We start from the raw sequence: 57,671 nt of genomic DNA on the forward strand, positions 1-57,671 counted from the left end.
CGAGATCTCCACGCTCACCCGCGAACTCGGCGTCACCACGGTGTACGTCACCCACGACCAGGGCGAGGCGATGTCCCTGGGCGACCGGGTCGCCGTCATGCGCGGCGGGGTGCTCCAGCAGGTCGGCACCCCGCGCGAGGTCTACGCCCTGCCCCGCAACGTGTTCGTCGCCGCCTTCATCGGCACCCCGCGCATCAACCTGCTGCGCGGCCTGGTGCGCGCCCCGCTGGACGGCGCGATGACGATCAGCCTCGGCAAGCAGTTCCTGCGGCTGCCCGAACCGCTGTCCCTGGACCACCAGTTGCTGCGCGTCCAGCAGGGGCGCGAGGTGATCGTGGGCCTGCGCTCGGAGGCCGTCCGCATCGCCAAGCCGAGCGCCGCCCGGCCCGGCGAGGTGCCGATCACCGGCCTCGTCGAGCACGTGGAGTTCCAGGGCCACGAGAGCCTGGTCCACTTCAACACCGGCTCCAGCCCCGCCGTCGTCCCCGAACTGGAGGCGCCGCGCCCGGTGTCCCGGCCGGTGCGGCGGCGCCGGCGCGACGGCTCGGTGCTGGAGCGGCTGCGCGAGCGGGCGGGGGCGCTGCGGGCCGGGCCCGTCGTCGTGCTGGACCGCCCGGACGAGCCCCTGGCCGAGCCCGCGCCGCCGACCGCCCGGGTCCCCGGCGACCTGGTCGTGCGCACCACGCCGGATCTGCGCCTGCGGCACGGCATGCAGGTGCCGCTGCTGGTCGACCTGGCCCACCTGTTCGTCTTCGACCAGCACGGCGAACGCGTCTGCCCGTCGCCGGACCGGCTGCCGGACCTCGACGAGTGAGCCACCGCACGGCCGTGATGTCATGAGGCGTCTGGCGCACTAAAACTATCGCCGCTAGTTTGTGTGTCGGACCTCCGCACCGGCCCCGAGGAGCACCATGAAGGCACACGACGGCATGTACCTCGACGGCGCCTGGCGCCCCGCAGCGGGCGAGGACGTCATCGAGGTGGTGAACCCGGCCGACGAGCAGGTCATCGCCCGTGTCCCGGCCGGCGGCGCCCTCGACGTGGACAACGCCGTACGGGCCGCCCGTGCGGCGCTGCCCGGCTGGGCCGCCACCGCGCCCGCCGAGCGCGCCGCGCGCCTGGCCGCCCTGCGCGACGCGCTCGCCGCCCGCAAGGACGAGATCGCCGAGACGGTCACCGCCGAACTCGGCTCCCCGCTGCCCTTCTCGCAGAACGTGCACGCGGCCGTCCCGATCGCCGTCGCCGGCTCCTACGCGGAACTGGCCGCGACGCACCCCTTCGAGGAGCGGGCCGGCAACTCCACGGTCCTCCACGAGCCGATCGGCGTCGTCGGCGCGATCACGCCGTGGAACTACCCGCTGCACCAGATCGTCGCCAAGGTCGCCCCCGCCCTCGCCGCGGGCTGCACCGTCGTCCTCAAGCCCGCCGAGGACACCCCGCTGACCGCGCAGCTGTTCGCCGAGGCGGTGCACGAGGCTGGCGTCCCGGCCGGTGTGTTCAACCTGGTCACCGGCCTCGGCCCGGTCGCGGGACAGGCCCTCGCCGAGCACCCCGGCATCGACATGATCTCCTTCACCGGCTCCACCGCGGTCGGCCGCCGGATCGGCGCGGTCGCGGGTGCCGCGATCAAGAAGGTGGCCCTGGAGCTGGGCGGCAAGTCCGCCAACGTCATCCTGCCCTCCGCCGACCTCGCCAAGGCCGTCAACGTCGGCGTCGCCAACGTCATGTCCAACTCCGGGCAGACCTGCAGCGCCTGGACCCGGATGCTGGTCCACCGCGACCGGTACGAGGAGGCCGTCGCCCTCGCCGCGGCCGCCGCCGCCAAGTACGGCGACCGCATCGGCCCGCTGGTCAACGCCAGGCAGCAGGAGCGGGTGCGCGGCTACATCGAGAAGGGCGTCGCCGAGGGCGCCCGGCTGGTCGCCGGCGGCCCCGAGGCCCCGCGCGAGCGCGGCTGGTTCGTCAGCCCGACCGTCTTCGCCGACGTCACCCCCGAGATGACGATCGCGCAGGAGGAGATCTTCGGCCCGGTCCTGTCGATCCTGCGCTACGACGACGAGGAGGACGCCCTGCGCATCGCCAACGGCACGGTCTACGGCCTGGCCGGCGCGGTGTGGGCGGGCGACGAGGCAGAGGCGGTGGCCTTCGCCCGCCGGATGGACACCGGGCAGGTCGACATCAACGGCGGCCGCTTCAACCCGCTCGCCCCCTTCGGCGGCTACAAGCAGTCCGGCGTCGGCCGCGAGCTCGGCGCGCACGGCCTCACCGAGTACCTCCAGACCAAGTCCCTGCAGTTCTAGGAGAGTTCACGTGGTTCGCGCTGCCGTCCTGCCCGCCGTGGGCGCCCCGCTCGAGATCACGGACATCGAGCTGCCCGACCCCGGGCCCGGCCAGGTCCGGGTCCGGCTCGCCGCCGCCGGCGTCTGCCACTCCGACCTGTCGCTGTCCAACGGCACCATGCGAGTGCCGGTGCCCGCCGTGCTCGGCCACGAGGGCGCCGGCACGGTCGTCGCCGTCGGCGAGGGCGTCACGCACCTGGCGCCCGGCGACGGCGTCGTCCTCAACTGGGCCCCGGCCTGCGGCGGTTGCCCCGCCTGCGCGCGCGGCGAGGTGTGGCTGTGCGCCAACGCCCTCAACGGCGCCGCCGCCGTGTACGCCCGCACCGCCGACGGCACCGACCTGCACCCCGGCCTCAATGTCGCGGCCTTCGCCGAGGAGACCGTCGTCGCCGCCTCCTGCGCGCTGCCCCTGCCGCCCGGCATCCCGCTCACCGACGCGGCCCTGCTCGGCTGCGCGGTCCTCACCGGCTACGGCGCCGTCCACCACTCCGCCCGGGTGCGCACCGGCGAGTCCGTCGCGGTGTTCGGCGTCGGGGGAGTGGGTCTGGCCACCCTGCAGTCCGCGCGGATCGCGGGGGCGTCGACGATCGTCGCCGTCGACGTCTCCCCCGAGAAGGAGGAGCTGGCCCGCGCCGCAGGCGCCACGCACTACGTCGTCGCCTCCGAGGACACCGCCCGCGAGATCCGCGGCCTCACCGGCAAGCAGGGCGTGGACGTGGCCGTGGAGTGCGTGGGCCGCGCGGTGTCGATCCGCGCCGCCTGGGACTCCACCCGGCGCGGCGGCCGCACCACGGTCGTCGGCATCGGCGGCAAGGACCAGCAGGTCACCTTCAACGCCCTGGAGATCTTCCACTGGGGCCGCACCCTGTCCGGCTGCGTCTACGGCGACTGCGACCCGGCCGCCGACCTCCCGGTGCTGGCCGAGCACGTGCGGGCCGGACGCCTGGACCTGTCGGCGCTGGTGACCGAGCGCATCGCGCTCGACGGCATCCCGGCGGCCTTCGAGAACATGCTCGCCGGCAAGGGCGGCCGCGCCCTGGTCGTCTTCTAGCACCGGCCGCGCCGGGCCTCCTCCCGGCGCGGCCGACGCCCCGTCCCCGGTCGTGAGCGGCGGCCGACGACCCCCTCCCCGGCCGTGAGCGGCGGCCGGGGCCCCCTCCCCGGCCGTGAGCGGCGGCCGGGGACCCCGGCATGCCCGCGCGCGGAACCCGCCGGGACGTGTGCCACGTACAGGTAAAACTCGGGGTGCCCGACCGGTTGACGTCCATACCGTCCGGTCAGTACGTTCCCGGGAACCTGAGCCGCCCCCCTCCCGTCCCCCGCACCCTTCGGAGTGTGCACGCATGGACACGGCACCTTCCGCTCACCCGCTCACCACCGCACCGGCCCCCGCCGGACACCGCCGCCGCGTCGCCACCGCCGCGGCCCTCGCCTCCGCGGTGGAGTGGTACGACTACTTCGTCTTCGGCATTGCCGCGGCCCTCGTCCTCGGCGACCTCTACTTCCCCGCCGGCAGCGCCTCCGCCGGCGTCCTCGCCTCCTTCGCCACCTTCGCCGTCGGCTTCCTCGCCCGCCCCCTCGGCGGCATCGTCGCCGGGCATCTCGGCGACAAGCGGGGCCGCAAGCCCATGCTGGTCCTCGCCCTCACCCTGATGGGCCTCGCCACGACCGGCATCGGCCTGCTCCCGACCTACGACACGATCGGCGTCGCCGCGCCGATCCTGCTCGTCACCCTGCGCGTCGTGCAGGGCGTCGCCGTCGGCGCCCAGTGGGGCGGCGCGATGCTGCTGGCCACCGAGTACGCCCCCGAGGGCAAGCGGGGCGTGTACGGCAGCGTCGTCCAGCTCGGCGTCCCCATCGGCGTGGTCACCGCCAACACCGTCTTCCTGCTGGCCGGCGCCTTCACCTCCGACGCCGCGTTCGCGTCCTGGGCCTGGCGCGTCCCGTTCCTCGTCGGCCTGCTGGTCCTCGCCCTCGCCTGGTACATCCACGCCCGCGTCGAGGAGACCCCCGAGTTCCGGCAGGCCGAGCAGGAACTCGCGCAGCGGGAGAAGACCGAGTCCGCCTCGCCGCTGCGCGCGATCCTGCGGCACCACCTCGGCACGGTCCTGCTGGCCGGCGGCTCCTTCGCCGTGAACACCGCGACCTTCTACATCCTGATCACCGGCGTCCTCGACTACACCACCCGCGAACTGCACATGAACCGCGGCGCGGTGCTCACCGTCTCGCTCTGCGTCAGCCTCACCCAGCTCGCGCTGATCCCCGCCTCCGCCGCGCTGTCCGACCGCGTCGGCCGCATCCGGATCTACGCGCTCGGCGCGGTCGGCATCGCCGTGTGGGCCGTACCGCTGTTCCTGCTCATCGACACCGGCTCGCTGCTCTGGCTGGCCGTCGGCACCTTCGTCGCCAGCTGCTTCCTCAGCATCATGTACGGCCCTCAAGCCGCCCTGTTCGCCGAGCTGTTCACCCCCGAGATGCGCTACACCGGCGCCTCGCTGGGCTACCAGATCGCCGCCGTGGCCGGCGGCGGGCTCGCGCCGTTCGTGATGGTGCTGCTGCTGGAGGCGAGCGGCACCTCGATGTCCGTCGCCGGCTACATCATCGGCCTGTCCGTCATCGCCCTGCTGTCCATCAAGGTGCTCGCCTCCCGCGCCCGCTCACGCTGAGCCGCGGGCCCTCACGCCGACTCGCGGGCCTGCTCGGGTCGTGACGACCCGGCCGCCACCACCCGGGCGGCCCGCGACCGGGACCGGGACACCGCCACACCGGCCAGGCACAGCACGCCGCCCGCCAGCGTGAGCAGCCCCGGGACCTCGCCGAGGAAGAGCCACGACATCCCCACCACCAGCGCCGGCACCGCGTAGGTGGTCGCGCCCATCCGGCTCGCGGTCGTCCGGGACAGGGCGTACGCCCACGTGGTGAACGCCAGCGCCGTCGGGAACACCCCCAGATAGACCATGTTCAGCGTCGCCGACACCGGCGCGCCGGCCGCCTCGTGCACCAGCTGCCCCGCGAACGGCAGGCACACCACCGCGCCGATCGCGCAGCCCGACGCGGTCACCTGCAGCGGCGTCGCCCGGCCCAGCGCCGGCTTCTGGGCGACGACACCGCCCGCGTAGGCGATCGCGGCCAGCAGGCACAGCACCACCCCGAGCACCGAGGAACCGCCCTCGCCGGACATCGACAGACCCACGGTGACCGCGCCCGCGAACGACACCGCCATCCCCGCCAGCAGCCGCGGCGGCATCGGGTCGCCGAGCAGCCGCGAGCCGAGCAGCGCGATCAGGATCGGCCCGATGTTAACCACCAGGGCGGCCGTCCCGGCGTCCACCTGCTGTTCGCCCCAGTTCAGGACGACCATGTAGAAGCCGAACCACAGCACTCCGGACACCGCGATCCCGCGCCAGGCCGCGCGCGGCGGCCACCCCTCACGCCGTATCAGGCAGAGCAGCCCGAGCGCGAGCGCGCCCGACAGCAGCCGTCCGAGCGCCAGCGCGCCGGGGGAGTAGGCGGCGCCGGCGCTGCGGATGGAGACGAAGGCGGAGGCCCACAGGACCACGGTGACCGTGGCCGCTGCCGCGGCGAGCAGCTCGGGACGGCGGGCGGGGGAGGTGCGCATCATGCTCCCGAGGCTAGGCGGAGAGTCGGTCATGGGTCTCGCGGATTTCGGACCTGACGGCGTGGGGCCGTACCGGGCCGGCCGTCGTCGCGACCGCGCGGGCTCGGTGCCCGCCGGGCCGTGCGGGGCGGGCCGTGCGGGGCGGGCCGTGCCCGCCGGGCCGTGCGGGGCGGGCGGTCATCGCAGTCGCGCGGGCTCGATGCCCAGCAGTTCCGACAGCGCGCGCTCGCCCGCCGCCGTCACCTTCACCGCCCGCTCGGAGCCGATGCGCACGCACCAGCCCGCGTCCAGGGCGTGCCGGCACAGCGCGGCGCCCGCCACCCCGGCCAGGTGGGGCCGCCGTTCGGTCCAGTCGAGGCAGGCCCGCGCGAGCGGCCGGCGTCCGGCCCGTGCGAGCGGGATCCCGGCGGTGCCGAACCACGCCACTCCGTCGTCCGTGAGGGCGAACCCGGTGTCCTGCCGCAGCAGCCCGCGCTCGGTGAGGGCGTCGGTCACCGTGATGCCGAGCCGCCCGGCGAGATGGTCGTAGCAGGTACGGCCGCGGGCCATGGCGGACCCGGCGCTCGCCGCGCGCAGCGACCGGGGCCGGACCACCGCGTCCTGCGCCACCTGCGCCGCGAGGTCCTCCACCAGGTGCGCGACCCGGGCGTCGGCGAGCCGGACGTAGCGGTGGCGGCCCTGGCGCTCCTCGGCGAGCAGCCCCCCGGCGACGAGCCTGCCGAGGTGCTCGCTGAGCGTGGACGGGGCGACGCCGGCGTGCCGGGCCAGCTCACCGGCGGTCCAGGCCCGCCCGTCGAGCAGCGCGAGCAGGCACGCGGCCCGGGTCTCGTCCGCGATCAGCGCGGCCAGCCGGGCCAGTCCCGGCGCCTGGGGGTCCCTCGAGGTCATGCGCTCCAGCATGCGGCACGGACCCTTCGGCGCCCACCGAAATGTCCTCGCTCCGCCGGCGGTGCGCGACGTGTCCCGGTCCGCCGGCGGCCGGCGGCGTCTTCCCGGTCCGCCGCCAGCCGGCGGCGTGTCCTCAGGCCGCCAGCAGCTCGTACTGGCGGGCCAGGCCGTCCAGCAGCGCCGTCAGACCGGTCTCGAAGGCCCGCTCGTCGATCTTCTCCTGCTGTTCGGCGAGCAGGTGGGCCTGGCCGAGGTGCGGGTAGTCGGCGGGGTCGTAGGCGCTCGGGTCCTCCACGAAGCCGGCGGCGAAGGAGCCGAGCGCGGAGCCCATGATGAAGTACCGCATCAGCGCGCCGATGCTGGTGGCGTGCGCGGGCGGCCAGCCCGCGTCGACCATCGCGCCGTAGACGGCGTCGGCGAGGCGCAGTCCGGCGGGGCGGCGGCCGGGGCCGCGGGCCAGGACGGGGACGATGTTCGGGTGGTCGCGCAGAGCGGCCCGGTAGGAGACGGCCCACTGGTGCAGCGCGGTCCGCCAGTCGCGGCCGTCCTGGAACATCGACAGGTCGACCTGGGCGCTCACGGAGTCCGCGACCGCCTCCAGGATCTCGTCCTTGGTCCGGAAGTGGTTGTACAGGGACGGTCCGCTCACGCCCAGTTCGGCGGCCAGCCGGCGGGTGGAGACGGCCGCGAGGCCCTCGGCGTCGACGAGTTCCCGCGCCGTTTCCACGATGCGGTCGGTGCTCAGCAGGGGCTTGCGCGGTCGGGCCATGGCGCACATAGTAGGGCTGCGGATTGAAACTAGCAGTGCTAATTTAAATCTGTAGCTTTCAAGGTCGTTCGTCTGGTGGGGTGATCGCGTGGTGAACCTGGAGCTGAGCGAGGAGCAGGCAGCCGTACGCCGGCTCGCGCGGGACTTCGTGGAGCGGGAGATCGCTCCCCACGTGGTCGCCTGGGACCGTGGTGAGGAGGTCGACCGGGGCATCGTGAAGAAACTCGGCGAGGTCGGCTTCCTGGGCCTGACGATCGACGAGACCTACGGCGGCTCGGGCGGCGACCACCTCGCCTACTGCCTGGTGACCGAGGAACTCGGCCGGGGCGACTCCTCCGTGCGGGGGATCGTCTCCGTCTCCCTCGGCCTGGTCGCCAAGACCATCGCCGCCTGGGGCGACGAGGAGCAGAAGCGGCGGTGGCTGCCCGGCCTCACCGCCGGGGAACTCGTCGGCTGCTTCGGCCTGACCGAGCCCGGCACCGGCTCCGACGCGGGCAACCTCGCCACCCGTGCGGTGCGCGACGGCGACGCCTACGTCCTGAACGGCACCAAGATGTTCATCACCAACGGCACCTGGGCCGACGTGGTGCTGCTCTTCGCGCGCTCCACCGACGCCCCCGGGCACAAGGGCGTGACCGCCTTCCTCGTCCCCACCGACACGCCCGGTCTCACCCGGCGCACCATCCACGGCAAGCTCGGCCTGCGTGGCCAGGCCACCGCCGAGCTGGTCCTTCAGGACGTCCGCGTCCCGGCGTCGGCGATGCTCGGCGAGGAGGGGCAGGGGTTCAAGGTCGCGATGTCGGCGCTCGCCAAGGGGCGGATGTCGGTCGCGGCGGGCTGCGTCGGCATCGCGCAGGCCGCGCTGGACGCCGCCGTGCGCTACGCCGGCGAGCGCGAGCAGTTCGGCAAGCCCATCGCCCGCCACCAGCTGGTGCAGGAGCTGATCAGCGACATCGCCGTCGACGTGGACGCGGCCCGGCTGCTGACCTGGCGGGTCGCCGACCTCATCGACCGCGGGCAGCCGTTCGCCGTCGAGTCCTCCAAGGCCAAGCTGTTCGCCTCCGAGGCCGCGGTGCGCGCCGCCAACAACGCGCTGCAGGTCTTCGGCGGCTACGGCTACATCGACGAGTACCCGGTGGGCAAGCTGCTGCGCGACGCCCGTGTGATGACCCTCTACGAGGGCACCAGCCAGATCCAGAAGCTGGTGATCGGCCGGGCGCTGACCGGTGTCTCGGCGTTCTGAAGGCGCGGAGCACCGAGCGGGTTGAGTACGTCCTGAGTATCCCGGCGGATGTGGCGGGCGCCACGTCCGCCGACTCTGGTCCCCATGAGTGACACACCGGTCAAGCAGCAGAGCACGGCCGCCTTCCACGGCCAGGCCGTCGCGTCCTTCGCCGTGGCCATGACGGCCACCGCCATCGGCATCTTCCGGCTGAACGCCGACGCCTGGGTCCGCGGCTTCCTCGCCATCGCGGTCCTCTACCTCGTCACCTCCGCCTTCACCCTCGCCAAGGTGATCCGCGACCGGCAGGAGGCCGGGCAGATCGTCAGCCGGGTGGACCAGGCGCGCCTGGAGAAGCTCCTCGCCGAGCACGACCCGTTCGAGAAGCTCTGAGCCGCGCACGACCCGTTCGGGGAAGCGCCGGTCCGGGAAGCTCTGACCGTGCGGCCCAGCCGTGACCGGCTGGTCTAAGCGGCCGCTCACCTTCGGCGGTATGGTGGTGTCCCTGTCAGTGGAAGGGGCGAGCAGCAGATGAGTACGGCGGAGGAGACGACCGGCGGCGAGGCCGAGCCGTGGGACGAGGTCACCCCTGAGGCGGCCCGGCGGCTGCTGGTCGCGGCCGTGGAGGCCTTCGCCGAGCGCGGGTACCACGCGACGACCACCCGGGACATCGCCGGCCGGGCCGGGATGAGCCCGGCCGCGCTCTACATCCACTACAAGACCAAGGAGGAGCTCCTCCACCGGATCAGCCGTATCGGCCACGACCGCGCGCTGGACATCCTGCGCACGGCGGCCCGCGGCGAGGGCACCGCCGCCGAGCGGCTCGCCGAGGGCGTCAGCTCCTTCGTCCGCTGGCACGCGGGCCGGCGCACCACCGCGCGGGTCGTGCAGTACGAGCTGGACGCCCTCGGCCCCGAGGCCCGCGCCGAGATCCTCGCGCTGCGCCGCCAGGTCGACGCCGAGGTGCGGGGCATCATCGAGGAGGGCGTGGCGAGCGGCGAGTTCGACGTGCTCGACGTGCACGGCACCACCCTCGCGGTGCTCTCGCTGTGCATCGACGTCGCCCGCTGGTTCAACGTGAACGGCCCCCGGACGCCCGAGGAGGTCGGCGCGCTGTACGCCGACCTCGTGCTGCGGATGGTGGGGGCGAAGTAGCCCCCCGGCCGGCCGCGGGCGGGCTACAGGTAGTAGCGCGCCACGGACTCCGCGACGCACACGGGCTTGTCGCCGCCCTCGCGTTCCACGGTGAAGGCGACGGTCACCTGGACCCCGCCCGGCACGTCCTCGACGCCGGTGATCGTCGCCGTGGCGCGCAGCCGGGAGCCGACCGGGACGGGGGCGGGGAAACGGACCTTGTTGGTGCCGTAGTTCACGCCCATCTTCACGCCCTCGACGGCGATCAGCTGGGGGCCGAACAGGGGCAGCAGCGACAGGGTGAGGTAGCCGTGCGCGATGGTCGTCCCGAACGGGCCCGCGGCGGCCTTCTCCGGGTCGACGTGGATCCACTGGTGGTCGCCGGTGGCCTCCGCGAACAGATCGATCCGCTTCTGGTCGATCTCCACCCAGTCGGTGTGACCCAGCTGCTCGCCCACCGCCGCCTTGAGCTCGTCGGTGGACGTGAAGATCCTCGGCTCTGCCATGGTCCGGCCTCTCGCGTCGCCTGTCGCAGGGTCCGGCCCGGCGCGTGCCGGACCGGATGTGCTCATGTCTGAGCGCTCATGTCTAAGCAACTGCTTAGCATGCTGCTCCGGGGAGCCCCTGTCAACGGACCGGCGGTGTGACGTGGTGGGTAGGCTTCGAGGGGTGCCCCAGATTCCCGAGAAGATCCACGAACTCACGGTCGGCCAGCTCGCCGCCCGCAGCGGCGCCGCCGTCTCCGCCCTGCACTTCTACGAGGCCAAGGGACTGATCCACAGCCGGCGCACCTCGGGCAACCAGCGCCGCTACACCCGCGACACGCTGCGCCGGGTCGCCTTCATCCGGGCCGCGCAACGGGTGGGCATCCCGCTGGCCACGATCCGCGAAGCGCTCGCCGAACTCCCCGAGGAACGCACCCCGACCCGGGCGGACTGGGCGCGCCTGTCCGAGGCCTGGCGCTCCGAGCTGGACGAGCGCATCAAGCAGCTCAACCGTCTGCGCGACCACCTCACCGACTGCATCGGCTGCGGCTGCCTGTCCCTGGAGAACTGCGTCCTGTCCAACCCCGACGACGTCTTCGGCGACCGCCTCACCGGCTCCCGGCTGCTGGCGGAACCGAAACGCTGAGTCCAGGCCGGCCCGGCCGACGCGCGCGGGTTCGCGGTACGGCACGCCGGCCGGGTGCCGGAGGGGGTGTGGCGTGCCGGCCGGGTGCCGGACCGGGCGTGGCGTGCCGGCCGGGTGCCGGACCGGGCGTGGCGTGCCGGAGGGGGCGCGGCCTCCCCGTCACTCGAATTCCGTGCCGCCCTTGCGGGTCAGGTAGGCCGGGCTCACCGCCTTCGCTATCGCCCGGCCCCCGGTCACGGGGCTGTGGCGCTCCACGGCGGGCCGGACCACCACGCCCTCCCGCAGATGCAGGCCGCGGCCGGAGACGGTCTCGCGACCGGTCGCCCACTCCAGCACCCGGTCGATGTCGAACGGCCCCTCGTACAGCCGCGGCACCAGCGGCAGCTCCCCGGCGAGCAGCTCCGCCGGGTCCAGCCACCGCACGATCCCGTCGATCTCCGCACAGACGTCGAACACCGCGTACCCGAGCGCGTCGTCCCGCCGCCCGTCGGCGCCGTACGTCAGGTCCTGCACGCCCGCGCCGTAGACCTCGCCGAAGACGCCGACCCGGCGCGCCCCGAGCCGCCCGGCGAGCCGGGCCGCCGCCTCGGCGACCCCGTGCGCCCGCACCGCCCGCCAGTACAGGTTGCGCGGGTCCTCCTTCAGCGCCAGGGACCGGGAGCCGAAGCCCTTGGACGACACGTGCACCCGGTCGGCGTCCGCCACGTACGTCACGAGACACGCGGACCCGTGCAGCTTCTCCGTCAGCACCACCGGCTCGCCCGGCGCGAAGACGTCCGGGTACCGCCGGATGTTCTCGATGTCCACCCACGGCAGCAGCTCGGGCGCGGACTCCACCTCGCCGTTCATCGTCGGCGGCACCGGCGGCACCCACTTGGTGACGCCCAGCAGCTCCGCGAAGTCCGTCCCCTCCTGCGCCGCCCGCATCAGGTCCACCCCGGCCAGCGCCCTCGGCCGGCAGACGATGCCCTGCGACAGCTCGCCGCGCAGCCGTACCGCCTTGACCCGGTTGGCCGCGCCGCCCGCCAGCCGCCCCGTCAGCCCCAGCTCCTCGATCAGCCCGGCCGGCAGCACGGCCTGCTCGGGGATGTAGAGGGCGGCTTCGCCGGTGCGGTACGCGCCCTTGGCGACGACCGCGCGGTACAGGCCCACCTGGGCCAGCTCCAGCGCGTCGGCGTTCGGATGCTCGTGGACGGTCAGCACTTCGGCGGTGACGCGGAGCGTCGACATCGGTAACTCCCCAGCGGTTCAGTCGTGTTCGGGTGTGTGTGTCATCGCCTTTCACTGTCCGGACGGCAAACCGCTGGAGCGAACGGATTACCGGCTGCTAGCGTCACGCTCTTCGGCCGGCGCGCGCCGCCGCGTCCGGAGTCCTGACGGGACCGAACCACCATGCGCACAGCCGCGCTTGCCGCCGCCCTCGCCGACCTCGACACCGTCTTCAACGGCTTCGCCAGCCCCCGAGAGCAGGGCTGCCCCCGCTGCCACACGCCGGAGGAGACCGCGTATCTGCGCACGCCGTACACGCGGGTGCCGCCGGACGTGCTGCGCCGGTACGTCTTCGAGGTGCCGGACCACTTCGACGACCACGCCGCCTCGATGCGCCGCCTGCTGCCCCAGGCCGCGCACGCCATGGCCGACGGCACCCTGGACGGGATCGGCTGGGGCGCCCACGGGCTCGTCCGGGCGGACTGGCGGTCCTGGCCGGCCGAGCAGGCGGCGGCGATCGAGGCGTTCCTGCACGCCTGGTGGCAGGAGGTGCTGACCACACCCGAGCCGCCGTACCCCGCGCCGGACGTCTTCGAGACCTGCGGCGCCATCGCCCGCCGCGCGACCCCCTTCCTCGACACCTGGCCGCAGGGCCCGGCCGCCGACGCCCACCTCGTGCGGTGCGCCGACACCTGGCTCTACCACCTCGTCGTGGACCAGTCCCCGTTCACCTGGTGGGACCACACGAGCGAGGACGCCGCCGTCGCCGAGCTGTGCACCTGGCTGTCCGGCCCCGGCGCCGCCCGTCTGCGCGCCGTCGGCGAGGACGACCTGGCGATCCGCGCCGAACTGCTGGCCCTGCCTCACGACGAGCGCTGGGCGCACCCGTACTGGTACAACGCCTCCTCGACCAACTGAGCGTTGGAGTCGGCCGGTCGCCCGTCGGGCAGCAGCAGCGTGTCCTCCAGCCCGATCCGGGTCGCCGGCCCCAGCCGCCCCGCCAGCCGCAGCACCGGCCAGGCGCCGCCGTCCTCGCCGTGCAGCAGCACCGGCCGGCCGTGGGCCCGCGGGCCTCCCGTACCGTCGCCCGGCCGCGTGTGGCCGGGCGACGCGCCCAGCTCGGCGAGCAGCGCCCTTGCCGTGTCCTCGGCCGTACCGGGGTCGGGGTCCATGACCTCGGCCAGCACGCGCAGCACCTTCGGCGCGAGCGGGGAGCGGGCCAGGCGGGCCGCGCCGTCGGTGCCCGACCACACGCCCGCCTCGACGCCCACGCCGAGACCGAGCAGGGCGGCGGCGACCTCCTCGGCGCCCGGTTCGTGCCAGTTGACCGAGGCGTGGTCGGGCAGCACCGTCCAGCTGCGGATGCGTGCCACCCGGGCGGCCGGATCGGGCTCCGCCCAGGCGCCGGTGGTCACGCCCACGGGGACGGCCACCCGCGCGCGGATCGCCTCCAGGGCCGGCCCCACCACGCGGGGCGACAGGGAGTCGTGCCCGCACGGCGTCCTCGGATGGACGTGGAGGTCCGTGGCCCCGGCCGCGACCGCGCGCTCGGCGGCCTCCGCGAGCTCCGCCGGGGTGCGCGGCACCACCGCGCCGTCACCGGCGCCCCGGGTTCCGTTCAGACAGGCCTGCATCATGCTCCGATCGTGCCGGCCGGGACCGACAACAGGCCGACGGGGACGAGGCGTCCCGGGTGATGGGGGTGCGGCATCCCCGGCGCACCCCCGCCGCGCGGACGCACGGCCGTACCGCCGACCCGGGGCGGCACACCGCGGTGCGCCCCGGCCGGGCCCGGTCGTGAGCCGCGGGGTTCCCCCGGACGGCCCCGGTCGTGAGCCCCCGGGGTTCCCCCGGACGGCTCGGTCGCGAGCCCCGAGGTCCCCCGCACGGCTCCGGTCACGAGCCCTGGAGTTCCCCCGGCACGGCCCCCGGTCACGAGCCCCGGAGTTCCCCGGACGGCTCCGGTCACGAGCCCTGGAGTTCCCCCGGCACGGCCCCCGGTCACGAGCCCCGGAGTTCCCCGGACGGCTCCGGTCACGAGCCGCGGGGTCCCCCGCACGACTCCGGTCACGAGCCCCGGAGTTCCCCGCGTGGCCCCGGTCGCGAGCCCCGCGCGGCCTCGCCTCAGGCGGACACCAGCAGCCGGCCGAAGCGGGCCTGCGCCAGTGCCTCCGGTGTCAGCACCGGGCGCGGCACCAGGATGCCGCAGTCCGCGCAGACCGGCCCCGACGACGGCTCGTGGTCCAGGCCGTAGCGCCACACCAGGCGCGTCCCGTCGCACACCGGGCAGGCCGCGCCCGGCTCGCGCTCCAGGGCCGCGATGAGCCGGCGCAGCACCTCCGCCAGCGGCTCGCGCGGGTGCACCCGCGGGTCGTCGCACCAGGCGACCCCGAAGCCGCCCCAGGTCATCCGGTGCCAGTCGTCCACGGTGCCGGGCCTGCGCAGCCCGTCGTGCTTCTCCTTCCTGCGCCGCTCGGCGAACTCCACCTCATAGGCGAGCCACACCGACCGCGCCTGCTCCAGCTCCTCCAGCGCGGCCACGAGCCGCGCCGGGTCGGGCGCCCTGTCCTCGGGTCCGAACCCCCACCGGGTGCACAGGTGGTCCCAGGTCGCCCTGTGCCCGTAGGGCGCGAACCGCTCGAGGCACTTGCGCAACGAGTAGCGGCGTAGCGCCAGATCACACCGCGGATCGCGTACCTGTCTCGCCAGACTCCGGAAACCGGCCATCGCCTTGCACCTCCGTCACACCTGCACCTGTACTTCGGTCACATCGGCGTCGTCGTACGGACGTCGCCGAGTAGACGTATCGACACGCGATTCGGCTCCATCCGTTTTCCGATGCCGTCCATAAGCCGCCCCCGGTTGACCGTGACGCCTTCCGACTTCCCCCACATCAACCGGAGTTGACCTCCAAACATGACGCATGTTCATCTTCCGGCGCGGGGATACCGCCGGTAACATCCGGCCAACCCCACGTCGGCAGGAGCCGCCCATGTCATGGCGCACCCCCCGCAGCACGCTGGACAGACAGAGAACTCCCCGCGGATTCCCCGGGTTCCTGAAGGCCGCCTCCGTATGCGTCCTCGTTGCCGGGCTTTTGTCACCTCTTTCCCCGGCCGTGACGGCGTCGGCCGCCACCACGGCCCCCGACGACCATTGCGGCGGCCAGTGTTCGGACATCCTGCCGCCCGGTGAGAACGGCAACGCCACCCTCGCCCAGATCCTGCTCAACCAGGCCTTCGGCACCCAGCCGAGCCACGCGGAGGACCAGCTCGGCCCGTACGCGAACCTGGCGGCCGGCTACCCCTCGCTGACCACCGACAAGATCAACACCTTCTTCGAGGACGCCTCCTTCGGCGTCCCCGCCGACCAGGTGGCCTCCACCCTCAAGCCGGCCGGCCGCACCGACGTCACGATCGTCCGCGACAAGAAGACCGGCGTGCCGCACATCACCGGCACCACCCGCTACGGCACCGAGTTCGGGGCCGGCTACGCCGCCGCCCAGGACCGGCTGTGGCTGATGGACGTCTTCCGGCACGTCGGACGCGGACAGCTGACCTCCTTCGCCGGCGGCGCCCCCGCCAACCAGGGCCTGGAGCAGCAGTTCTGGCGCAACGCCCCCTACACCGAGGCCGATCTGCAGGCCCAGATCGACCGCGCGGTCGCCACCGCCGGCGACCGCGGCCGGCAGGCCCTCGCCGACGTCGACGCCTACCTCGCCGGCGTCAACGCCTACATCGACGCCTCCGACGGCGGCCGCTACTTCCCCGGCGAGTACGTCCTGACCGGCCACAAGGACTCCCTCACCAACGCCGGCACGATCGAGCACTTCAAGGTCACCGACCTGGTCGCGCTCGCCTCGGTGGTCGGCGCCCTGTTCGGCTCCGGCGGCGGGGGCGAGGTGAACAACGCGCTCTCCCTGCTCGCCGCCCAGCAGAAGTACGGCGTGGCCGAGGGCACCAAGGTCTGGGAGTCCTTCCGCGAGCGCAACGACCCCGAGGCGGTCCTCACCCTCCACGACGGTCAGCGCTTCCCGTACGCCACCCGGCCCGACGACCCCCGGGGCGAGGCGCTGCCCGACCCCGGCTCGGTCACCGAGGAACCGCTCGTCTTCGACCGCACCGGCAGCGCGGCCACCGCCGCCGCGAACACCACCTCGAAGACGGCCGCGAGCAGCGCCCTCACCTCCGCCCGGCGCGGCATGTCCAACGCGCTCGTCGTCAGCGGCGCGCACACCGCGAGCGGCCACCCGGTCGCCGTGTTCGGCCCGCAGACCGGCTACTTCGCGCCCCAGCTGCTCATGCTCCAGGAGATCCAGGGCCCCGGCCTGAGCGCCCGCGGCGCCTCCTTCGCCGGCCTGAGCATGTACGTCGAACTCGGCCGCGGCCAGGACTACGCCTGGAGCGCCACCACGTCCGGGCAGGACATCATCGACACCTACGCCGTCGAGCTGTGCCAGGACGACCACCACTACCTCTACCGCGGCACCTGCACGCCGATGGAGCAGATCGAGCGGAAGAACGCCTGGAAACCGACGGTCGCCGACGGCACCGCCGCCGGGTCGTACACGATGCGGGTGTGGCGCACCGCCTACGGTCCCGTGGAGTACCGGGCCACCGTCGGCGGCAAGAAGGTCGCCTACACCACGCTGCGCTCGTCCTTCCTGCACGAGGCCGACTCCATCATCGGCTTCCAGATGCTCAACGACCCCGGCTACGTCAAGGGCCCGCAGGACTTCCAGAGCGCGGTGCAGCACATCAACTACACCTTCAACTGGTTCTACGCCGACGCGTCGCACACCGCGTACTACAACAGCGGCGACAACCCGGTGCGCGCGAGCGGCGTCGACGCCGAGTTCCCGGTGTGGGCGCAGCCGGCCTACGAGTGGCGCGGCTGGGACCCGGCGGCCAACACCGCCGACTACACGCCGCCCTCCGCGCACCCGAACTCCGTCGACCAGGACTACTACATCTCCTGGAACAACAAGCAGGCCGAGGAGTACGCGGCCGCGCCCTGGGGCGAGGGGTCCGTGCACCGCGGGAACCTGCTGGAGGACCGGGTGCGCAAGCTGGTCGCGGCCGGCGGCGTCACCCGCGCCTCCCTGACCCGGGCGATGGCCGAGGCGGGCCTGACCGACCTGCGCGCCGAGGACGTCGTACCGGACCTGCTGAAGGTGATCGGCAGCGCCCCGGTGTCCGACCCGGCGGCCGCCGGGGCCGTGGAGAAGCTGCGGAACTGGCTGGCCTCGGGCGCCCGGCGCACCGAGACCTCGGCCGGGTCGAAGACGTACGCCGACGCCGACGCGATCCGCATCCTGGACGCCTGGTGGCCGCTGCTGGTCGAGGCCGAGTTCGAACCGGGCCTCGGCAGCGACCTGTACACCGCCTTCACCCGCAACCTGCCGATCGACGAGGCCCCCTCGGCCGGTCACGGCCCCACCGGGGCGCACGCCGGAAGCTCCTTCCAGTACGGCTGGTGGAGCTATGTCGACAAGGACATCCGCGCGGTGCTCGGTGAGCCGGTGCGCGGCCCGCTGGCACGCACCTACTGCGGCGGCGGCAGCCCGGGCGCCTGCCGGGACCTGCTCCTGGGCACGCTGAAGGAGGCCGCGGCCAAGACCGCCGCCCAGGTCTACCCGGGCGACGACCAGTGCTCGGCGGGCGACCAGTGGTGCGCGGACTCGATCGTCCAGCGCACCCTGGGCGGCATCAAGCACGGAAAGATCGGCTGGCAGAACCGGCCGACCTACCAGCAGGTCGTGGAGTTCACCTCACACCGCTGAGGCTCAGGCGGCGGGCCGGGCGATCCGGCCCGCCGCCACCACGACCCGGGCCAGCTCGGGGTGCAGGATGTCGCCGTGCGCCCCGGCCGGCGGGCCGCCGCGGCAGACCACCGCCGACGCGTCCACGTTCACGCAGCCCGATGTGGGCAGCGGCCCGCGCAGCGCCTCCGCGAGCGTCATCGCGCGCGTGCCGGGCACCGCCTGCACCCCGTCGTGGCCCATCGCGCCCCACTTCGCCCCGAGCAGCTGCCCGAGGCCGAACTCCTCCACCGCCCCCTGCGCGTCGCCCGCCATCCGCGACGCCAGCGGGTAGAAGGTGCCGAGCGCCGTGTCGTGCCGGGAGTGGCAGCACACCAGCGGCCCGTCCACCCGGTGCTGCTGCCCCTGCAGCACCCCGCCCGCGCGCGGGTCGTACGGCAGCCGGGAGGCGAACGCGTAGTGCGAGAAGGCGCCCTGCAGCAAGGTCACCGAGGCCACCGTCCGCACCCCCTCGGGCAGCCCGCGCAGCGCGAACGACACCAGCCGGCCGCCGAAGCTGTGCCCCACCAGGTGCACCCGCACCCCGGGCACGGCGGCGGCCAGCTGCCCGACGACCCGGCCCAGCCCGCGCTCGCCGACCGTCCCCGCGCGCCGCTTCATCGCGTAGTACGTCGCCTGCCGCAGCAGTTCGTGCGCCCCGTCCCAGGGGTTGGGCAGCGAGAACCCCTCGGCGCCCTCCGCCTGCGCGAGCGCCGCCGCGAACTCGGCGCACACCTCGGCCGCCGGCCGGGTGAACATCGCCGGCTCGTCCTGCGGCACGCCTTCTGCCACCGTGTCGGCGGCGAACAGCGCCTGCGGACCGGGGGCCACGACCTCCACCAGCAGCCGCACCAGCCGGCCGAACTCGGCCAGCTCGGCCTCCTGGCCGGGCTGCTGCTCCAGCAGCCGCGCGAGCTGCTCCACGATCGGCGCCCGCCCGGGGAAGGACTCCAGCAGCGCGTGCCGGGTGTCCTTGTCCAGCGCCGGGCGGCGCGCCGGCTCCGCGGCCACCGACCGGGGGAAGTCGGGGATCGGCTCGTCGGAGAACCGCATCGACGGCCAGATCACGCCCACGTACCCGATCCGCGCGCCCGGCGCGAGGCCCGGGAAGGGCGCGAAGAAGCGGCTGTAGAGCCGGGTGGCGCCCGACCGGTCGCTGTTCCAGCCGTGGGCGAAGACCACGAGGTCGCGGACCTGACGCGCGGCCACCTCGGCCGTCAGCCGGTCCCGTTCCGCGCGGTCGACGTCGCCGTCCGCGTCGAAGGTCAGCTCCCAGTAGGGCGTCACACTCATCGCCGGCTCTGCCATGACGGACTCCTTCGTCCCCCCATGCGCTGCGCGTTGTGGCGCATCGTCCTGCGAACGGGGGGAGTTGGCCATACGTCACGTCGGCACCGGCACGACGGGCCGGCCGGCGGCGGAGCACCCACCGCCTTCCGGCCGGGAGCCGGTCGGCGGTGGGGCGCCTGCCGCCTTCGCGCCGGGCGCCGGTCAGCGGTAGAGCAGGTACCGCTCCCGCACCCGCCGGAAGGCCGCCAGCTCGTCCTGCCAGCCCGCCACCACCTCGTCCGGGCCGGCGCCCGCGTCGATCGCGGTGCGCACCCGGGTGGAACCGGTCAGCTTGTCGATCCAGTTGTCGGAGCGCCAGGCGAAGCCGCTCCAGACCCGCTTGGCGGTCACCAGCAGCCCGATCCCGGTGCGGACCGGGTCGAACGCCGCCCGGTCGTGCACATGGATCTGCACGCCGCCGATCGTCCTGCCCTGGAACTTGGAGAACGTCGGCGCGAAGTACGCCTCGCGGAAGCGCACCCCGGGCAGCTCCAGCGCGTTCGCGGCCTCGGCCCAGCGCCCGTCGAGGCCGTCGGCGCCGAGCAGTTCGAAGGGGCGGGTGGTGCCGCGGCCCTCGGAGAGGTTGGTGCCCTCGAACAGGCAGGTCCCGGAGTACACCAGCGCGGTGTCGGCGGTCGGCATGTTGGGGCTCGGCGGCACCCAGGGCAGCCCCGAGGCGTCGAAGAACTCCGTCCGCTTCCAGCCGGTCATCGTCACCGTCTCCAGCGGCACCGGCGTGCCCAGGAACTCCCCGTTGAACAGCCGGGCGAGCTCCGCGACGGTCATCCCGTGCGCCTGCGCGATCGGCTTGCGCCCGACGAAGGTCGCGAACTCCGGGTGCAGCACGGGACCCAGCGCCGCGCGCCCGGTGACCGGGTTGGGCCGGTCCAGCACGACGAACCGCTTGCCCGCGAGCGCCGCCGCCTCCATGCAGTCGTACAGGGTCCAGATGTAGGTGTAGAAGCGCGCGCCCACGTCCTGGATGTCGAAGACGACGGTGTCCACGCCGGAGGCGGTGAAGACGTCGGCGAGCGGCTGCCCGCTCTTGAGGTAGGTGTCGTAGACGGGCAGCCCGGTGGCCGGGTCGTCGTAGCGGCCCTCGGAACCTCCGGCCTGCGCGGTGCCGCGGAAGCCGTGCTCCGGGCCGAAGACGGCCCGCAGGTCCACCCGCGGGTCGGCGTGCAGCACGTCGACGATGTGGCGGACGTCCCGGGTCACGCCGGTGGGGTTGGTGACGATCCCGACGCGCCGCCCGTCCAGCAGGGCGTAGCCGTCGTCGGCGAGGCGCTCGAAGCCCGTGCGCAGCCGGCGGCCGCCGCCCGGCGGGGCCGCCTGCGCCGGGGCCGCCGACGCCGCCACCGCGGCGGCGCTCGCGAGCACGCTTCGTCTGGACAGCTTCATACGACGACCTCCGTGATCCCGGCGTGTCATGCCCACGCACGCTAGCGCCCCGGCGGCCCGCGAGGAACGAGGCGGACCGGAACAGGTCTTCCGCAGGTACATACCGACTGGTTAGTGTGGCCGTTCACAAGGCGGGAGCCGTTTCGCGTCGCGTCGCGTCGAAGGAGACCGATGGTGGAAGCCGTGCAAGGTGCTGGAGTGGTCGTCACCGGGGCCGGAGGAGGGATCGGCGCCGCCCTGGCCCGCCGTTTCGCCGCCGAAGGGGCCCGCGTCGTCGTCAACGACCTGGACGCCGCCAAGGCGGAGGCCGTCGCCGGCGAGATCGGCGCCACCGCCGTCCCCGGCGACGCCTCCGCGATCGTCGAGCAGGCCCTGGACGCGCTCGGCGGCACCGTCGACGTCTACTGCGCCAACGCCGGCGTCGGCTCCGGCGGCTCCGAGGCGGCCGAGGAGAGCGTCTGGGAGCTCGCCTGGGACGTCAACGTCATGGCACACGTCCGCGCGGCCCGCGCGCTGCTCCCCGGCTGGCTGGAGCGCGGCAGCGGCCGCTTCGTCTCCACCGTCTCCGCCGCCGGACTGCTCACCATGATCGGCGCCGCCCCGTACAGCGTCACCAAGCACGGCGCCTACGCCTTCGCCGAGTGGCTCTCCCTGACCTACCGGCACCGCGGCATCAAGGTGCACGCCATCTGCCCGCAGGGCGTGCGCACCGACATGCTCGCCGCCACCGGCAGCGCCGGCGACCTCGTCCTCAAGCCGACCGCGATCGAACCGGACGACGTCGCCGACGCCCTGTTCAAGGGCATGGCGGAGGACCGCTTCCTGATCCTGCCGCACCCCGAGGTCGCCGCCTACTACCAGGCCCGGGCCGGCGACCCCGACCACTGGCTGACCGCCATGAACCACCTGCAGCGCAAGTGGGAGGCGGCGCAGTGACCGAGTCGCGGTACGCGGCCAAGCCCTGGCTGGCCCTCCTCACCGACGCCCAGAAGGCCCCGGTCCGGCCCGCCGACTCCCTGGTGCACGCCCTGCGCCGGGCCGTCGCCGAGGCCCCCGAGCGCACCTTCCTCGCCTACTTCGACGGCCGCCTCACCTACCGCGAGGCCGACCGGCTCAGCGACTCGGTGGCCGGGCACCTCGCCGCGCGCGGCCTGCGGCGCGGCGACCGGGTCGCGGTCGTCCTGCAGAACTCCCCGCACTTCGTGCTCGCCGTGCTCGGCGCCTGGAAGGCCGGCGCGACCGTCGTCCCCGTCAACCCGATGTACAAGTCGGGCGAGGTCTCCCACGTCCTGCGGGACGCCGAGGTGACGGCCCTGGTGTGCACGGACCGCGCGTGGGAGGAGTACCTGCGCGACACGGCCGCCGACTCGCCGGTGCGGATCGCGCTGACGGCGTGCGAGCTGGACTTCCAGACCGAGAACGACGCGCGCGTGCTGTCTTTCGCACGGCTCCCGCAGGCCCCGGACGCCGACGACCTGACCGCCGTCGCCCGCGCCGGCCACCCGGCGCCCGACGGCCGCGACCCCGTGCCCGGCGACATCGCGCTGATCAGCTACACCTCGGGCACCAGCGGCACCCCCAAGGGCGCCACCAACACGCACGGCAACATCATGTACAACGCCGAGCGGCAGAGCACCGGGCTCGGGCTGCCCGAGGCGCCCGTCTACTTCGCGCTCGCCCCGCTGTTCCACATCACCGGGATGGTCTGCCAGTTCGGCGCCTGCCTGAACAGCGCCGGCACGCTGGTGCTGGCCTACCGCTTCGAGGCGGGCGTCGTCCTCGACGCGTTCGCCGCGCACCGCCCGCACTACACCGTCGGCCCGTCCACCGCCTTCATGGCGCTGGCCGCCCACCCGTCCTGCACCCGGGACCACTTCGCGTCCTTCACCGTCATCTCCTCCGGCGGCGCGCCGCTGCCCCCGGCGCTGGTGGAGAAGTTCCGGGCCGGCTTCGGGCCGTACATCCGCAACGGCTACGGCCTCACCGAGTGCACCGCGCCCTGCGCCTCCGTGCCGCCCCACCTCCAGGCGCCCGTCGACCCGGCCTCCGGCACCCTCGCGGTCGGCGTGCCCGGCCCCGACACCGTCGTGCGGATCGTCGACGAGCAGGGCGCCGAGGTGCCCTTCGGCGAACAGGGCGAGATCGCGGTGCGGGGCCCGCAGGTGGTCCCCGGCTACTGGCGCCGCCCCGACGCCACCGCCGAGACCTTCCCCGACGGGGAGCTGCGCACCGGCGACATCGGCTTCATGGACGAGCAGGGCTGGCTGTACGTCGTCGACCGCAAGAAGGACATGATCAACGCGTCCGGTTTCAAGGTGTGGCCGCGCGAGGTCGAGGACGTGCTCTACACCCACCCGGCGGTGCGCGAGGCCGCCGTGGTCGGCGTGCCCGACGGCTACCGAGGGGAGACCGTACGGGCCTACATCAGCCTGCGGCCGGGCGCCGAGACGGACCCGGGTGAACTCGCCGCGTACTGCAAGGAGAGACTGGCCGCCTACAAATACCCTCGGCAGGTCGAGATCCTGCCCGACTTGCCCAAGACGGCAAGTGGGAAGATCCTCCGTCGGGAACTGCGTTCCCGCGCGCGAGACAGCGAGTAGACACAACGGAAAGGCAGGTGGCGGCAGTGCCCAGGACGACGGACAAAGACGGCACCCCGGTGCCGCAGCGGCTCCTGGCCGCCGCCACCCGGCTCTTCGCCGAGCAGGGCTACGACCGCACCTCGGTGCAGGAGATCGTGGAGGCGGCCGGCGTCACCAAGGGGGCGCTGTACCACTACTTCGGCTCCAAGGACGACCTCCTGCACGAGGTGTACGCCCGCGTGCTGCGCCTCCAGCAGGAGCGCCTCGACCACTTCGCCGGCATGGACGCGCCGGTGGAGCAGCGGCTGCGGGACGCGGCGGCGGACGTGGTGGTGACCACCATCGACAACCTCGACGACACGTCGATCTTCTTCCGGTCCATGCACCACCTCAGCCCGGAGAAGAACAAGCAGGTGCGCGCCGAACGCCGCCGCTACCACGAGCGCTTCCGCGCGCTGATCGAGGAGGGCCAGCAGGCGGGCGTGTTCTCCACGGCCACCCCGGCCGACCTCGTCGTGGACTACCACTTCGGCTCGGTGCACCACCTGCCGACCTGGTACCGGACGGACGGGCCGCTCAAGCCGCAGGAGGTCGCCGACCACCTGGCCGACCTGCTGCTGCGGGCCCTGCGTCCCTAGGGGGTGTCTCGTCCCCTGGACCGGCGGCCCGCGGCCACGGGCCCTGCGCCGGAGGGCCGGCCGCGGGCGGCTAGGGTGCCGCGTCCGCGAGCCGGCCGCCCGGCACCGCGGGCGCCGCGCCCCCGAGCGGGACGGGCGTCGTGGGCGCCGCCGCCGTGAGCCCACCCGGCGTCGCCGGTGCCGCCGCCGTGAGGTGCCGGGCGAGGGCGGCCGCCGCCGGGTTGCGCGGCGCCGGTCCGCGCCCGGCCAGCACGACCGTACGGCCGGGCTCGGGCTGCCGTACCCGCACACAGGGCAGTCCGGCCCGCTCGCCGATGGCGCGGGGCACGAAGGCGACCCCGATCCCGGCCCGCACCAGATCCACCAGCAGCCCGATCTGGGTGACGTCACAGGTGATACGGCGCTGCAGGCCGCAGTGGGCCGCCAGGCGCCGTACGGCCGTCTCCAGGCCCGTCCCGGCGCGGAAGTCGACGAACGGCTCGTCCGCGAGGTCCTTGATGAGCGTGCGACCGGCGCGGGCCAGCGGATGGCCCGGCGCGGTGATCAGCACCAGCTCCTCCTGCCAGGTGGCGTACCCGTGCAGCCCCTCGGGCACCTCGCGCGCGTCCGGGGCGAGGAAGGCCAGGTCCAGCTCGCCGGCCCGCAGCGCGTCGGTGAGTTCGCCGACGGGCGCGTCCCGGACGGACACCTGGACGCCGGGGAACCGCTGGTGGAACGAGGCCAGTTCGGCGGGCAGGTCGACGCAGGTCAGCGTCTGGATGGTGCCGACGGACACCCGGCCCGTGGCCAGCCCCGTCACGGCGGCCACCGCGTCGCGCGCGGCCTCGGCGCCGGCGAGCAGGGCGCGGGCCTGGGGGAGGAGGGCCCGGCCGGCCTCCGTGAGCACCACCCGGCGGCCCGTCCGCTCGAACAGGTCGGCGCCCAGCTCCCGTTCGAGGTTCCGGATCGAGGTGCTGAGCGCCGACTGCACGATGAGCTCGGCCCGGGCGGCCGCGGTGAAGCTGCCCTCGGTCACGACCGCCATGAAGTGGCGGAGCTGGCGGATCTCCATCCATCTATTCTAGAGATGATCGCCAGCGAAGCCATCTGTTGGACCGGTCGGAGGCCTGCGCGCCACGCTGGACGCATGACACGCAGACCCTCGCTTCTGACCCGGTTCCTGACGTTCCTCCAGGCCCTCGCGCGCGAGGACCACCACTACTCCGGCGGCTACTAGAGGTACTTCTTCAGCTCCCGGCGGGCCAGCGAGCGCTGGTGCACCTCGTCGGGGCCGTCGGCCAGCATCAGGGTGCGGGCGCCGGCGTACAGCTCGGCCAGCGGGAAGTCCTGGCTCACCCCGCCCGCGCCGTGCAGCTGGATCGCCCGGTCCAGGATGCCGACCACCGCGCGCGGTGTGGCGATCTTGATGGCCTGAATCTCCGTGTGGGCACCCTTGTTGCCGACGGTGTCCATCAGCCAGGCCGTCTTCAGCACCAGCAGCCGCAACTGCTCCACCGTCACCCGGGCGTCGGCGATCCAGTTCTGCACCACACCCTGCTGGGCCAGCGCCTTGCCGAACGCGGTGCGGGACACGGCCCGCTTGCACATCAGCTCGATGGCCCGCTCGGCCATGCCGATCAGCCGCATGCAGTGGTGGATCCGGCCGGGGCCGAGCCGGGCCTGGGCGATGGCGAAACCGCCGCCCTCCTCGCCGATCAGGTTCGTCACCGGCACGCGCGCGTGGTCGAAGATCACCTCGGCGTGGCCGCCGTGGTAGTGGTCCTCGTAGCCGAAGACCTGCATCGCGCGCTTGACCGTGACGCCGGGGGTGTCGCGCGGGACCAGGACCATGGACTGCTGGCGGCGGATGTCCGCGCCGTCCGGGTCGGTCTTGCCCATCACGATGAAGATCTTGCAGTTCGGGTCCATCGCGCCGGAGATGTACCACTTGCGGCCGGTGATGACGTACTCGTCGCCGTCCCGCTCGATGTGCGTGGTGATGTTGGTGGCGTCCGAGGAGGCCACCTCCGGCTCGGTCATCGCGAACGCCGAGCGGATCTCCCCCGCGAGCAGCGGCTCCAGCCACTGCTTCTTCTGCTGCTCGTCGCCGAACTGCGCGAGCACCTCCATGTTGCCGGTGTCCGGCGCGGAGCAGTTCAGCGCGGTGGGCGCGAGCTGCGGGGAGCGGCCGGTGATCTCGGCGAGCGGCGCGTACTGCAGGTTGGTCAGGCCGGCGCCGTACTCCTCGTCGGGCAGGAAGAGGTTCCACAGGCCCTGGCGGCGGGCCTCGGCCTTGAGGTCCTCGACGACCTGCGGGGTGTCCCACGGCGAGGCGAGGGCGGCCCGCTGCTCCTCGGCCACCGCCTCGGCCGGGTAGACGTACTCGTCCATGAAGGCGAGCAGCTTGGCGCGCAGTTCCTCGGTGCGTGCGTCGAACGCGAAGTCCATGGCCTACTCACCCTCCTGAAGGGTCGTCAGTCCGTGCTCGATGAAGACCGGGACCAGCTCGCCGATGCGGTCGAAGCCGCGGCCGACGGTCTGGCCCAGGGTGTAGCGGTAGTGGATGCCCTCCAGGATCACGGCGAGCTTGAACCAGGCGAACGCCGTGTACCAGGCCACCGCCGTCACGTCGCGCCCCGAGCGCGCGGCGTACCGCTCGATCAGCTCCCGCGGCGCCGGGTGGCCCGGGGCCTGGGCCGTGGTCGAGACGGGGGAGTCGGGCATGCCGAGCGGCCGGCTGTACATCACCAGCAGCCCGAGGTCGGTGAGCGGGTCGCCGAGCGTGGACATCTCCCAGTCCAGCACGGCCTTGATCTGGTCGTCGTCGCCGATCAGGACGTTGTCCAGCCGGTAGTCGCCGTGCACGATCGCCGCGGCGGGGGAGGAAGGCAGCTCCCGGCCGAGCGCGGCGTGCAGCTCGTCGATGCCGGGCAGCTCGCGGTTGCGGGAGGCGTCCAGCTGCTTGCCCCAGCGGCGCAGCTGCCGGTCCAGGAAGCCCTCCGGGCGGCCGAAGTCGCCGAGCCCGACCTCCTCCGGGTCGACGGCGTGCAGGTCCACGAGCGTGTCCACGAGCGACAGCACCGCCTGCCGGGTGCGCTCCGGGCCGAGCGGGGCGAGCTGCTCGGCGGTGCGGTACGGGGTGCCCTCGACGAACTCCATGACGTAGAAGGGCGCGCCGAGCACCTCCTCGTCCTCGCACAGCAGCAGGGTCCGCGGCACCGGCACGTTCGTCGGGTGCAGGGCGCTGATCACGCGGTGCTCGCGCTTCATGTCGTGCGCGGTCGCCAGGACGTGGCCGAGCGGGGGCCGGCGCACGACCCAGCGCCGGGTGCCGTCCCCGACCAGGTAGGTGAGATTCGACCGTCCGCCCTCGACCAGCCGGCCGGTCAGGGGACCGGTCACCAGGCCGGGCCGCTCGCGCTCCAGCAGGGCGCGCAGCCGGTCGAGATCGAGTCCGGGCGGGTGGTCGGGGCTCATCGTCGCTCCTACAGCAGTGAAGGGACTCCCGGAGACGGGACTCCCCCCATCATGCTGACCGGTCGGTATGTAGTCCAGTGCCGGGGCGGAACGTGATCGGTGCCACGATAGTCAACGGACCGTGACAGCGCGCCACGCACGCGTGCACCGGCGTCTCGCAAGGGCCGGCCACGCAGGCGCGGACGGCGTCCCGCGAGAGTCCGCCACGCAGGCGTGGACGGGCGTCCCGCCGGGGCCCGCCACGCACGTGGGCCCTCCGGGCTTGCGCGGGGGGCCGGCAGCCCGGAGGGTCGGTGCCATGAAGGCGATCAGCTACAGCCGGTACGGCGGACCCGAGGTGCTGGAGTACGGGGAGGTGCGCGAGCCGAAGATCGGACCCGACGCCGTGCTGGTGAGGGTGCGGGCGGCCGCCGTGAACCCCGTCGACTGGAAGTGCCGCGAGGGCTACCTCGACGGCATGATCGAATCCGTCTTCCCGGTGGTGCCCGGCTGGGACATGTCCGGCGTGGTGGTCCGGCCCGGCGTGTCCGTCACCGAGTACGCCGAGGGGGACGAGGTCATCGGATACGTCCGGGAGGACTTCCTCTCCCGCGGCACCTTCGCCGAGTACGTGGCCGCGCCCGTGCGCACCCTCGCCCGCAAGCCGCAGCGCCTGTCCTTCGAGGAGGCCGCCGGGCTGCCGCTGGCCGGGCTGACCGCCTACCAGGTGCTGGTCAAGGCGCTCGGCGTCAAGCGCGGCGAGACGGTGCTGGTGCACGCCGCGGCCGGCGGCGTCGGCTCGATCGCGGTGCAGCTCGCCCGCCACTTCGGCGCCCGCGTGATCGGCACGGCGAGCGAGCGCAACCACGACTTCGTCCGGAAACTGGGCGGCGAACCGGTGAGCTACGGCGAGGGGCTGGCCGACCGGGTGCGGGGGCTGGCGCCCGAGGGCGTCGACGCGGCCTTCGACACCGTCGGCGGCGACGCGCTCCAGGCCTCCGTGACCCTGCTCGCGCCCGGCGGCCGGCTCGCCTCGATCGCCGACCCGGAGGTGCTGGCCTACGGAGGCCGCTACTTCTGGGTCCGCCCGGACGCCGACGACCTGCGCAAACTGTCGGACCTGGCCGAGCAGGGCGTGGTCTCGGTGCACATCGACGAGACGTTTCCGCTGGAGCGGGCGGCGGACGCCCACCGCCGCAGCCAGGAGGGCCGCACCCGGGGCAAGATCGTGGTCACGGTGGGGGACTGAGGCCGGCCGGCCCGGAGCCGCCTAGAGCACCAGCGCCGTGGCGCAGACCGCCATGCCGGCCGTGCACAGGACCGCCGCCGTCGCGAGGCGCGCCGGCATCGGGCGGGGGCGGCCCGTCGACGCGAGCAGGCGGATGCGCTGGTGCGCGACGAGCAGGAAGCCGATCCACAGCACGCAGCACAGGGCGGCGGCGACGACGGCCGCCGCCGACGCCCCGCCGTGCAGCGCGGCCCGCACCGCGAGCACGGCCGCGACCGTCCACGCCAGGGTCGTACGGCGCCAGGCGAGCCGGGTCCGCTCGGGCTGCAGCCCGGGGTCGCGGTCGGACGGCCGCGCGGGGTCGGGCTCCGGCCGCCGTCCGGGGCCGGGCCCGGGCTCTTCTCCCGGGTCCCGCTCGGGTCCCGGGTGGTGGCGGTCGTCGTTCATCCCTCCCACCCGATGAGCACGACGACGACCATCGCCACGGCGACGACGGCGATGACCAGGCTCAGGACGACCGGGAACCGCGACACCGGCAGGTCCTCCCCGCGGCGCATCGCGCGCTCGCAGCGCACCCAGTGGTTGATCGCGCGCAGCGCGCACAGCACACCCGCGGCCAGCAGCGCGAGCGCCAGCCCGACCCGCCAGCCCCAGCGCAGGTCGGGCAGGAACTGGTCCACCGCGAAGCCGCCGCCGATCAGCGCGAGCGCGGTGCGCAGCCAGGCCAGGAAGGTGCGCTCGTTGGCCAGCGAGAACCGGTAGTCGGGTGTCCCGCCCTCCTGCCGCACCCGCTCCGGCGCGAACCACAACCGCACGTTCCGCACAAGCTCGATCACGTGCAGGACCCTATCCCCACGGGTGACCCGGTCCGGCTCAGCCCGCCGCCCGGTGGGCCGCCAGACGTGCGTGGGCGGCCAGGCCGTCCGGGACCCACTCCCACGAGTCCAGGCGGGCGCGCAGGTCGTCCTCGGTGAGGAAGTCGTGCCAGGCGACCTCCTCGGGCTGGGGCCGCACCTCGGTGGTGCAGCGGACCTCGTAGACCGCCGACCACCAGCTGTGGCCGGCTCCGTCGTCGTACAGGAACTTGAACAGGTACGTGGGCCGGGGCAGGTCCGGCACGCCCAGTTCCTCCTGGGCCTCGCGCAGGGCCGCGTCGTCGTAGGACTCGCCGGCGCCGACGACCCCGCCGACGAACATGTCGTACCGGGAGGGGAAGACCAGCTTGGCCGGGGTGCGGCGGTGGACGAAGATCCGGCCGTCCGCGTCCCGGGCCTCGATGAACACGCACCGGTGGCGCAGCCCGCGCGCGTACGCCTCGCCGCGCGGCGACTGCCCGACGACCCGGTCGTTCTCGTCGACGATGTCGAGGATCTCGTCAGCAGGGTTCATGGCCCCATCCAAGCAGGGGCGGCCGACCGGGCGGCGATCAGCGTCCCTGGAGCGCGTCCACCCGTTCCTCGCCCGCCGTGCCGCGCGGCAGGCAGGGGTGCAGCCCCAGCAGGACGATGCCCGCGACGATCGCCGCGAGGCCCGCCGCCTCCCAGGCCAGGGCGCCGGTGCCGGTGTGCAGGCGGTCGCCGAGGAAGCCGACGCCGCAGGCGATGCCGGCCAGCGGCTGGGCGGCGGTCAGCGCGGGCAGCGACATCCGCAGCGGCGCCGTCTCGAACGCGCTCTGGACGAGGACCAGGCCCGTGACGCCGAGCAGCAGCACCCCGTACGGCTGCCAGCCGGTGAGCACCTCGCTGAGGCCGCCGTCGGCGAAGCGCTGGCCGCAGACCCGGGTCAGGGCGTCCTGGACGCCGTAGAGCAGTCCGGCCGCGAGGGCCAGCAGCATCGGGCCCCGGCTCAGCCGGGAGCGCCCGGCGAAGGCGGCCAGCGCCAGGGCCGTACCGGACATCGCCCCGATGATCACCCAGTGGCGCACCGGGTCGGTCACCGCGCTGCCGCCGCGGGGCTCGCCGGCCAGGATGAACGCGCTCACCCCGCCCGCCAGCAGCGCCAGTCCGGCCCAGCCCTGACGGCCCAGCGGCTGCCGGGTGCGGTGCCGGGAGAGCGCCAGCGCGAACAGGAGATTGGTCGCCAGCAGCGGTTCGACCAGGGACACCTCGCCCCGGGCGAGCGCGATCGCGCCGAGGACCATGCCGGCCACCATCAGGGCGAGCCCGCCCAGCCAGCTCGGCACCCGGATCAGGTCCAGCAGCAGCCGGGGGGAGAGGAAGTCGCCGAGCGGGGCCCGCTGCGCGGCACTCTGCTGCAGTACGAAACCGAACCCCAGACAGCACGCGGCACTCACGGCGAGGACAAGAACCAGAACCGACACGCTGCGTACCTCGATCGTCCGGTCGGGTCACGGGGGCGTGAGGCCCGACTCTAGCGCCCGCCGCCCCTCGGTACCCCCGAGTACACGCAACGGTGCCTGTGCGCGTACCCGCGCCGGGCGGTTCCAGTCGGGGGGGGGCCGGCCGGGGCCGCCGGTTCGGGTGGGGCCCGGCGGTTCCGTCCGGGCCCGGTGTTCCACCCGGCCGCCGCGCCGGACTCCCGGGCCCTCGACGGCCGCGTCCGCCTCCGGCATACGGCCCGGAGCGACCGGGGCGGCCTGCGGCGCCCGGCGCCACTGCCTCCGGCCCCCGGCCCGGCGTGACCGCATGCGGCTTGCGGTGCCCTTGACGGCCGCGTCCGCCTCCGGCGTGCGGCCCGGCGCGTCCGGGGCGGCCTGCGGCGCCCGGCGCTACTGACTCCGGCACCGGCCCGGCGCGACCGCATGCGGCTTGCGGTGCCCTCGACGGCCGCGTCCGCCTCCGGCGTGCGGCCCGGCGCGTCCGGGGCGGCCTGCGGCGCCCGGCACGACTGCCTCCGGCACCGGCACGACTGCCTGCGGCGCCCGGCACGACCGCCTCCGGCGCCCGGCACGGCGCGACCGGACGCGGCATGGCCGCCCGGCACGACCGTTTGCGGCTAGGCGCCGGGACGGCCGCAGACGGCGCCCGGCCCGGCCCGCCGGCTGCGGCGTGGGGCGCCTGGCACGACCGCGCGCGGCTACCGGCGCCGAGACGGCCGCACGCGGCTTCCCCCCGTCCAGGACGGCCGCACGCGGCTTCCCCCCGTCCAGGACGGCCGCATGCGGCTTCCCCCCGTCCGGGACGGCCGCACGCGGCTTGCGGCGCCCGGCGCGACCGCCTCCGGCGCCCGGCCCGGCGCACCGGCTGCGGCTTGCGGTGCCCGGCACGCGGCGTCCGGTCGGCACCCGGCACGCGGCGTCCCCCGTCGGCTTCCGGCACCCGGCACGCGGCGTCCCCCGTCGGCTTCCGGCACCCAGCACGTGGTGACCCCCGTCGGCTCCCGGCGCCGGCACCCCGCTTCCGGCTCCCGGCGTCCTCCACGCCCCCCGCGCCCCCCCAGCCACCCCTCCCGCCCCCTCCGGCGTTCAAATCCCGCCGTCCGGAGGTCAGTTGACGCGTGTCAGATGGCCGGTGGCCCTTGACGTGCATCGCTCAGTAAGGGTTGGCTGTGCGTGATCGAACGGTGGCAGGTGCATGCCGTCCGCGCGGAGGTGCCCGACCAGCCCTCCCCTCGCGGACCGCCACGACGCACGAAGTACACGGAACACGAGGTAGCCCCGCGGTGCCCCCACCACCCCCGCCTCCCCTGGGCCGCGGCCGCAGACGCGCCGCGCACGCCTTCGACGCCGCCCTCGACGACACCGAACTCGCCACCACCCGCGCCGCGTTGGCGCAGGGCCGGTGGCAGTCCGTGCGCTCGCTGCTCGCCCGCACCGGCGACGACCTCGACCGCCGCGGCCACCGGGTCGTCGTCCTCGCCGCCGAGTCGTACACCGCCGCCTGGGCCACCGACTGGCTCCTGGCCGAACCCGACTCCGCCGACGCCGCCGTGCTGCTCGCCGCCGCCCGCGTCCAGCGCGCCCTGCACGGCAAGGACAAGCCCGCCGCGGCCCGCGAGGCCTGCCGCGCCGCCGCCGCGCTCGCCCCGGCCGATCCCACCCCCTGGCTGGTGCTGCTCCTGCTGGAGCGCACCCACGGCGACGACACGGAGTTCGTCCGCACCTTCGAACAGGTCCGCGCCCGGCACGCCGACCACCACCACGCCCACCACCTGATGACCGCCCGCCTCGCCGAACGTCGCCCCGACGCCGGCCCCGACCCGCTGCACGAGGTGTACGACTTCGCCGCCTGGGCCGCCGAGCAGGCACCCGCCGACTCCCCGCTGGCCATGCTCCCGGTCGTCGCGCACGCCGAGCGCTACCGCGTGCTCGCCGGCGCCGGTTTCGAGCCCGCCGACCCGCTCGCCTCCGGCCACTGGACGGGCCGCCGCGCCCGGCAGGTGATGAAGGCCGCCTTCGACTGGTGGCTGGAATGGGAGCACGAGGACCACCCCCGGCGCCTGGTCGACCTCAACTACCTCGCCCACGCCAAGGTCTGCGAGGGCCGCGGCGCCGAGGCCGCCGCCCTCTTCCACCGCATCGGCGACCACCCCACCCCCGAGCCCTGGTCCTACCCCGACCGCGACCCCCACTCCGCCTTCCGTGCCGCCCGCGACCGCGCCCTCGGCACGGGCTGACGTACGCCGCCGCCGGCCCCCGCACCGGCGAGCGGCACCGCGCCCCCGCCCCCGAAAGGACCTCGCATGACCACCGGAAGTCCCCGCACCGGCAGACCCGCCGCCGGGTCCATCCCCACCTACCTCGGCTCCGACCGGGCCCTGCGCGCCGACCGCCTCGGCACCTCCGGTCTGCTGCTGTCCGTGCTCGCGGCGACCGCCCCGCTCATGGTCGTCGCGGGCGTGATGCCGACGACGTACGCGGTGATGGGCATCGTCGGCCAGCCGCTGCTGTTCGTCGCGCTGGGCGTGGTGCTGGTCCTCTTCAGCGTCGGCTACGCCGAGATGAGCCGGCACGTGCACAACGCGGGCGCCTTCTACGCCTACATCGCCCGCGGCCTCGGCGGGACCGCCGGCGCCGGCGCCGCCCTGGTCGCCCTCGTCGCCTACAGCGCCCTCCAGGTCGGCATCTACGGCATCTTCGGCTTCGAGGTCTCGGGGCTGCTGGACACCTACGCCGACGTCACGATCGCCTGGTGGATCCCGGCGCTGGCGGCCGTGGCCGTCGTCGGCGCGCTCGGCTGGCTGAAGATCGACGTCAACGCGCGCGTGCTCGGCGTCCTCCTGGTCATCGAGGTCGCCCTCGTCGTCGTCTTCGACGTCGCGGCGATCTCCGACCCCGGCAAGGAGGGCCTGTCCCTGCACGCCTTCGACCCCGGCACCCTCACCGGCGCCGGCGTCTCCACCGCCCTGTGCTTCTGCATCGCCGCCTTCACCGGCTTCGAGCAGGCCCCCGTCTACGCCGAGGAGACCAGCCGGCCGCACGTCCTGGTGCCGCGCGTGATGTTCCTCGCCGTCGGCTCGGTCGCGGTGTTCTTCGCGATCAGCTCCTGGGCGCTCACCGTCGCCACCGGCCCCTCCGCGATCGTCGGCACCGCGCAGAAGGAGAGCGCCGGTCTGCTGTTCACCCTCACCGAGTCCCGGCTCGGCGCGACCTTCACCGACATCCTGCACGTGCTGTTCGTGACCGGCATGTTCGCCGCCACCCTCAGCTTCCACAACGTCGTCGCCCGCTACGCCTTCGCCATGGGCCGCGAGGGCCTGCTGCCGCGCGCCTTCGGCCGCACCACCGGCGCGAGCGGAGCGCCCGGCACCGGCTCGCTGCTGCAGACCGCCGTCTCCGCCGCGGTCGTGATCGCCTTCGCCGCCACCGACGGCAAGCCCGCGGGCGACCCGACCGCGCCCGTGCTGCACCTGTTCACCTGGTGCGGCAACCTCGGCGCGCTCGGCGTGATCCTGCTGATGGCCGCCGCCTCGCTGTCCGTGATCGTCTTCTTCGTCCGGCGCGGCGCCGCCCGCGCCCAGGCCTGGCGGCTGGTCACGTCCGCGCTGGCCGGGCTCGCGCTGCTGGTGCTCGCCGGGTACACGGTGAAGGACTTCGACGTCCTGGTCGGCGCCGGTCCCGGCTCCGCCCTGAGCTGGGCGCTGCCCGCGGTGATCGGCCTCGCCCTGGTCGCCGGCCTCGTCCTCGGCCTGCTGCTGCGCTCCCGCAGCCCCGAGCGCCACGCCCGCATCGGTCTCGGCAACGAGGCGTTCCAGCTGGACAAGGCGGCGGCCACGGCCGGCGCCGCCGACCAGCACGGATGACGGAAGTCTGACGCGCACCCGTGAACCCTTCTCCCCGGGGGTCCACGGGTGTTCGAATGAAGAGGTGAACCCCGAACCCCCACCTCCGCCCGGTCCGTCCGACCGCGACCGGGAGGGCCGGCCCATCGGCCGCCGCGTCCTGCTCGGCACGCTGGGTCTGGGCGCGCTGGGCGTGTTCGCCGCGCCGACGCTGCAACGCGGACTGGAGTCCGTCCTCAGCGGCGACCCCACCGGTCTGACCGGACTGCTGCCCAACGGCGGCGGCTTCCGCTACTACTCCGTCGCCGCGTCCGTCCCGCACCGCGACGCCCGCACCTACCGCCTCAGCATCGACGGCCTCGTCGACCGCCCCCGCCGCTACACGCTCGCCGAACTGCGGGCGCTGCCGCAGACCCGGCTCGTGCGCGACGTCCAGTGCGTCACCGGGTGGCGGGTGCCGGGCACCCCCTTCGAAGGCGTACGGCTGTCGCGGCTGCTGGACGCGGCCGGGGTGCGCCCCACCGCCCGGGCGATCCGCTTCACCTGCTTCGACGGCACCTACAGCGAGTCCCTCTCCCTGGACCAGGCCCGCCGCCCCGACGTCCTGGTCGCGCTGCGCATGCAGAACAAGGACCTGGGGCACGCGCACGGCGGCCCGGTCCGGCTGTACGTGGCGCCGATGTACTTCTACAAGTCCGCCAAGTGGCTCTCCGGCATCACCGTCACCGACGAGGTGAGGCCGGGCTACTGGGAGGAGCGGGGCTACGACGTCGACGCCTGGGTCGGCCGGTCGAACGGACGCGGCGATGAGCCTACGAGCTGACGCGCCCGCCCCGGCCGCCGCACACGTACGGCGCTTCAGCCGGGCCGAGCGCTGGATCCACCGCACGACGGCCGCGCTGATGGGCGTGTGCGTGGTGACCGCGGCCTTCCTGTACATCCCGCAGCTCGCCGAACTCGTCGGCCGCCGCGAACTCGTGGTCCGCGTCCACGAGTGCGCCGGCGTGGCGCTGCCCGTGCCGGTCCTGCTGGGCCTGGCCTCGCGGGCCTTCCGCGCCGATCTCGGCCGGCTCAACCGGTTCGGCGTCCACGACCGCCGCTGGCTGCTCGCCGCCGTCAGCCGCGACAAGCGGCGCACCTCCCGTCCGGCGGGCAAGTTCAACGCGGGACAGAAGATCTACGCGGCCTGGATCGCCGGGGCGACGCTGGTGATGCTGGGCACCGGGCTGCTGATGTGGTTCACCCACCTCACCCCGCTGCGCTGGCGCACCAGCGCCACCTTCGTGCACGACTGGCTGGCCCTGACCGTCGGCATCGTCCTGGCCGGCCACATCGGGATGGCCCTGGGCGACCCGGAGGCCCGGCGCGGACTGCGCACCGGGCTGGTCAGCGAGGAGTGGGCCGAACGACACCACCCGCTGTGGCGGCCGTAGCCACAGCGGGTGGAGGTGGCCGGAGCCACGGTCGGTGTCCCATGGGGGACAGCCCTCTGTACCGGCGTCCCGCGGGGGCGGCCCTCACTGCCGCCGCCCCCGCGGGACGGCCCTATATGACGAGCGACAGGAGCAGGACCAGGCCGCCCGCGACCACCGAGATGATGGTCTCCATGACCGACCACGTCTTGACCGTCTGACCGACGCTCAGCCCGAAGTACTCCTTCACCAGCCAGAAACCGGCGTCGTTGACATGGCTGAAGAAGAGGGAGCCCGCGCCGACGGCGAGGACGAGCAGCGCCGTGTGCGTGGTCGACATGTCCGCCGCCAGCGGGGCGACCAGACCGGCCGCGGAGACCGTGGCGACCGTGGCCGAGCCCGTGGCCAGCCGGATCGCGACGGCGATCAGCCAGGCCAGCAGCAGCGCCGGGATGTTCCAGTCCTTGGAGACGTCCAGGATCATCTGGCCCACGCCGGTGTCGATCAGCGTCTGCTTGAAGCCACCGCCCGCGCCGACGATCAGCAGGATGCCGGCGATGGGCGCGAGGCCCTTCTCGACCAGCGGCGTCAGGCGCTCCTTGCCGAACCCGGCGGGCCGCAGCAGGGTGAAGATGCCGAGCAGCACGGCGGCGAGCAGGGCGATCAGCGGGGAGCCGACCACGTCGAAGACGCGCTGCACGGTCGCCTCCGGGTCGTCGACCGTGATGTCGACCAGGGCCTTGGAGAGCATCAGGACGACCGGCAGCAGGATGGTGACCAGCGTCGCGCCGAAGCCGGGACGGGTCTCCAGCTCCTCGGAGGCGCGCTGCGGGATCATGCGGTCCGGCGCCGGGACGTCCACCCAGCGGGCGGCGACCTTGGAGAACACCGGACCGGCGATGATCACCGTGGGGATGGCGATCAGGACGCCGAGCGCGAGGGTGACGCCGAGGTTGGCCTTGACCGCGTCGATCGCGACCAGCGGGCCGGGGTGCGGCGGGACCAGGCCGTGCATCACGGACAGGCCGGCCAGCGCCGGGATGCCGATGCGCATCAGCGAGTAGTTGCCGCGCTTGGCCACCATCAGCACGACCGGGATCAGCAGGACGACGCCGACCTCGAAGAACAGCGGCAGGCCGATCACGGAGGCGATCAGCACCATCGCCCACGGCATGGCACGCCCGCCGGCCTTGGCGAGGATGGTGTCGACGATCTGGTCGGCGCCGCCGGAGTCGGCGAGCATCTTGCCGAGGATCGCACCGAGGGCGATCAGCACGCCCACACCGGCGACGGTGCCGCCCAGTCCGGTGGTGAAGCTGGTGATGACCTTGTCCAGCGGAGCTCCGGCGACCGCGCCGAGGGCGAGCGTTCCGAGCGTCAGGGACAGGAACGCGTGGAGCTTGAACTTGGTGATGAGCAGGACGATGACGGCGATGCCCACCAGCACGGCGATGCCCAGCTGGGCGTGGCCGGCCGAGGTGATCGGCTCGACTTTGTCCGCTGCCAGCATCTCGACGCTGAGTCTGGTCACGGGGGTTCCCTTGCGGTTACGGGGGATGGGGGATGGACGGGGCCCCGCACGGCCCACGAGGGGACCGGGCCGTGCGTGACCCCGGGGGAGGGGGGTGTGTTACCGGGTCGTCGGCTCGGGCAGCGCTTCCAGAGCGGTGACGGCCCGCTCGGTGATCTGCTCCGGGCCGCCCTCGACGTCGACCTCCACGCCCGCCTCGTCCGCCTCGAGCGGCTGCAGCGTGGCGAACTGGGAGTCGAGGAGTGCCGTGGGCATGAAGTGACCCTGGCGATGGGACATCCGGTCGGCGATGAGGTCGCGGTCCCCGGTCAGGTGCACGAACACCAGCCCGGGCGCGGCGGCGCGCAGCCGGTCGCGGTACGACCGCTTCAGCGCCGAGCAGCTGACCACCCCGCCGAGCCCTTCCCGGCCGTCGGCCCAGGAGCCGATGGCGTCCAGCCACGGCCACCGGTCCTCGTCGGTGAGCGGGATCCCGGCCGTCATCTTGGCGATGTTGGCCGCGGGGTGGAAGTCGTCGCCTTCGGCGTACGGGACGCCGAGCCGGGCGGCCAGCAGGGGACCGATGGTGGTCTTGCCGGTGCCTGCCACGCCCATGATCACGACGACGTGGGGGGTGTTCATCGCTGCCTCGCTGTCTTCGTCGACACGTTGATGCCGGGCTACTGAAACCCATTAGGTACGACGAATTCAAGAGTCTGTGGCAAATAAGTCTGACTTTTTGTTCCCGTGATCCGCCCCGTACTCTGTGTGCATGACCACTCCGGGCCGGGGGCTGCACGGCCATGTACTGGACACCCTCGGCCCCGCGATCACCGCGGGCGAGTACCCGCCGGGGAGCGTTCTGCGCACCGACGAGCTCGCCCAGCGCTTCGAGGTGTCACGCTCCGTGATGCGCGAGGCGGTCCGGGTCCTGGAGTCGATGCACCTGGTGGAGTCACGCCGGCGGGTGGGCGTGACCGTGCGCCCGAAAGCCGAGTGGAACGTCTACGACCCGCAGGTCATCCGCTGGCGCCTGGCCGGCGCGGACCGGCCGCACCAGCTGCGTTCGCTGACGGTGCTGCGCTCGGCGGTCGAGCCGGTCGCCGCGGGCCTCGCCGCCCGGCACGCCACGGCCGAGCAGTGCGCGGAACTCACCGAGTGCGCGCTGGGCATGGTCGCCCACTCGCGCGGCCATCAGCTGGAGGGGTACCTGCTGCACGACGTGGCCTTCCACCGGGTGATCCTCACCGCCTCCGGCAACGAGATGTTCGCCCGCCTCGGCGACGTCGTCGCGGAGGTCCTCACCGGCCGTACGCAGCACGAGGTCATGTTCGAGGACCCCGACCCGGCCGCCGTCACGCTGCACGTCCGGGTCGCGGAGGCCGTGCGGGCGCGGGACGCCGAGCGGGCGGAGGAGCTGACCCGGGAGATCACGGTGGGGGCGCTGCAGGAGCTGGACATCCTCGCGCCCTGAGGGGCTATGCCTCGGGGAAGTCCCCGTCGACGTACACCCACGCGCCGTCGACGCGCTCGAAGCGGCTGTGCTCGTGCAGCGATCCGCCCTGGTAGGTGGCGCGGAAGGTGACGGTCCCGGTGGAGTGGAAGGCCGAGCCGTCGCTCGTGCCGAGGATCTCCAGACCCGTCCACCGCATCCGCGGGTCCAGCTCCAGCTCGGCGGGCCGGGTGCGCGGATGCCAGGTGCGCAGCAGATAGCCGGTGTCCCGCACGACGAAGGCGCTGTACCGCGAGCGCATCAGCGCCTGTGCGGTCGGCGCGGCCGCCTCACCCCGGTGGTAACGGCCGCAGCAGTCCGCGTACTTCTCGCCCGACCCGCAGGGGCAGACGGTGGGCGTGGCGGTGGGGGGCGCCGGGCGGCGAGGGGTGCGGCGGGACATGGGGGTCATTATGGGCCACGGGGTGGGGCGGGTGGTGGCGGTGGTGCCGGGGCGGCGCCGCGGCCGTCTCGCCGTCCGGCGCGCGCGGGGGTGAGTTCGCCCCTGCCGCCCCTGCCGCCCCGCCCCTGCCCGTCCGCCCCTGCCCGTCCCGTCCCCCGGGGCTCCGCCCCCGGACCCCCGTTCGCGCCGTTCCCCGCGCCCCGTCGGGGCACGGGGACCTGTCGAGAGTCAGGCCGTGTCGGCCGGCGGGCGGCGGGCGAGGAGGAGGGCTGCCAGGAGCGCGGCGGCGCAGGAGGCGCCGGCCACGACCCACAGCGCGCTGTGCACGCCCGCCGTGAACGCGCTCGCCACCGCGTCCGTGATCGGCTGCGCGGAGCGGCCCTTGGCGCTGCCGCCGGTGCGGGCGACCTCGACCACCCGGTCGGCGACCTGCGGCGGGACCCGGCGGCCGGCGAGTCGGGCCGGCAGGACGTCGAGGAAGCGGACCGCGAGGACGGCGCCCAGCACCGCCGTCGCCAGGACCGAGCCGACCTGACGGAACGCCGTCACGGCCGAGGACGCCGCGCTCATCTTCTCGCCCGGCACCACCTCGAACGCGGCCGCCGTCGACGGCGCCACGACCAGACCGCTGCCCAGCCCCGCGAGGACCAGCCCGATCCCGGTCACCGGGTAGGCGCCGCCCGCCCGTTGCAGCAGCAGCACCAGCGCGGCCACCGTCGTCAGCGACGACCCCGCGGCCAGCAGCCGCCCCGCGCGCACCCGTCCGGCGAGCCGCTGCGCCCCGGCCGTCGCCGCCACGAACGCGAGCATCGCCGGCAGCAGCCGCACCCCGGTGCCGAGCGGCCCGACCCCCTGCACCCGTTGCAGGAACAGCACTTCGAGGAAGACCACGCCGACGAAGACGAACAGCGCCGCGGCCGCCACGCACAGGGCCGCCGCGTACCGCCCGTCGCGCATCATCCGCACGTCCAGCATCGGCAGCGGCGCGCGCAGTTCCGTGCGGACCAGCGCGGCGAGCGCGACGACGGCCACGACCAGGACACCCGCCACCACCGGGTCGCCGTACCCCGCGCGGCCGCCCACCGCGATGCCGTACACCAGCGCCGAAAGACCGATCACCGCCCACAGCTGGCCCGCCAGGTCCAGCGGCCGGCCCGGCACCCGGGACTCGGCCACCGCCCGCAGCGTGACCAGCACGGTGACCACCGCCAGCGGCGTGTTCACCAGGTACACCGCCCGCCACCCCGAGACCTCCAGCAGCGTCCCGCCGAGCAGGGGGCCCACCGCCAGGCCGACGCCGGAGACCGCCACCCACACCGAGATGTAGCGCAGCATGCGCGGCAGGTCGACGAAGAACGTCGTCGTGATGAGCGCCAGCGAGGTCGGCAGCACCAGCGCGCCGCCCAGACCGCTGATGCCCCGTCCGACCAGCACCTGCGGATAGCCGTGCGCGGACGCCACCACCAGCGACCCGGCGGCCAGCAGGACCACACCGGTCAGGAACACCCGCCGCCGCCCGAAGCGCTCGCCGAGCGCCCCGCCGGACAGCACGCAGGCCGCCACGACCAGCGTGTACGTGCTGGACACCCAGCTCAGGTCGGCGGGCGCGACCCCCATGTCCACCTGGAGCGCCCGCAGCGTCGAGATCGCCGCCGTCACCTCGATGAACGACATGAACAGTCCCAGGCAGGCGGCGAGCAGCACCAGCCGGGCGTACGGGATCACCGGTGCCGCGGGCGCCTCGGCGGGCGCGTCCGTCCCCTCCGAGTCCGCCGATACGGTGCTCACGCCGCCCGCCGTTCCTTCTCGGCCTGGTCCGCCAGGCGCCGTACCGCCTCGTCCCAGGCGATCGGCAGCCGGTCGCGCTCGGCGTGCCAGAACACGAACACCGAGCCCTTCATCCCCTTGCGCAGCGCGCGCGAGCGGGCGCCGTGCGGGTCCGTGTGCGCGAAGGTGTCCAGGGCCTCCTGGTCCCGCCACGCGGACAGCGTCCAGAACGTCCGCTTCAGCGGCTCCGCCCGCAGGGACGCGCCGATCAGCCCGGGCGACCGGCGGACCTGGCGGAAGACCACCAGGGACGTGAGGAAGAACCGGGGCACGCTCAGCAGCGAGCGCAGCTCGAACCGGGAGGCCATGACCACCGGCAGGTCCGGGGCCGCGCCGCCCTCGTCGGCCGGCGCACCACCGTCGGGTGCGGTACCGGGCATCCAGGGAATGGTCGGCATGGCAGGTCTTCTCCCCTCGGCGGGACGTTCCGTCATCCACCAGAGCGCCCGGCACGGCCGATCCGGACACCCCGGCAGGACGAATTCCGGCGCGAGGCCCGCGCGGTGCGCGCGACGGGCCGGAAGGGGCCCTTCGGCGGTGCGCCCAGCGGGCCGATCGAGGTCCTTCGCCGCGTGCGCGTCGCGGGCCGGAAAGGAGCCCGCGCGGTGCGCCGTGCGGCCGAACGAGGTCACCGCCGTGCACCCTGCGGGCCGGGGCGGTTCGCCGTGCACACCGCGGGCCGGGGCCGGACCTTGCGCCGTGTGCCCGAGGACCGGGGCCGGACCCTTCGCCGTGCGCCAGCGAGCCGGGGCCGGACCCTTCGCCGTGCGCCAGCGAGCCGGAGCCGGGCCCTTCGCCGTGCGCTCGCGGGCCCTTCGCCGTGCGTCCGAGGGCCGGAAGGGGCCCCCGTCCCACGCCACCGAAGCCGGCGCGGCAGCGCCCCCGTGCCGGCGAGCGGGCGGATCCGGACACTCCGTTCCGGCCGTCATCGAGGGATCCGATCGGGCCCTTCCCGCTGCCGATCGGCCGATTGACCCCCCGTCACGGCCCGGCCTACTGTTCCCGTGCGTTTCCGCCGAAGCACCGCGCGGACCGCCCCCTTCTCAGAGGTATCAGCCCTCTGCGCATCGGCCGTCGCCCCACCGCGACCGTTCCCCGAACCGTTCGAGCCGAGGTGCGCCCCTGCCATGACCATCCGTGTCGCTGTCGTCGGAGCCGGGATCTCCGGACTCTCCGCCGCCTACCATCTGCCGGACGACGTCCACGTCACCGTGTACGAGAGCCAGGACACCCCCGGCGGTCACGCCCACACCGTGGAGGTCGACGAGGACGGCCGGACCATCGGCGTCGACACGGCCTTCGTGGTGTTCAACGCCCGTACCTACCCGGACCTGAGCGCCTTCTTCGACAAGCTCGGCGTGGACGTCCTCGACCACACCGGCGGCTTCGACTTCTTCGACCTCGACCGCGGACTCGACTACGGAACCGCCGAGTTCGAGCTCACCGAGGAGGAGATCGCCGCCCGCTACCCCGCCGACTTCCTGCCGCTGTGGCGGGACGCCGAACGCTTCCACCGCGAGGCACCCCGCGACTTCCTGCGCAAACGCACCGACCTCTCGCTCGGCGACTACCTGGACCGCGGCGGCTACAGCGACGCCTTCAAATACGGCTACGTCGTGCTGCTCGCCACCGCCGTCTGGTCGGTGCCGGCCGAACTGATCTGGGAGATGCCCGCCACCACCGTCATCGCCTTCTTCATGTCCCACGACCCCGGCGGCCTCGGCGGCCGCTCCGTGGCCTGGAAGACGGTGGCCGGCGGCAGCGTCCGCTACGTCCGCCGGGTCGTCGACGCCCTCAACGGCACCGTCCGCACCGGCGCCCCGGTCACCCGGGTCCGCGAGGACGCCGACGGCGTCGTCGTCGCCACCGCGGCCGGCGAGGAACGCCACGACTACGCCGTCCTCGCCGCGCACGCCGACCAGAGCCTCGCCGTGCTGGAGAACCCGACGCCCTTCCAGGCCGACGTGCTCGGCACCGTCCGCTACAGCGCCACCCGGGCGATCCTGCACACCGACCCGGCCGCCATGCCGCCGCGCCGGGAGCGCTGGCAGAGCTGGAACTACGGCCTGAAGACCGTCGACGGCACGCCCCGCACCTGGGTCGCGTACTACATGAACGCCCTGCAGGGCTTCACCGCCGAGCGCGACTACTTCGTCACCCTGGACTCGCCGATCGTCCCGCGCGACGAACTCGTCGTGCGCGAGCTGCCGTTCACGCACCCCGTCATCGACCTGGACGTGCGCGCCATGCAGCGCACCATCCACGACGTCAACGCACCGGGCGGCCGGATCAAACTGGCCGGCTCCTACTTCCACGCGCCGCGCATCGGCGTCGACCTCATCGGCTCCCACGAGGCCGGATTCGTCTCCGGCCGCAAGGCCGCCGAGGCCGTCGCCCGCGAGCTGCACACCGAAGCGCACCGCACCGCCCACTGAGCGCACCGCACAGCGAACCGAGGGGGAACTCCCATGCCACGTGTCACCGCCGACGAAGCCCGCGCCTGGCTGACCGAGAAGCTCGCCGTCCGGCTCGGCGTCGACCAGGAACAGATCGACGCCGACCGCTACTTCGACGAGTTCGACCTCGACTCCACCGAGGCGCTCATCCTCGCGGGCGAGCTGGAGAAATGGCTCGGCTTCGAGCTGGAGGCCACGGCGCTGTGGTACCACCCCACCATCGCCGCCCTGTCCGAGCACATCGCCGAGGAGAGCGCCCGCCATGCCGCAGCGGCCTGACGCGGCGGCGCGGATGCGCCCGGCCGCCGAGCGGCCCCTGCTCACCCCCCTGCGCGCGGCGGCCCACCCGGCCGCCCGGCCGGTCGTCGCCGTCCACCCCGGCGCGCTGCCCCCCGCCGTGTGGCACGACCTCGCCGCCGCGCTCCCCGAGCACAGCACGCCGTACCTGTGCGACCTCGGCACCGTGCCGGCGTACGTCACCGCCGCACTGGACCCGGCCGCCCCGGTGCCCGGTGTCCGGGACCTCGCCGCGCGGTGCCTCGGCGAGCTGACCGCCGCCGGGCTGACCGACGGGCCCCTCACCCTCGTCGGCTGGTCCTTCGGCGGTGTCGTCGCCCTGGAGATCGCCGCCCGGCTCGACGCGCGCGGCGCGGGCCCGGTCACCGGCCTCGTCGTCCTGGACTCCATCGCACCCGTCGCCGCCTTCCAGCGCGCCGACGACCAGCTCGAGCCGCCCACGCTGCTCGGCTGGTTCGCGATGTACCTGGGCGCCCGGCGCGGCCACGACCTCACCCCGGCGCCGGGCGCGCTCGACGGGCACGGCGAGGACGACGGCCTCGACGTGCTGCTCGGCGCCGCCCTCGCCCAGGGCGTCCTGCCCGCCGGCACCGAACCGGCCGGACTGCGCAAGCTGTACACCGCCTTCCGCTCCGGCCTGCTGCGCAACAACCGGTGCACCGCCGGCTACCTGCCCGCCCCGCTGGACACGCCGATCACCCTGCTGAAGCCGCGGCGTTCGCTGCTGCCCGACAGCCCCGACCTCGGCTGGGAGCAGCTCGGCACCCGCCCGCTGCGCCGGATCGACGTGCCCGGCGACCACTACACGATGCTCCAGCAGCCGCGCACCGCGGCCGTGCTCGCCGCCCTGCTCGCCGCGCCGGACGCCGTCGCCCCCCGCACGGGCTGAGCGGCCCGCACCCCGCCACGGGCGACGACCGGACGCCCCGCCCGCACCCGCCACGCCGACGACCGGACGCCCCACCGCCCGCCGCCACGGACCGGACGACCGCAGCCCCCCGCGCCCCGACCCACTGCCGCACGCGACGCACGCGACGCGCAAGCCCCGAGAGGACCACCATCGTGCACTACTCACGTCTGGCCGAGACGCCGATCGCGATCGTCGGGTTGGCGGGCCTCTTCCCCAAGTCGCGCGACGTGCGCGAGTTCTGGCACAACATCGTCACCGCGGCGGACTGCATCGAGGACGTTCCCGCGAGCCACTGGAACATCCAGGACCACTACGACCCGGACCCGGCCGCCGAGGACAAGACCTACGTCCGGCGCGGCGGCTTCCTGCCCGAAGTGGCCTTCAACCCCATGGAGTTCGGGCTGCCGCCCAACACCCTGGAGGTCACCGACATCCTCCAGCTGCTGTCCCTGACCGTCGCCCGTGACGTGCTGCGCGACGCCGGGACGGACAGCGCCGACTGGTACGACCCCTCCCGCACCGGCGTCGTCCTCGGCGTCACCGGCGCCAACTCCCTCACCCAGCCGCTGTCCGCCCGGCTGCAGACACCCGTGCTCAAGGAGGTCGTGCGCAGCGTCGGCCTGAGCGAGGCCGACGCCGAGGAGATCGCCCGGCGGTTCAAGAAGGCGTACATCCCTTGGGAGGAGAACTCCTTCCCCGGCATGCTCGGCAACGTCGTCGCCGGCCGGATCGCCAACCGCTTCGACCTCGGCGGCACCAACTGCACCGTGGACGCCGCCTGCGCCAGCTCCCTGGCCGCCGTCAAGCTCGCGGTCAGCGAGCTCATCGAGGGCCGCGCCGACCTGATGCTCACCGGCGGCTGCGACGCCGAGAACACCATCCTGATGTACCTGTGCTTCAGCAAGACCCCCGCGTTCTCCAAGTCCCAGGTGATCCGCCCCTTCGACGAGTCCGCCGACGGCACCCTCATCGGCGAGGGCATCGGCATGCTCGCCCTCAAACGGCTCGCCGACGCCGAACGCGACGGCGACCGGATCTACGCCGTGCTGCGCGGCATCGGCACCTCCAGCGACGGCCGGTTCAAGAGCATCTACGCCCCGCGCGCCGAGGGCCAGCAGCTCGCCCTGCGCCGCGCCTACGAGGACGCCGACGTGCCCGTCGGCTCCGTCGAGCTGTTCGAGGCGCACGGCACCGGCACCGCCGTGGGCGACCACACCGAACTGTCCGCGCTGTCCACCGTCGTCGCCGCCGGCACCGACGAACGCGGCTACGCGGCGATCGGCAGCGTCAAGTCGCAGATCGGGCACACCAAGGCGGCCGCCGGCGCCGCCGGACTGATCAAACTCGCGCTCGCCCTGCACCAGAAGGTGCTGCCGCCCACCATCAACGTCGAGACGCCCAGCACCGCCGTCGACCCCGCCGCCACGCCGTTCTACGTCACCACCGAGGCCCGGCCCTGGGTCCTCGACCCCAGCCGCGGCCGCCGCCGGGCCGCCGTGTCCTCCTTCGGCTTCGGCGGCACCAACTTCCACATGGTCCTGGAGGAGCACACCGGCCAGGACAGCCCCGGCGTGCTCGGCCCGGTCGCCCACTGGGGCCTGTGGCACGCCGCGAGCCCCGAAGCGCTCGCCTCCCGCATCGAGAACGGCGCCGCCTCCGACACGCCCGGCGCCGTCCCCGAGGGCGACGCCCGGCTCGGCATCACCGCCCGCACCGAGGAGGAGTTCGCCGAGCTGCGCCGCACCGCCGCCGAACTGCTGCGCTCCCGCCCCGACGCCGCCGCCTGGCAGCACCCCAAGGGCATCACCTACCGCCGCACCGCGCTGCCCCGCACCGCCCGCACGGCCGCCGTCTTCGCCGGCCAGGGCAGCCAGTACGTCGGCATGGGCCGCGCCGCCGCCCTCGCGCTGCCGCCCGTGCGCGCCGCCTTCGACCGCGCCAACACGATCAGCGACGGCCCCGGCACCCTGGCCCGCACCGTCTTCCCGCCGCCCGTCTTCAGCGCCGACGCCCGCCGCGAGCAGGAAGCCGCCCTGCGCCGCACCGACATCGCCCAGCCCGCCATCGGCGCGCTCTCCTCCGGCCAGTACGCCTGGCTGCGCGGCCTCGGCTTCGCCCCCGACGGCGTCATCGGCCACAGCTTCGGCGAGCTGACCGCGCTGTGGGCGGCCGGCGCCCTCGACGACGACGCCTTCGCCGAACTCGCCCGCGCCCGCGGCCGCGCCATGGCACCGCCCGCGCACGCCGACGCCGGCTTCGACCCGGGCGCCATGGCCGCGATCCGGGCGACCCTCGCCGAGGTCCAGGGCCTTGTCGCCACCTACCGCAACGTCGCCATCTGCAACATCAACGCGCCCGGGCAGATCGTGGTCGGCGGCCCCACCGACGAGATCGACCGGCTCGTCGCCGACGCCTCAGCCCGGCGCGTCTCCGCCACCCGGCTGCCGGTCTCCGCCGCCTTCCACACCCGGTTCGTCGCCCACGCCGCCGACGCCTTCCGCGAGGCCGTCGACCGCACCGGACTCGGCGTGCCGTCGATCCCGGTGTACGCCAACACGCCCGGCGCCGCCTACGCCGAGGACGCCGCCGCCAACCGGCGCACCCTCGTCGACCAGCTGCTGCAGCCCGTCGACTTCGTCGCCGGCATCGAGCAGATGTACGCCGACGGCTTCCGCGTCTTCGTCGAGTTCGGGCCCAAGAGGGTGCTGACCGACCTCGTCGACCGCATCCTCGAAGGCCGCGCCGACGTGGTGACCCTCGCCGTGGACGGCGGCCCCACCCAGGACGGCGAGCTCACCCTGATGCGCGCCGCCCTCGAACTCGCGGTCCTCGGCCTGCCCGTCACCGGCCTCGACGCCCATGTCGCGCCCCGCCCCGAGCAGCCCGCCCGCAAGGGCCTCACCATCCCGCTGCGCGGCATCAACTACGTGACCGAGGACCGCCGTTCGGCTTACCGGCAGGCCCTGGCCGAGCCGGTCGAACTCACCGGCGTGACCCCGCGGCCCGCCGCCGCGGAGCCCGCCCCGGCCGGGGACGCCGGTTCGGCCGGGGACGCCGGTTCGGCCGGCACGGCGAGCCCGGGCGGCGGCGACACGCTGGAGGACGTCGTCCGCGAGGGCCTGGTGCTCCAGGCGGAGATCCTCACCCGCCACGCCGACACCGTGCACGCCTCGGTCCGCTCCCTGGAGGAGACCGTACGCGCGGGCGGCCGGCCCGACACCGAGGCCGCCCTGCGCCTCATCCGCGAACAGGGCGCGGCGATCGGCGCGGCCCACGAACGCTCCACCCGCCTGCTGCTGCGCGCCCTGCGGGACGACACGGCGGAGACGGCGACGCACGAGGAACCCGCGCCGGAGCCGGAGCCACAGCCGGAGCCCGTACGCGAGCCCGAGCCTGCGCCTGCTCCGGTGGCCTCCACCGACGCCGCTGTGCCCTCCGGGGTGATGGAGGCGCTGCTCGGGGCGGTGGCGGAGAAGACGGGTTACCCGGTGGAGATGCTGGAGCCGGGGATGGACGTGGAGGCGGATCTGGGGATCGACTCGATCAAGCGGGTGCAGATTCTGGGGGCGTTGCAGGAGACGTATCCGGTGTCGGAGGACGTGGACCCGGAGGTGCTCGCGGAGCTGCGGACGCTCGACGACATCGCCGGTTTCCTCGCTTCGACCGTCACGTCCGGGCCCGTACAGGCTCCCGCACCGGTGGCCTCCGCCGACGCGGCGGTGCCCTCCGGGGTGATGGAGGCGCTGCTCGGGGCGGTGGCGGAGAAGACGGGTTACCCGGTGGAGATGCTGGAGCCGGGAATGGACGTGGAGGCTGATCTCGGGATCGACTCGATCAAGCGGGTGCAGATTCTGGGGGCGTTGCAGGAGACGTATCCGGTGTCGGAGGACGTCGATCCGGAGGTGCTGGCCGAGCTGCGGACGCTCGACGACATCGCCGGTTTCCTGGCCTCGACCGTCTCCTCCGGTCCCGTACAGGCTCCCGCACCTGAGCCCGCGCCTGTCGCTTCTGCCCCGGAGCCCGAGCCCACACCTGCCCCTGCGCCCGTCGCCTCTGCCGTGATGCAGGCCCTCCTCGGCGCGGTGGCCGAGAAGACGGGTTATCCGGTGGAGATGCTGGAGCCGGGAATGGATGTCGAGGCCGACCTCGGGATCGACTCGATCAAGCGGGTGCAGATCCTGGGGGCGTTGCAGGAGACGTATCCGGTGTCGGAGGACGTCGACCCCGAGGTGCTGGCCGAGCTGCGCACGCTCGACGACATCGCCGGGTTCCTGGCCTCGACCGTCTCATCCGAGCCCATCCAGGTTCCCGCCCCCGTTGCTGTCGCTGCCCCCGAGCCCGAGCCCGAGCCGGCGCCCGCTCCGGTCGCCTCCGCCGACGCGGCGGTGCCCTCCGGCGTGATGGAGGCGCTGCTCGGCGCGGTGGCCGAGAAGACGGGTTATCCGGTGGAGATGCTGGAGCCGGGAATGGATGTCGAGGCCGACCTCGGGATCGACTCGATCAAGCGGGTGCAGATTCTCGGTGCGTTGCAGGAGACGTATCCGGTGTCGGAGGACGTCGATCCCGAGGTGCTGGCCGAGCTCCGCACGCTCGACGACATCGCCGGCTTCCTCGCCTCGACCGTCTCCTCCGCTCCGGCGGCCGCCGCTCCCGCCCCGGCGCCGTCCACCCCCGCCCCGCTCACCGTGACCTACCCGTCCGCCCCCGGCATCGGCCGTACCCATGCCGCGGTGACCTCGATCGCGCCGCCGCACACCCTCGTCGGGGCGTACGCAGAGGAGCGGACCGCCGTGCTCGTGGACGACGGGTCGGCGCTGACCCGGTCGCTCGCGGGAGCGCTGCGCGGGGACGGCTGGCGGGTGGAGGTCGTGGCGCTGCCCGGCAGCGACGCGGCCGTGCCCGAGGCGGACGCGGTGCGCCGGCTCGCCGGCTGGGACGAGTCCGAGCTCGCCGGCGCGCTGACGTCCGGCCGGGTCGACCTGGTCGTGCAGATGGCGGCCGACTCCGGTCAGGAGTGGGACGAGGGGGTGCGGCGCCTGGAGCACGCCCTGCTCGTCGCCAAGCACGCCGTGGCGCCGCTGCGGTCGGTCGCCGCGGCCGGCACCCGGGCCGCGTTCGTGGCCGTCACCCGGCTCGACGGGGCGAGCGGCTACCGCGGCGCCGGCGATGGCTCCCCGCTGCTCGGCGGGGTGAGCGGCCTGGTGAAGACCTTGCACGTGGAGGCGCCCGAACTCTTCGCCCGGACCGTGGACTTCGCGCCCGGCATGCCGCCCGCCACGGTCGGCGCCCGTTTCCTCGCCGAGATCGGCGACCTGTCCGCCGACCCCGCCGACGTGGCCCACGACCCCGCCGGCCGCCGTACGGTCGTCCCGGCCGAAGCACCGCCGGAGGCGCACGCGGCCGCCGTGGCCGAACCGACCGCCGACGACCTGCTGGTGGTCACCGGAGGCGCCCGCGGCATCACCGCCGACTGCCTGCACGCGCTGGTCTCCGCCCGTCCGGCCGGGCTGCTGCTGCTCGGCCGCAGCCGGCCCGCCCCCGAACCGGCCTGGGCCGCCGGCCTGGACGGCGCCGCGCTGAAGGGCGTGATCGCCCGGCGCATCAACGACAGCGGGGTGAAGGCGACCCCGCGCGCCGTGGAGGCCGAGTACCGCGAGATCACCGGGGCCCGCGAGATCGCCGCGAACCTCGCCCGCCTCACCGCTACCGGCGCCCGCGTCGAATACCTCGCCGTGGACGTCACCGACGCCGCCGAGGTGCGCCGCGCGCTGACCCCGTACGCGGGCCGGGTCACCGGTGTCGTGCACGGCGCCGGCGTCCTCGCCGACCACCTCGTCGTGCACAAGACGCCGGAGGAGATCCGCCGGGTGCTGGCCACCAAACTGCTGGGCCTCGGCAACGTCCTGGACGTGCTGCGGGGGATCGCCGAGCTGCGGCACATCGTGTTCTTCTCCTCGGTGGCCGGGTTCTTCGGCAACCGGGGCCAGTCCGACTACGCCATGGCGAACGAGGCGCTGAACCGGATCGCCGTACGCCTGAAGCGGGAGCTGCCCTCCGCGCGGGTCACCTCGATGAACTGGGGTGCCTGGGACGGCGGCATGGTCTCCGACGATCTGCGCGCGATGTTCGCCGAACGCGGTGTGGCGCTGGTGCCGCGGGAGACGGGCGCGGGGCTGTTCGCCGAGCAGTTCACGGCGGCGCGCGGCCACGACACGGTGATCGTCACCGGGCCGCTGACCCCGCTGTCCGCCCCCGCGCCCACGCAGGAGCCGGCGGCCGCCCCGCTGGTCGTCGACCGCACCCTCGGCGACCTGGCCGGCGACCCCCTGCTCGCCGACCACGCCATCGGCGGACGCCGCGTCCTGCCGGCCACCGCGGCGCTCGGCCTGCTGGCCCACGCCGTGGAGACCGCGAGCGGGCGGACGGTGACCGGGGCGAGCGGCTTCCGGGTCTTCAAGGGCGTCGCCTGGGACGAACCCGAGGCGACCTCCCCGCAGCGGCTGCGGATGTCCCTGGAGCCGGCCACGGGCACCGGCGGCCTCACGGCCCCGGCCGGCGCCGTCGACGTACTGGCCTCCTCCGCCGACGCCACCGGCCGCAGCCGGCCCGCCTACGGGGTGCGGCTGACCACCGCCGAGGCCGGGCAGCCGCCCGCCGACCGCGCCGACCTCGCCGCGCTGGCCCGCACGGCCACCCCGCGGGACGCGGCCCGGTTCTACCGCGACGGCACCCTCTTCCACGGCCCGTCACTGCGCGGCCTGCGCTCCGTCCTCGCGGCCGACGACGACCGCCTGCTGGTCCGCGCCCGGCTCGCCGACACCCGGCCCGCGCACGGCGGTTACCACGGCCGGCTGCTCAGCCCCGTCCTCGCCGATCTGCTGCTCCAGGCCGTCCTGGTGTGGGTGCGCGAGCGCCGCGGCCGGGCCTGCCTGCCCATGGAGATCGGGAACGCGGCCCTGTACGCCCCGCTGCCCTCCGACGAGGACTTCCTCGTCGCCGTCGAGGACATACGGCCCGGACGCACCGGCGTCACCTGCACGGTGACCGCCCTCGACCCGCGGGGCCGGGTCCTCGCCGTCCTCCGCGACGTCGTCGCCGTCGAGGACGCGGAACTGGACAGCCGGTTCGGCCGGGCCGACGCGGTCACGGTCTGAGGCCCGGAGGCTGATTCCCATGGGCACCTACGCCATCGTCGGCCTGTCCTGCCTCTTCCCGGGCGCCACCACCCCCGAGGCCTACTGGCGCAACCTGATGGACGGCGTCGACTCCCGCACCGAGGGCGGCGAGCGGGTCTTCGGACACGACCCGACCGCCGAGGAGGCGGGCGCAGGGGAGACCCGCGACCGGCACCGCATCTCCACCACGCGCGGAGGCTTCCCCGACGCCCTCGACGACACCGCGGGGCTGGACGGGTACGACCTGCCCGCCGACTACCTGGCCGGCCTGGACCGCTCGTTCCACTGGGCGCTCCGGACGGCCGGGGGCGCCCTGGCCGACGCGGGGGTTTCCCCCGCTTCCGCGGCCGGCCGGGCGCGCGGGCGGAGGACCGGGGTGGTGTTCGGGAACTACCCGTTCCCCACCCCGGCCTCCGGCCGCATCACGGGGCGGCTGTGGGACACCGCGGTCACCGAGGGCCTCGCGGCGGCCGGCCTGCCCCTGGCCGGGGCGGCCTCCCAGGCGGGGGAGGCCGGCCCGGCCGCGGCCCACAACCTGTGGCCCGGCGGCCTGCCCGCCCACGTGGTGGCCGCCGCCCTCGGCCTCGGCGGCCCCCGCCACACCCTCGACGCCGCCTGCTCCTCCGCGCTGTACGCGCTGCGCCTGGCCTGCGCCCACCTGGAGACGGGCCGCGCCGACCTGATGCTCGCGGGCGGCGTGTGCGCACCCGACCCGACCCTCATCCACCTGTCCTTCTCCGACCTGCGGGCCTACCCGCCCGACGGCTTCAGCAGCCCCTTCGACGCCCGCTCCAAGGGCATCCTCACCGGACAGGGCGCCGCGATGGTCGCCGTACGCCGGCTGGCGGACGCCGTCGCCGACGGCGACCGGATCCACGCCGTGATCGACACCGTCGCGCTCGGCAACGACGGCTCCGGCCGGCACCTGCTCGCCCCGAACGTCGACGGGCAGCTCGCGGTGTACGAGCACGCCTACCGCACGGCCGGCCTGACCCCGGCGGACGTGCAGTACCTGGAGTGCCACGCCACCGGCACACCGCTCGGCGACCGGACCGAACTGGAGGGCGTGGCACGCTACTTCGGGCGCGGGCCGCTGCTCGGCTCGGTCAAGGGCAACATCGGGCACCTGCTCACCGCCGCCGGCATGAGCAGCCTGATCAAGGTCGTCCTCGCCCTCGGTCACGGCACCCTCCCGCCCACCCCGGGCGTCGCGGAGCCGCTGCCGGGCACGGTCGCCGACCGCGTGGTGCGCGAGGCCACCCCCTGGCCGCACACGGACGGCGTACGGCGGGCCGCGGTCTCGGCGTTCGGCTTCGGCGGCACCAACGCGCACGTCGTGCTCTCCGCGCCGCGGGAGGACACCGCCGAGGAACCGGCACCGGCCGTGCGGCCGCCCGTCCTCGCCGTCGTCGGCATGGGCGCCCACTTCGGCGCGTTCACCACCCTCGACGCCTTCGAACGCGCCGGACACGACGGGCTCGACGCCCTGCGGGAGCTGCCGCCGCACCGCTGGCGGGGCTTCGAGTCGGTCACCGGCGGACCGCTGGAGGAGGCCGGACTCGCCCACGACGGCGTGCCGCGCGCGGCCTACGTCGAGGAGTTCGAGGCCGACGCCACCGCCTACCGCATCCCGCCGAACGACCTGGAACACTTCAACCAGCAGCACCTGCTGATGATGCGGGTCGCCGAAGAGGCGCTGCGCGACGCCGGATACGAGCGCGGCGGCACCGGCCGCCGGGTCGGCGTCGTCCTCGGCATGGAGACCGAACCCAGCGCCCACGGCCACGGCGCCCGCTACGCCCTCGGCCGCAAACTCGCCGCCTGGTGCGCGCAGGCGGGCCTCGACCCCACGCCCGAACAGCTCGCCGCGCTCACCCGCGCCGCCCGCGACGGCATCCACGACACCATCGAGGCCAACGAGGTCCTCAGCTACATCGGCAGCGTCATGGCCGCCCGGATCTCCTCCCTGTGGAACCTCACCGGGCCCTCCTTCACCGTCTCCTCCGACAGCGCCGCCGGCGTCGACGCCCTCGACGCCGCCCGGCTGCTGCTGCTCGACCCGACCGTCGAGGCGGTGCTCGTCGGCGCGGTCGACCTGGCCGCGGGCCCCGAGGCGACGCTCGCCCGGGAACTCCTCGAACCCGGCGCCGTACGCGACGGACTGCGCCTCCTCGGCGACGGGGCCGGCGCCCTCGTCGTCACCCGGCCCGGCTGCGTCCAGCCCGGCCGCACCGTCTACGCCACCGTCGAGGCCCTCGCGGTCCGCCACGCCGCCACGCTCACCCCGCGGCCCGAGCCCGCGCTCGTCGCCGAGGCCGCCGAAGAGGCCCTCGCCGCCGCCGGGCTCACCCCGGCCGACGTCGAACTCGTCGAGGCCGGCGACGCCGGCACCGGCGTGCTCGACGGACTCGCCCGCGTCTGGTCGGCCGAGCGGGCCGGGGGAGCGCTGCGCACCGCGCTGTCCGGGGCCCACTCCGGCGTCGGCGACACCGGGTGCGCCTCCGCGCTCGCCTCGGTCATCCGCGCCGCGCTGTGCCTGCACCACGGCTACCACCCGGTCGCACCCGACGGCGTGGACGGCACCCGGCTCACCGGCTCCGCCTTCTTCCTCGCCGGCACCGCGCGGCCCTGGCTGCGCGCCCACCGCGACGGCCGCCGCGTCGCGAGCGTCAGCGTCACCGGCACCGCCGGCAGCCACGCCCACGTCGTGCTCGGCGGGGCGCAGAGCCGCGGCGAGGTCGTCGCCACCGACTGGGCGCGGTCCGGCGGCAGTCTCGTCGTCCCCGTCGGCGCCGACGACCTGGACACGCTGCTGCGCCGCATCGGCGACCTGCGGGACGCCGTCGCGGACGGCGGCGACTGGGCCGCGGGACTGGCCGAGGACCGGCCGGCCGCCCTCAAGGCCGTACTCGTCGCCGGCGACCCGGCCGGGCTGGTCCGCCAGGCCGAGCAGGCACTGAAGGACCTGCCGGACGTGTACCGGTCGGGCGGCGAGTGGGTCTCGCCGTCCGGCAGCTGCTTCGCCGCCCGCCCGGTCGCCGGGCCGGGCACCCGGACGGCGCTGGTCTACCCGGGCGCGTTCAACTCCTACCTCGGCCTGGGCGGGGCGCTGTTCCGTGCCTTCCCCGGCCTGCTGCCCCGCTACGAGGCCCAGGCCTCGCGCCCCGCCGACATGCTGCGCGCCGACCGCCTTCACCCGCGCTCCCTCACCCCGCTCGACCGGCGGGAACTGATGCGGCGCGAGACGGAGCTGATCGAGGACATCCCGCTGATGCTGGCCGTCGGCACCAGTTACGCGCTGCTGGCCACCGATCTGGTGCGCGAGGTGCTGGGCGTGCCGGTGCACGGGGCGTTCGGCTACAGCCTCGGCGAGTCCAGCATGCTCTTCGCCACCGGCGGCTGGGTGAAGGGCGCCCGCGCCACCACGAAGATCGACACCTCGCCGCTCTTCGTCGACCGGCTGTGCGGCCCCAAGCGGGTCGTACGCGAGCTGTGGGGGATCGGCGACGACGTGCCCGACCGGGAGGTGTGGGCCACCCATGTGCTGCTCGCCCCCGCGGACGAGGTGCGGGCCGCCGTCGCGGGGTACGACCGGGTGTTCGTCACCCACGTCAACACCCCGCACGAGGTGGTCGTGGCCGGCGACCCGGCCCAGTGCCGCGACCTGATCGACGCCCTCGGCTGCCGCAGCGCCCGCTCGCCCGCCAACCACGTCATGCACGTGCCCGTCGTGGACGGCGTGCTGCCCGAACTGGCCGAACTGAACCGCTACCCCACGGGTGACGTCGGCGACCTGGTGCTCTACAGCAGCCGGCACTACGCGCCCGTCGGGGACCTCGAACAGGACGCGGTCGCCGACGACATCGCCGTCACCCTGCGGGAGACCATCGACTTCCCGCGGCTGGTGGAGCGGGCGTACGCGGACGGCTTCCGCTGCTTCGTCGAGGTCGGGCCGTCCAGCACCTGCGCCCGCTGGATCCAGGAGACCCTCGGCGACCGGCCCCATCTGTCCGTCCCGGTCGACCGGCGCGGGGCACGCGGCGCGTCCGACATCGCCCGGCTGGTCGCCCGCCTCGCCGCGCACGGCGTCCCGGTCGACCTGACCCCGTTCCGCCCACCCGTCCGGCCCGCCCGCCCCCGGGGCGTGCGCACCTTCACGGTGGGCGGCGAACCGGTGGCCCCGCTGGTGACCCGCGCGGCAACACCGGTTGCTCCGCAGGTGAGGCGGTTGACCACGTCGGCGCCCACGCCTACGGCACCGGCGGCGACACCGGTTGCTCCGCAGGTGACACGGCTGACCGTATCGGCGCCCGCGCCGACGGCAGAGGCGGCGACACCGGTCGCGGCGACAGTCCCGCCGCCCACGCGGGGTGCGACACGGCCCACGCCGACCGAACCCGCGGCGGCGTCTGCGGCGCCCGCGCCTGCGGCTTCGCCGGTCGGGCCCGCGTCCGCGACGGCCGGGGCGACGTCCGCGCCGGCCGTGCCCGCGGCGGCGTCTGCGGTGCCCGCGCCTGAGCCCCCGGCGTCCGCGCCCCCGCGCGCCTTGCCGGCGGGAGCCTCTGCCGCCCCGGCGTCGGCCCACCCGACGCCCTCGCCTGCGACCCCGGCGTCCGCGCCGTCGCCTGACGGGCCCGCGCCCGCACCCCCCGCGCCCGCGTCCACACCCCCCGTCCCGGTGCGTGCCGCGGACGTCGAGCACGTCACGGAAGTCAACGCCACGGAATGGGACAACGCGATGCCGAACCGCCCCTCCGGCCCGCCCGTACCCGCGCTCACGCTGGAGCGGGAGCCGATCACCCTGCTGCCCGCGGACGGCCTCGTCCTGCCGGGCGGGCCCGACGCGGACGGCCGCGTCACCGCCGTACCGGCCGACCGGGACGCGCTCGCCGGCGGGACCGCCCCGCCTTCCGCCGCTGGCACCGGCGCCCCGGCCGACGCCGCGGACCCGGGTGCCCTGGACGCCTTTCCCGCGCAGCGGTCCGCCCCGCCCCGGGACGTGCCGCCGCGTCCGGCGGTGTTCGGCGCCCCGCTGCCCGTACCGCCGAAGCCGAAGCCCAAGCCGGAGCCCCAGGCGAAGCCCGAGCCGGCCAAGGCCTCCGGCGCGGGGCCGGAGCAGGCGTCCACGCTCGCGCTCGTCCGCAGCCTGCGCTCCGAGATCCTGGAAGCCCACCGCGAGGTCCTGGACGCCCAACGGGCCCTGCACGAGGAGCTGATGGCGGTCCTGTCACCGCCCGCGACCGAAACCGAACCGGCGGCCCCCGCCACGGCGGCCTCGGCCACAG

The 57,671-nt window shown here is 74.5% G+C and carries 45 protein-coding genes (2 of these 45 cut by a window edge); 24 read left to right on the forward strand and 21 right to left on the reverse strand.

Annotated elements, in window-relative coordinates; all coding sequences use genetic code 11:
* The 4 genes from ACF1AL_RS12845 to ACF1AL_RS12860 all read left to right on the forward strand — a co-directional run.
* On the forward strand, window positions 1–814 hold the 3' portion of the coding sequence (locus tag ACF1AL_RS12845; protein WP_366836221.1) for an ABC transporter ATP-binding protein. 524 nt of this gene lie to the left of the window's left edge; only the last 814 of its 1,338 coding nucleotides appear in the window; its start codon lies beyond the left edge, outside the window; the stop codon is at window positions 812–814.
* A gap of 97 nt (window positions 815–911) precedes the next feature.
* Window positions 912–2,300 (forward strand): aldehyde dehydrogenase family protein, encoded by a 1,389-nt coding sequence (locus ACF1AL_RS12850; RefSeq protein WP_366836220.1) that lies wholly within the window; start codon window positions 912–914, stop codon window positions 2,298–2,300.
* A 10-nt stretch (window positions 2,301–2,310) separates the two neighbouring features.
* Window positions 2,311–3,390: a Zn-dependent alcohol dehydrogenase gene (locus ACF1AL_RS12855; protein ID WP_391780553.1), complete on the forward strand. Its 1,080-nt coding sequence runs from the start codon at window positions 2,311–2,313 to the stop codon at window positions 3,388–3,390.
* Window positions 3,391–3,682: 292 nt separating this feature from the next.
* Window positions 3,683–5,005, forward strand: a complete 1,323-nt coding sequence (locus ACF1AL_RS12860; protein WP_391703085.1) for an MFS transporter — start codon at window positions 3,683–3,685, stop codon at window positions 5,003–5,005.
* A gap of 11 nt (window positions 5,006–5,016) precedes the next feature.
* Here ACF1AL_RS12860 and ACF1AL_RS12865 read toward each other — a convergent pair whose 3' ends face one another.
* The 3 genes from ACF1AL_RS12865 to ACF1AL_RS12875 all read right to left on the reverse strand — a co-directional run bounded on the left by ACF1AL_RS12865 (window position 5,017) and on the right by ACF1AL_RS12875 (window position 7,615).
* Window positions 5,017–5,958, reverse strand: a complete 942-nt coding sequence (locus ACF1AL_RS12865; protein ID WP_366836322.1) for a DMT family transporter — start codon at window positions 5,956–5,958, stop codon at window positions 5,017–5,019.
* A 177-nt stretch (window positions 5,959–6,135) separates the two neighbouring features.
* A complete protein-coding gene (locus ACF1AL_RS12870; RefSeq protein WP_386418757.1) occupies window positions 6,136–6,846 on the reverse strand; it encodes an ArsR/SmtB family transcription factor in 711 nt (236 codons plus the stop codon).
* Between the two features lie 133 nt (window positions 6,847–6,979).
* The gene (locus ACF1AL_RS12875; protein WP_384207733.1) at window positions 6,980–7,615 is read right to left on the reverse strand and encodes a TetR/AcrR family transcriptional regulator; all 636 of its coding nucleotides are present in this window, start codon (window positions 7,613–7,615) and stop codon (window positions 6,980–6,982) included.
* Between the two features lie 91 nt (window positions 7,616–7,706).
* Between ACF1AL_RS12875 and ACF1AL_RS12880 the strand changes: the two genes are divergently transcribed.
* From ACF1AL_RS12880 to ACF1AL_RS12890, 3 genes are all read left to right on the forward strand, one after another.
* The gene (locus ACF1AL_RS12880; protein ID WP_366836321.1) at window positions 7,707–8,858 is read left to right on the forward strand and encodes an acyl-CoA dehydrogenase family protein; all 1,152 of its coding nucleotides are present in this window, start codon (window positions 7,707–7,709) and stop codon (window positions 8,856–8,858) included.
* 84 nt (window positions 8,859–8,942) lie between these two features.
* On the forward strand, window positions 8,943–9,230 hold the full coding sequence (locus ACF1AL_RS12885; protein ID WP_366836215.1) for a YiaA/YiaB family inner membrane protein: 288 nt from the start codon (window positions 8,943–8,945) through the stop codon (window positions 9,228–9,230).
* Between the two features lie 138 nt (window positions 9,231–9,368).
* On the forward strand, window positions 9,369–9,992 hold the full coding sequence (locus ACF1AL_RS12890) for a TetR/AcrR family transcriptional regulator (protein ID WP_384207735.1): 624 nt from the start codon (window positions 9,369–9,371) through the stop codon (window positions 9,990–9,992).
* Window positions 9,993–10,015: 23 nt separating this feature from the next.
* Here ACF1AL_RS12890 and ACF1AL_RS12895 read toward each other — a convergent pair whose 3' ends face one another.
* On the reverse strand, window positions 10,016–10,477 hold the full coding sequence (locus tag ACF1AL_RS12895; RefSeq protein ID WP_366836212.1) for a MaoC family dehydratase: 462 nt from the start codon (window positions 10,475–10,477) through the stop codon (window positions 10,016–10,018).
* Window positions 10,478–10,640: 163 nt separating this feature from the next.
* Here ACF1AL_RS12895 and soxR point away from each other — a divergent pair, with 163 nt between their 5' ends.
* On the forward strand, window positions 10,641–11,102 hold the full coding sequence (gene soxR, locus ACF1AL_RS12900; RefSeq protein WP_366836211.1) for a redox-sensitive transcriptional activator SoxR: 462 nt from the start codon (window positions 10,641–10,643) through the stop codon (window positions 11,100–11,102).
* 159 nt (window positions 11,103–11,261) lie between these two features.
* Here soxR and ACF1AL_RS12905 read toward each other — a convergent pair whose 3' ends face one another.
* Entirely contained in the window at window positions 11,262–12,332 is a 1,071-nt protein-coding gene (locus ACF1AL_RS12905; RefSeq protein WP_391825928.1) for an RNA ligase (ATP), read from the reverse strand.
* A gap of 162 nt (window positions 12,333–12,494) precedes the next feature.
* Between ACF1AL_RS12905 and ACF1AL_RS12910 the strand changes: the two genes are divergently transcribed.
* Window positions 12,495–13,229: a hypothetical protein gene (locus tag ACF1AL_RS12910; RefSeq protein WP_391825929.1), complete on the forward strand. Its 735-nt coding sequence runs from the start codon at window positions 12,495–12,497 to the stop codon at window positions 13,227–13,229.
* Here the strand turns inward: ACF1AL_RS12910 and ACF1AL_RS12915 are convergent.
* Complete coding sequence (locus ACF1AL_RS12915) at window positions 13,175–13,948, reverse strand: 3-keto-5-aminohexanoate cleavage protein (RefSeq protein ID WP_391825930.1); 774 nt, start codon at window positions 13,946–13,948, stop codon at window positions 13,175–13,177. The genes ACF1AL_RS12910 and ACF1AL_RS12915 overlap by 55 nt on opposite strands.
* 487 nt (window positions 13,949–14,435) lie before the next feature.
* Window positions 14,436–15,038, reverse strand: coding sequence for a hypothetical protein (locus ACF1AL_RS12920; RefSeq protein WP_391825931.1), 603 nt, complete (start codon window positions 15,036–15,038; stop codon window positions 14,436–14,438).
* Window positions 15,039–15,303: 265 nt separating this feature from the next.
* Here ACF1AL_RS12920 and ACF1AL_RS12925 point away from each other — a divergent pair, with 265 nt between their 5' ends.
* Window positions 15,304–18,093 (forward strand): penicillin acylase family protein, encoded by a 2,790-nt coding sequence (locus ACF1AL_RS12925; protein ID WP_391825932.1) that lies wholly within the window; start codon window positions 15,304–15,306, stop codon window positions 18,091–18,093.
* A gap of 3 nt (window positions 18,094–18,096) precedes the next feature.
* Here the strand turns inward: ACF1AL_RS12925 and ACF1AL_RS12930 are convergent, their stop codons facing one another.
* A complete protein-coding gene (locus tag ACF1AL_RS12930; RefSeq protein WP_391660696.1) occupies window positions 18,097–19,419 on the reverse strand; it encodes a serine-threonine protein kinase in 1,323 nt (440 codons plus the stop codon).
* Window positions 19,420–19,602: 183 nt separating this feature from the next.
* On the reverse strand, window positions 19,603–20,841 hold the full coding sequence (locus ACF1AL_RS12935) for an exo-beta-N-acetylmuramidase NamZ domain-containing protein (protein WP_391821313.1): 1,239 nt from the start codon (window positions 20,839–20,841) through the stop codon (window positions 19,603–19,605).
* 171 nt (window positions 20,842–21,012) lie between these two features.
* Between ACF1AL_RS12935 and ACF1AL_RS12940 the strand changes: the two genes are divergently transcribed.
* The 3 genes from ACF1AL_RS12940 to ACF1AL_RS12950 are packed head-to-tail and all read left to right on the forward strand — an operon-like array spanning window position 21,013 to window position 24,061.
* A complete protein-coding gene (locus ACF1AL_RS12940; protein ID WP_366836203.1) occupies window positions 21,013–21,777 on the forward strand; it encodes an SDR family oxidoreductase in 765 nt (254 codons plus the stop codon).
* Entirely contained in the window at window positions 21,774–23,441 is a 1,668-nt protein-coding gene (locus ACF1AL_RS12945) for a class I adenylate-forming enzyme family protein (protein WP_391780558.1), read from the forward strand. The genes ACF1AL_RS12940 and ACF1AL_RS12945 overlap by 4 nt, the downstream gene beginning before the upstream one ends.
* Before the next feature lie 26 nt (window positions 23,442–23,467).
* Window positions 23,468–24,061, forward strand: coding sequence for a TetR/AcrR family transcriptional regulator (locus ACF1AL_RS12950; protein ID WP_366836201.1), 594 nt, complete (start codon window positions 23,468–23,470; stop codon window positions 24,059–24,061).
* Window positions 24,062–24,131: 70 nt separating this feature from the next.
* On the opposite strand, the gene ACF1AL_RS12955 is transcribed toward ACF1AL_RS12950, so the two are convergent.
* From ACF1AL_RS12955 to ACF1AL_RS12965, 3 genes are all read right to left on the reverse strand, one after another.
* Window positions 24,132–25,112 carry a LysR family transcriptional regulator gene (locus tag ACF1AL_RS12955; protein WP_391821314.1) on the reverse strand — a complete coding sequence of 327 codons (981 nt, stop codon included), beginning with the start codon at window positions 25,110–25,112 and terminating at the stop codon, window positions 24,132–24,134.
* Window positions 25,113–25,273: 161 nt separating this feature from the next.
* A complete protein-coding gene (locus ACF1AL_RS12960) occupies window positions 25,274–26,488 on the reverse strand; it encodes an acyl-CoA dehydrogenase (RefSeq protein ID WP_391660701.1) in 1,215 nt (404 codons plus the stop codon).
* Window positions 26,489–26,491: 3 nt separating this feature from the next.
* The gene (locus ACF1AL_RS12965) at window positions 26,492–27,517 is read right to left on the reverse strand and encodes a phosphotransferase family protein (protein ID WP_384207762.1); all 1,026 of its coding nucleotides are present in this window, start codon (window positions 27,515–27,517) and stop codon (window positions 26,492–26,494) included.
* Window positions 27,518–27,815: 298 nt separating this feature from the next.
* On the opposite strand from ACF1AL_RS12965, the gene ACF1AL_RS12970 reads away from it, so the two are divergent.
* Window positions 27,816–28,745, forward strand: coding sequence for an NADP-dependent oxidoreductase (locus ACF1AL_RS12970; RefSeq protein ID WP_366836197.1), 930 nt, complete (start codon window positions 27,816–27,818; stop codon window positions 28,743–28,745).
* Between the two features lie 21 nt (window positions 28,746–28,766).
* Here the strand turns inward: ACF1AL_RS12970 and ACF1AL_RS12975 are convergent, their stop codons facing one another.
* From ACF1AL_RS12975 to ACF1AL_RS12990, 4 genes are read right to left on the reverse strand one after another with little or no spacing between them, the layout of a single operon-like run.
* Window positions 28,767–29,171 carry a DUF202 domain-containing protein gene (locus ACF1AL_RS12975; RefSeq protein WP_391825933.1) on the reverse strand — a complete coding sequence of 135 codons (405 nt, stop codon included), beginning with the start codon at window positions 29,169–29,171 and terminating at the stop codon, window positions 28,767–28,769.
* The gene (locus ACF1AL_RS12980; protein ID WP_366836195.1) at window positions 29,168–29,560 is read right to left on the reverse strand and encodes a DUF202 domain-containing protein; all 393 of its coding nucleotides are present in this window, start codon (window positions 29,558–29,560) and stop codon (window positions 29,168–29,170) included. Before ACF1AL_RS12980 ends, ACF1AL_RS12975 begins: the two co-directional genes overlap by 4 nt.
* 37 nt (window positions 29,561–29,597) lie before the next feature.
* Complete coding sequence (locus ACF1AL_RS12985; protein ID WP_384207766.1) at window positions 29,598–30,113, reverse strand: NUDIX hydrolase; 516 nt, start codon at window positions 30,111–30,113, stop codon at window positions 29,598–29,600.
* A 37-nt stretch (window positions 30,114–30,150) separates the two neighbouring features.
* Complete coding sequence (locus ACF1AL_RS12990) at window positions 30,151–31,044, reverse strand: DMT family transporter (protein ID WP_391780562.1); 894 nt, start codon at window positions 31,042–31,044, stop codon at window positions 30,151–30,153.
* Window positions 31,045–32,345: 1,301 nt separating this feature from the next.
* Between ACF1AL_RS12990 and ACF1AL_RS12995 the strand changes: the two genes are divergently transcribed.
* From ACF1AL_RS12995 to ACF1AL_RS13010, 4 genes are all read left to right on the forward strand, one after another.
* Window positions 32,346–33,299 carry a hypothetical protein gene (locus tag ACF1AL_RS12995; RefSeq protein ID WP_391703124.1) on the forward strand — a complete coding sequence of 318 codons (954 nt, stop codon included), beginning with the start codon at window positions 32,346–32,348 and terminating at the stop codon, window positions 33,297–33,299.
* A gap of 66 nt (window positions 33,300–33,365) precedes the next feature.
* Entirely contained in the window at window positions 33,366–34,925 is a 1,560-nt protein-coding gene (locus ACF1AL_RS13000) for an APC family permease (RefSeq protein ID WP_391703127.1), read from the forward strand.
* Between the two features lie 64 nt (window positions 34,926–34,989).
* Window positions 34,990–35,727, forward strand: a complete 738-nt coding sequence (locus tag ACF1AL_RS13005; RefSeq protein ID WP_391825934.1) for a molybdopterin-dependent oxidoreductase — start codon at window positions 34,990–34,992, stop codon at window positions 35,725–35,727.
* Entirely contained in the window at window positions 35,711–36,337 is a 627-nt protein-coding gene (locus ACF1AL_RS13010; RefSeq protein ID WP_366836188.1) for a cytochrome b/b6 domain-containing protein, read from the forward strand. Before ACF1AL_RS13005 ends, ACF1AL_RS13010 begins: the two co-directional genes overlap by 17 nt.
* A 112-nt stretch (window positions 36,338–36,449) precedes the next feature.
* On the opposite strand, the gene ACF1AL_RS13015 is transcribed toward ACF1AL_RS13010, so the two are convergent.
* Both ACF1AL_RS13015 and ACF1AL_RS13020 read right to left on the reverse strand, forming a co-directional pair.
* Complete coding sequence (locus ACF1AL_RS13015; RefSeq protein WP_366836187.1) at window positions 36,450–37,847, reverse strand: gluconate:H+ symporter; 1,398 nt, start codon at window positions 37,845–37,847, stop codon at window positions 36,450–36,452.
* Window positions 37,848–37,946: 99 nt separating this feature from the next.
* A complete protein-coding gene (locus tag ACF1AL_RS13020) occupies window positions 37,947–38,468 on the reverse strand; it encodes a gluconokinase (RefSeq protein ID WP_391825935.1) in 522 nt (173 codons plus the stop codon).
* Window positions 38,469–38,598: 130 nt separating this feature from the next.
* On the opposite strand from ACF1AL_RS13020, the gene ACF1AL_RS13025 reads away from it, so the two are divergent.
* Window positions 38,599–39,300 (forward strand): FadR/GntR family transcriptional regulator, encoded by a 702-nt coding sequence (locus ACF1AL_RS13025; protein ID WP_366836185.1) that lies wholly within the window; start codon window positions 38,599–38,601, stop codon window positions 39,298–39,300.
* Window positions 39,301–39,304: 4 nt separating this feature from the next.
* Here the strand turns inward: ACF1AL_RS13025 and ACF1AL_RS13030 are convergent, their stop codons facing one another.
* The 3 genes from ACF1AL_RS13030 to ACF1AL_RS13040 form a co-directional block, all read right to left on the reverse strand.
* Window positions 39,305–39,721 (reverse strand): YchJ family protein, encoded by a 417-nt coding sequence (locus ACF1AL_RS13030; RefSeq protein ID WP_391825936.1) that lies wholly within the window; start codon window positions 39,719–39,721, stop codon window positions 39,305–39,307.
* Window positions 39,722–39,949: 228 nt separating this feature from the next.
* Window positions 39,950–41,509 carry an MFS transporter gene (locus tag ACF1AL_RS13035; RefSeq protein ID WP_391825937.1) on the reverse strand — a complete coding sequence of 520 codons (1,560 nt, stop codon included), beginning with the start codon at window positions 41,507–41,509 and terminating at the stop codon, window positions 39,950–39,952.
* The gene (locus tag ACF1AL_RS13040) at window positions 41,506–41,928 is read right to left on the reverse strand and encodes a DUF3291 domain-containing protein (RefSeq protein WP_391821319.1); all 423 of its coding nucleotides are present in this window, start codon (window positions 41,926–41,928) and stop codon (window positions 41,506–41,508) included. Before ACF1AL_RS13040 ends, ACF1AL_RS13035 begins: the two co-directional genes overlap by 4 nt.
* Before the next feature lie 747 nt (window positions 41,929–42,675).
* Between ACF1AL_RS13040 and ACF1AL_RS13045 the strand changes: the two genes are divergently transcribed.
* From ACF1AL_RS13045 to ACF1AL_RS13065, 5 genes are all read left to right on the forward strand, one after another.
* A complete protein-coding gene (locus tag ACF1AL_RS13045) occupies window positions 42,676–43,983 on the forward strand; it encodes an NAD(P)/FAD-dependent oxidoreductase (protein ID WP_391780567.1) in 1,308 nt (435 codons plus the stop codon).
* Window positions 43,984–44,016: 33 nt separating this feature from the next.
* Window positions 44,017–44,283: an acyl carrier protein gene (locus ACF1AL_RS13050; protein WP_366836180.1), complete on the forward strand. Its 267-nt coding sequence runs from the start codon at window positions 44,017–44,019 to the stop codon at window positions 44,281–44,283.
* Entirely contained in the window at window positions 44,267–45,190 is a 924-nt protein-coding gene (locus tag ACF1AL_RS13055) for a thioesterase domain-containing protein (RefSeq protein ID WP_391821320.1), read from the forward strand. The genes ACF1AL_RS13050 and ACF1AL_RS13055 overlap by 17 nt, the downstream gene beginning before the upstream one ends.
* Before the next feature lie 173 nt (window positions 45,191–45,363).
* Window positions 45,364–52,365 (forward strand): SDR family NAD(P)-dependent oxidoreductase, encoded by a 7,002-nt coding sequence (locus tag ACF1AL_RS13060; protein WP_391825938.1) that lies wholly within the window; start codon window positions 45,364–45,366, stop codon window positions 52,363–52,365.
* A gap of 19 nt (window positions 52,366–52,384) precedes the next feature.
* Window positions 52,385–57,671, forward strand: partial view of a beta-ketoacyl synthase N-terminal-like domain-containing protein gene (locus tag ACF1AL_RS13065; RefSeq protein WP_391825939.1) — the 5' portion only. 2,522 nt of this gene lie beyond the right edge of the window; the window shows 5,287 of its 7,809 coding nt (coding positions 1–5,287); it begins with the start codon at window positions 52,385–52,387; its stop codon lies off the right edge, out of view.

The sequence above is a fragment of the Streptomyces sp. NPDC014801 genome, assembly GCF_043082085.1.
Lineage (GTDB): Bacteria > Actinomycetota > Actinomycetes > Streptomycetales > Streptomycetaceae > Streptomyces.

Excerpts from the sequence above, each read along its gene's own strand:
- ACF1AL_RS12850 (WP_366836220.1), top strand. The coding sequence starts at position 912 with ATGAAGGCACACGACGGCATGTACCTCGACGGCGCCTGGCGCCCCGCA.
- ACF1AL_RS12860 (WP_391703085.1), top strand. The coding sequence starts at position 3,683 with ATGGACACGGCACCTTCCGCTCACCCGCTCACCACCGCACCGGCCCCC.
- ACF1AL_RS12865 (WP_366836322.1), bottom strand. The coding sequence starts at position 5,958 with ATGCGCACCTCCCCCGCCCGCCGTCCCGAGCTGCTCGCCGCGGCAGCG.
- ACF1AL_RS12870 (WP_386418757.1), bottom strand. The coding sequence starts at position 6,846 with ATGACCTCGAGGGACCCCCAGGCGCCGGGACTGGCCCGGCTGGCCGCG.
- ACF1AL_RS12875 (WP_384207733.1), bottom strand. The coding sequence starts at position 7,615 with ATGGCCCGACCGCGCAAGCCCCTGCTGAGCACCGACCGCATCGTGGAA.
- ACF1AL_RS12885 (WP_366836215.1), top strand. The coding sequence starts at position 8,943 with ATGAGTGACACACCGGTCAAGCAGCAGAGCACGGCCGCCTTCCACGGC.
- ACF1AL_RS12890 (WP_384207735.1), top strand. The coding sequence starts at position 9,369 with ATGAGTACGGCGGAGGAGACGACCGGCGGCGAGGCCGAGCCGTGGGAC.
- ACF1AL_RS12895 (WP_366836212.1), bottom strand. The coding sequence starts at position 10,477 with ATGGCAGAGCCGAGGATCTTCACGTCCACCGACGAGCTCAAGGCGGCG.
- ACF1AL_RS12905 (WP_391825928.1), bottom strand. The coding sequence starts at position 12,332 with ATGTCGACGCTCCGCGTCACCGCCGAAGTGCTGACCGTCCACGAGCAT.
- ACF1AL_RS12910 (WP_391825929.1), top strand. The coding sequence starts at position 12,495 with ATGCGCACAGCCGCGCTTGCCGCCGCCCTCGCCGACCTCGACACCGTC.
- ACF1AL_RS12915 (WP_391825930.1), bottom strand. The coding sequence starts at position 13,948 with ATGATGCAGGCCTGTCTGAACGGAACCCGGGGCGCCGGTGACGGCGCG.
- ACF1AL_RS12920 (WP_391825931.1), bottom strand. The coding sequence starts at position 15,038 with ATGGCCGGTTTCCGGAGTCTGGCGAGACAGGTACGCGATCCGCGGTGT.
- ACF1AL_RS12925 (WP_391825932.1), top strand. The coding sequence starts at position 15,304 with ATGTCATGGCGCACCCCCCGCAGCACGCTGGACAGACAGAGAACTCCC.
- ACF1AL_RS12930 (WP_391660696.1), bottom strand. The coding sequence starts at position 19,419 with ATGGCAGAGCCGGCGATGAGTGTGACGCCCTACTGGGAGCTGACCTTC.
- ACF1AL_RS12935 (WP_391821313.1), bottom strand. The coding sequence starts at position 20,841 with ATGAAGCTGTCCAGACGAAGCGTGCTCGCGAGCGCCGCCGCGGTGGCG.
- ACF1AL_RS12940 (WP_366836203.1), top strand. The coding sequence starts at position 21,013 with ATGGTGGAAGCCGTGCAAGGTGCTGGAGTGGTCGTCACCGGGGCCGGA.
- ACF1AL_RS12955 (WP_391821314.1), bottom strand. The coding sequence starts at position 25,112 with ATGGAGATCCGCCAGCTCCGCCACTTCATGGCGGTCGTGACCGAGGGC.
- ACF1AL_RS12960 (WP_391660701.1), bottom strand. The coding sequence starts at position 26,488 with ATGGACTTCGCGTTCGACGCACGCACCGAGGAACTGCGCGCCAAGCTG.
- ACF1AL_RS12965 (WP_384207762.1), bottom strand. The coding sequence starts at position 27,517 with ATGAGCCCCGACCACCCGCCCGGACTCGATCTCGACCGGCTGCGCGCC.
- ACF1AL_RS12970 (WP_366836197.1), top strand. The coding sequence starts at position 27,816 with ATGAAGGCGATCAGCTACAGCCGGTACGGCGGACCCGAGGTGCTGGAG.
- ACF1AL_RS12975 (WP_391825933.1), bottom strand. The coding sequence starts at position 29,171 with ATGAACGACGACCGCCACCACCCGGGACCCGAGCGGGACCCGGGAGAA.
- ACF1AL_RS12985 (WP_384207766.1), bottom strand. The coding sequence starts at position 30,113 with ATGAACCCTGCTGACGAGATCCTCGACATCGTCGACGAGAACGACCGG.
- ACF1AL_RS13000 (WP_391703127.1), top strand. The coding sequence starts at position 33,366 with ATGACCACCGGAAGTCCCCGCACCGGCAGACCCGCCGCCGGGTCCATC.
- ACF1AL_RS13010 (WP_366836188.1), top strand. The coding sequence starts at position 35,711 with ATGAGCCTACGAGCTGACGCGCCCGCCCCGGCCGCCGCACACGTACGG.
- ACF1AL_RS13020 (WP_391825935.1), bottom strand. The coding sequence starts at position 38,468 with ATGAACACCCCCCACGTCGTCGTGATCATGGGCGTGGCAGGCACCGGC.
- ACF1AL_RS13025 (WP_366836185.1), top strand. The coding sequence starts at position 38,599 with ATGACCACTCCGGGCCGGGGGCTGCACGGCCATGTACTGGACACCCTC.
- ACF1AL_RS13030 (WP_391825936.1), bottom strand. The coding sequence starts at position 39,721 with ATGTCCCGCCGCACCCCTCGCCGCCCGGCGCCCCCCACCGCCACGCCC.
- ACF1AL_RS13040 (WP_391821319.1), bottom strand. The coding sequence starts at position 41,928 with ATGCCCGGTACCGCACCCGACGGTGGTGCGCCGGCCGACGAGGGCGGC.
- ACF1AL_RS13045 (WP_391780567.1), top strand. The coding sequence starts at position 42,676 with ATGACCATCCGTGTCGCTGTCGTCGGAGCCGGGATCTCCGGACTCTCC.
- ACF1AL_RS13050 (WP_366836180.1), top strand. The coding sequence starts at position 44,017 with ATGCCACGTGTCACCGCCGACGAAGCCCGCGCCTGGCTGACCGAGAAG.
- ACF1AL_RS13055 (WP_391821320.1), top strand. The coding sequence starts at position 44,267 with ATGCCGCAGCGGCCTGACGCGGCGGCGCGGATGCGCCCGGCCGCCGAG.